This window comes from Agromyces terreus (assembly GCF_009749465.1).
GTDB classification, from domain to species: domain Bacteria; phylum Actinomycetota; class Actinomycetes; order Actinomycetales; family Microbacteriaceae; genus Agromyces; species Agromyces terreus.
Genome location: NZ_WBIS01000005.1, coordinates 172,380 through 216,892, shown reverse-complemented (window position 1 = coordinate 216,892; position 44,513 = coordinate 172,380). Strand labels below are relative to the sequence as shown.

Annotated in this window: 33 protein-coding genes and 1 riboswitch (1 of these 34 only partly in view); of the genes, 16 read left to right on the top strand and 17 right to left on the bottom strand. The window is 70.1% G+C overall.

The features are described 5' to 3' along the window. The 4 genes from ribB to GQQ92_RS12065 form a co-directional block, all read right to left on the bottom strand. The coding region (gene ribB / locus GQQ92_RS12080) for a 3,4-dihydroxy-2-butanone-4-phosphate synthase (protein WP_156999546.1) at positions 1-675 on the bottom strand (675 nt) is incomplete at its 3' end. Then, positions 672-1,331, bottom strand: coding sequence for a riboflavin synthase (locus GQQ92_RS12075; RefSeq protein WP_156999545.1), 660 nt, complete (start codon positions 1,329-1,331; stop codon positions 672-674). The genes ribB and GQQ92_RS12075, both read right to left, overlap by 4 nt. A 1-nt stretch (position 1,332) precedes the next feature. Further along, a complete protein-coding gene (ribD, locus tag GQQ92_RS12070; protein ID WP_232057666.1) occupies positions 1,333-2,415 on the bottom strand; it encodes a bifunctional diaminohydroxyphosphoribosylaminopyrimidine deaminase/5-amino-6-(5-phosphoribosylamino)uracil reductase RibD in 1,083 nt (360 codons plus the stop codon). Positions 2,416-2,488: 73 nt separating this feature from the next. Beyond that, a riboswitch (FMN riboswitch) is annotated at positions 2,489-2,631 on the bottom strand. A gap of 332 nt (positions 2,632-2,963) precedes the next feature. Further along, on the bottom strand, positions 2,964-3,953 hold the full coding sequence (locus GQQ92_RS12065) for a sugar-binding transcriptional regulator (protein ID WP_156999544.1): 990 nt from the start codon (positions 3,951-3,953) through the stop codon (positions 2,964-2,966). Between the two features lie 114 nt (positions 3,954-4,067). Here GQQ92_RS12065 and GQQ92_RS12060 point away from each other — a divergent pair, with 114 nt between their 5' ends. Then, on the top strand, positions 4,068-5,837 hold the full coding sequence (locus GQQ92_RS12060; protein WP_156999543.1) for a glycerol-3-phosphate dehydrogenase/oxidase: 1,770 nt from the start codon (positions 4,068-4,070) through the stop codon (positions 5,835-5,837). A gap of 24 nt (positions 5,838-5,861) precedes the next feature. Here GQQ92_RS12060 and GQQ92_RS12055 read toward each other — a convergent pair whose 3' ends face one another. The 5 genes from GQQ92_RS12055 to GQQ92_RS12035 form a co-directional block, all read right to left on the bottom strand. Next, positions 5,862-6,626: an HAD family hydrolase gene (locus GQQ92_RS12055; RefSeq protein ID WP_156999558.1), complete on the bottom strand. Its 765-nt coding sequence runs from the start codon at positions 6,624-6,626 to the stop codon at positions 5,862-5,864. Next, positions 6,626-7,204, bottom strand: coding sequence for a GNAT family N-acetyltransferase (locus tag GQQ92_RS12050; RefSeq protein ID WP_156999542.1), 579 nt, complete (start codon positions 7,202-7,204; stop codon positions 6,626-6,628). The genes GQQ92_RS12055 and GQQ92_RS12050 overlap by 1 nt, the downstream gene beginning before the upstream one ends. Positions 7,205-7,215: 11 nt before the next feature. Further along, positions 7,216-8,226, bottom strand: a complete 1,011-nt coding sequence (gene trpS, locus GQQ92_RS12045) for a tryptophan--tRNA ligase (protein WP_156999541.1) — start codon at positions 8,224-8,226, stop codon at positions 7,216-7,218. A gap of 66 nt (positions 8,227-8,292) precedes the next feature. After that, complete coding sequence (locus GQQ92_RS12040) at positions 8,293-9,120, bottom strand: exodeoxyribonuclease III (RefSeq protein ID WP_156999540.1); 828 nt, start codon at positions 9,118-9,120, stop codon at positions 8,293-8,295. Positions 9,121-9,216: 96 nt separating this feature from the next. Continuing rightward, the gene (locus GQQ92_RS12035) at positions 9,217-10,503 is read right to left on the bottom strand and encodes a YihY/virulence factor BrkB family protein (protein WP_156999539.1); all 1,287 of its coding nucleotides are present in this window, start codon (positions 10,501-10,503) and stop codon (positions 9,217-9,219) included. A 296-nt stretch (positions 10,504-10,799) separates the two neighbouring features. Here GQQ92_RS12035 and GQQ92_RS12030 point away from each other — a divergent pair, with 296 nt between their 5' ends. After that, on the top strand, positions 10,800-20,633 hold the full coding sequence (locus tag GQQ92_RS12030; protein ID WP_156999538.1) for a VWA domain-containing protein: 9,834 nt from the start codon (positions 10,800-10,802) through the stop codon (positions 20,631-20,633). 145 nt (positions 20,634-20,778) lie between these two features. On the opposite strand, the gene GQQ92_RS12025 is transcribed toward GQQ92_RS12030, so the two are convergent. The 4 genes from GQQ92_RS12025 to sdhC are packed head-to-tail and all read right to left on the bottom strand — an operon-like array spanning position 20,779 to position 24,242. Then, complete coding sequence (locus GQQ92_RS12025) at positions 20,779-21,540, bottom strand: succinate dehydrogenase iron-sulfur subunit (RefSeq protein WP_156999537.1); 762 nt, start codon at positions 21,538-21,540, stop codon at positions 20,779-20,781. A 2-nt stretch (positions 21,541-21,542) separates the two neighbouring features. Beyond that, complete coding sequence (sdhA, locus tag GQQ92_RS12020) at positions 21,543-23,354, bottom strand: succinate dehydrogenase flavoprotein subunit (RefSeq protein ID WP_156999536.1); 1,812 nt, start codon at positions 23,352-23,354, stop codon at positions 21,543-21,545. 7 nt (positions 23,355-23,361) lie between these two features. Continuing rightward, positions 23,362-23,808: a succinate dehydrogenase hydrophobic membrane anchor subunit gene (locus tag GQQ92_RS12015; RefSeq protein WP_156999535.1), complete on the bottom strand. Its 447-nt coding sequence runs from the start codon at positions 23,806-23,808 to the stop codon at positions 23,362-23,364. Between the two features lie 11 nt (positions 23,809-23,819). Continuing rightward, on the bottom strand, positions 23,820-24,242 hold the full coding sequence (gene sdhC, locus GQQ92_RS12010; protein ID WP_156999534.1) for a succinate dehydrogenase, cytochrome b556 subunit: 423 nt from the start codon (positions 24,240-24,242) through the stop codon (positions 23,820-23,822). A gap of 204 nt (positions 24,243-24,446) precedes the next feature. On the opposite strand from sdhC, the gene GQQ92_RS12005 reads away from it, so the two are divergent. The 11 genes from GQQ92_RS12005 to GQQ92_RS11955 all read left to right on the top strand — a co-directional run bounded on the left by GQQ92_RS12005 (position 24,447) and on the right by GQQ92_RS11955 (position 36,327). Beyond that, complete coding sequence (locus GQQ92_RS12005; protein ID WP_156999533.1) at positions 24,447-25,571, top strand: mannose-1-phosphate guanylyltransferase; 1,125 nt, start codon at positions 24,447-24,449, stop codon at positions 25,569-25,571. 59 nt (positions 25,572-25,630) lie between these two features. Continuing rightward, on the top strand, positions 25,631-26,686 hold the full coding sequence (locus GQQ92_RS12000) for a BMP family lipoprotein (protein WP_156999532.1): 1,056 nt from the start codon (positions 25,631-25,633) through the stop codon (positions 26,684-26,686). A gap of 226 nt (positions 26,687-26,912) precedes the next feature. Continuing rightward, entirely contained in the window at positions 26,913-28,007 is a 1,095-nt protein-coding gene (locus GQQ92_RS11995) for a BMP family lipoprotein (protein ID WP_156999531.1), read from the top strand. Positions 28,008-28,185: 178 nt separating this feature from the next. Further along, positions 28,186-29,700: an ABC transporter ATP-binding protein gene (locus GQQ92_RS11990; RefSeq protein WP_156999530.1), complete on the top strand. Its 1,515-nt coding sequence runs from the start codon at positions 28,186-28,188 to the stop codon at positions 29,698-29,700. Then, the gene (locus GQQ92_RS11985) at positions 29,697-31,076 is read left to right on the top strand and encodes an ABC transporter permease (protein WP_156999529.1); all 1,380 of its coding nucleotides are present in this window, start codon (positions 29,697-29,699) and stop codon (positions 31,074-31,076) included. The genes GQQ92_RS11990 and GQQ92_RS11985 overlap by 4 nt, the downstream gene beginning before the upstream one ends. After that, positions 31,073-32,389: an ABC transporter permease gene (locus GQQ92_RS11980; protein WP_197738230.1), complete on the top strand. Its 1,317-nt coding sequence runs from the start codon at positions 31,073-31,075 to the stop codon at positions 32,387-32,389. Before GQQ92_RS11985 ends, GQQ92_RS11980 begins: the two co-directional genes overlap by 4 nt. A gap of 58 nt (positions 32,390-32,447) precedes the next feature. Then, entirely contained in the window at positions 32,448-32,867 is a 420-nt protein-coding gene (locus tag GQQ92_RS11975; protein WP_156999528.1) for a cytidine deaminase, read from the top strand. Beyond that, positions 32,864-34,165, top strand: coding sequence for a thymidine phosphorylase (locus tag GQQ92_RS11970; protein WP_156999527.1), 1,302 nt, complete (start codon positions 32,864-32,866; stop codon positions 34,163-34,165). The genes GQQ92_RS11975 and GQQ92_RS11970 overlap by 4 nt, the downstream gene beginning before the upstream one ends. 191 nt (positions 34,166-34,356) lie before the next feature. After that, on the top strand, positions 34,357-35,478 hold the full coding sequence (locus tag GQQ92_RS11965; RefSeq protein WP_156999526.1) for an adenosine deaminase: 1,122 nt from the start codon (positions 34,357-34,359) through the stop codon (positions 35,476-35,478). Positions 35,479-35,575: 97 nt separating this feature from the next. Continuing rightward, the gene (locus tag GQQ92_RS11960) at positions 35,576-36,046 is read left to right on the top strand and encodes a PTS sugar transporter subunit IIA (protein WP_156999525.1); all 471 of its coding nucleotides are present in this window, start codon (positions 35,576-35,578) and stop codon (positions 36,044-36,046) included. Next, positions 36,043-36,327 carry a PTS sugar transporter subunit IIB gene (locus GQQ92_RS11955; protein WP_156999524.1) on the top strand — a complete coding sequence of 95 codons (285 nt, stop codon included), beginning with the start codon at positions 36,043-36,045 and terminating at the stop codon, positions 36,325-36,327. The genes GQQ92_RS11960 and GQQ92_RS11955 overlap by 4 nt, the downstream gene beginning before the upstream one ends. Positions 36,328-36,340: 13 nt before the next feature. On the opposite strand, the gene GQQ92_RS11950 is transcribed toward GQQ92_RS11955, so the two are convergent. After that, a complete protein-coding gene (locus GQQ92_RS11950; RefSeq protein ID WP_156999523.1) occupies positions 36,341-38,062 on the bottom strand; it encodes a phospho-sugar mutase in 1,722 nt (573 codons plus the stop codon). Positions 38,063-38,072: 10 nt separating this feature from the next. Beyond that, positions 38,073-38,900, bottom strand: coding sequence for a purine-nucleoside phosphorylase (locus GQQ92_RS11945; RefSeq protein WP_156999522.1), 828 nt, complete (start codon positions 38,898-38,900; stop codon positions 38,073-38,075). Positions 38,901-38,985: 85 nt separating this feature from the next. Between GQQ92_RS11945 and GQQ92_RS11940 the strand changes: the two genes are divergently transcribed. After that, complete coding sequence (locus GQQ92_RS11940; protein ID WP_156999521.1) at positions 38,986-40,416, top strand: NAD(P)H-quinone dehydrogenase; 1,431 nt, start codon at positions 38,986-38,988, stop codon at positions 40,414-40,416. Between the two features lie 237 nt (positions 40,417-40,653). Continuing rightward, a complete protein-coding gene (locus GQQ92_RS11935; protein WP_156999520.1) occupies positions 40,654-41,571 on the top strand; it encodes a type IV toxin-antitoxin system AbiEi family antitoxin domain-containing protein in 918 nt (305 codons plus the stop codon). Positions 41,572-41,715: 144 nt separating this feature from the next. On the opposite strand, the gene GQQ92_RS11930 is transcribed toward GQQ92_RS11935, so the two are convergent. Both GQQ92_RS11930 and GQQ92_RS11925 read right to left on the bottom strand, forming a co-directional pair. After that, entirely contained in the window at positions 41,716-43,491 is a 1,776-nt protein-coding gene (locus GQQ92_RS11930; protein WP_156999519.1) for an acetyl/propionyl/methylcrotonyl-CoA carboxylase subunit alpha, read from the bottom strand. A 105-nt stretch (positions 43,492-43,596) separates the two neighbouring features. Beyond that, positions 43,597-44,238, bottom strand: a complete 642-nt coding sequence (locus GQQ92_RS11925; RefSeq protein ID WP_156999518.1) for a Maf family protein — start codon at positions 44,236-44,238, stop codon at positions 43,597-43,599. A 45-nt stretch (positions 44,239-44,283) separates the two neighbouring features. Here GQQ92_RS11925 and GQQ92_RS11920 point away from each other — a divergent pair, with 45 nt between their 5' ends. After that, positions 44,284-44,513 carry the 5' end (the start) of a class I SAM-dependent RNA methyltransferase gene (locus GQQ92_RS11920; RefSeq protein WP_156999517.1) on the top strand. The gene runs 1,168 nt beyond the window's last position, so the window shows 230 of its 1,398 coding nt (coding positions 1-230); its start codon is at positions 44,284-44,286; the stop codon falls past the right edge of the window.

Below are 44,513 nucleotides of genomic sequence, written 5' to 3'. Positions count from 1 at the left end.
CGCGCCCGCGCCGGCGCCCGCGCCCGCGCCGACGCCGGCGCCCGCGCTCGCGCCGAGCCCGTCGGACTCCCGGTCGCGCAGCCACTCCACGAGCGCCGCGACCGTCGTCACGGGCAGCTGTTCGCGCGCGCCGAACTCGATGAGCCCGGGCAGACGCATCATGTCGCCGTCGTCGGTCACGAGCTCGCCGATGACGCCGACCGGGGCGAGCCCGGCGAGGCGCATGAGGTCGACCGCGGCCTCGGTGTGCCCGGCCCGCTCGCGTACGCCGCCGTCGACCGCGCGCAGCGGGATCACGTGACCGGGGCGGATGAGCTGTGCGGCGGTGGACTCGGGGTCGGCCAGCACGCGCAGCGTGTGCGCGCGATCGGAGGCGCTGATGCCCGTCGAGGTGCGGTCGGCCGCGTCGACCGAGACCGTGTACGCGGTGCCGCGCAGGTCTTCGCTGCGCTCGACCATGAGGGGGAGCCCGAGCCGGTCTGCGAGCGCGTTCGGCATGGGCGCGCACAGGTATCCGCTCGTGTGCCGCACCATCCACGCCACCCACTCGCGCGTCGCGAACTCGGCGGCCATGATCGCGTCGCCCTCGTTCTCGCGGCCCTCGTCGTCGGCCACGATCACGGGCTTGCCGGCGCGCAGCGCGTCGATCACCTCGGGGATGCTCGCGAGGCTCATCGTGCACCCCCGATCGGGGCATCCGCCGAGACGGACGACGGCAGGGTGCGGTGGGCGTCGAGGCGCAGCATCCGCTTGACATGCCTGGCCAGGATGTCGGTCTCGATGTTGACCCGGTCGCCGACCGCGAGCGCGCCGAGCGAGGTCGCCGTGAGCGTCTCGGGGATCAGCGACACCTCGAACCACGAGCCGTCGGCCTCGTCGCCGAGCCCGCTGACCGTGAGCGAGACCCCGTCGACCGCGATCGAGCCCTTGTCGACGACGAGCGGCGCGTGCGCGGCGTCGAGGGAGAAGCGGATGACCCGCCATGTGTCGCCCGGGCGCACCTCGAGCACCCGGGCGGTGCCGTCGATGTGGCCCTGCACGATGTGCCCGCCCAACCGGTCGCCCACGAGCGCGGCCCGCTCGAGGTTCACCGGGCGGCCGGCCTCGACGGCGTCGAGGGTCGACATCGCGAGGGTCTGCGCCATGACGTCGGCCGTGAAGCGCTCGCCGTCGAAGTCGACGACCGTGAGGCACACCCCCGAGACCGAGATCGAGTCGCCGTGCTTGACGCCCTCGACGGCCCGCGGCCCGCGCACGGTGATGCGGGCGGCGTCGCCCGTGCGCTCGACGCGTTCGATCGTGCCGAGCTCTTCGATGATTCCGGTGAACATGTCAGTTCCCTTCCGTGGCGATGGTCGAGGAGCGCGGGGCGCGTCTCGAGATCGGGTGCGCGACGAGCAGCACGTCGTCGCCGAGCCGCTCGATGGCGGTGAAGTCGTAGCGGCGGGCCTCGCCGATGGTCGTGATGCCGAGGTCGCCGACCGCGAGCCGCCCGCCGCCGAGCAGCGCGGGTGCGAGGTAGACGAGCAGTTCGTCGGCATGACCGGCCGCGATGAACGCGCTCGCGAGCGTGGGTCCGCCTTCGACGAAGAGCGAGCGGATGCCGCGCTTCGCGAGATCGTGCAGGTCGGCCGCGAGGTCGCGGCCGTCGACGGCGATGATGGCGTGCGGATGCCGCGTGAGCGCCGCGCCCTCGGGCACCGGACGCCGGCCGAACACCACCGGGACCGGCTGCGCGTCGAGCAGTTCGCCCTCGGGGCCGCGTGCCGTGAGCGACGGATCGTCGGCGAGCACGGTGCCCGTGCCGACCCCGATGGCGTCGTGCTCGGCTCGGCGGCGGTGCACGTCGAGGCGGGCGGCGGGCCCGGTGATCCACTGGCTCGTGCCGTCGGCGGCCGCCGCGCGACCGTCGAGGCTCGCGGCCCACTTCACCGTGACGTACGGGCGACGGTGACGGGCGGCGAACAGCCAGTCGCCGAGGAAGTCCTCGGCCGCTTCGGCCAGCAGGCCGCCGGCCACGTCGACGCCGGCGTCGCGGAGCCGCTCGGCACCGCCCGCGGAGTGCTCGCCCGGGTCGGCGACGGCGTAGACCACGCGGGCGACGCCGGCCTCGATCAGCGCCTCGGCGCAGGGCCCGGTGCGGCCGGTGTGGTTGCAGGGTTCGAGGGTCACGACCGCGGTGGCGCCCGACGCGCTCTGGTGCTCGGCGAGGCGGCCGAGCGCGTCGACCTCGGCGTGGGCGGTGCCGGCGCCGCGGTGCCACCCCTCGGCGAGCACCTCGCCCGCGGGCGAGAGGATGACGCAGCCGACGCGCGGGTTCACGCCGCGGGCCGGGCCGTTCGCGGCGAGCTCGAGCGCGCGACGCATCGCCGCGGTCTCGACCGCGCTGCGATCGGTGTCGCCGACCGTGCTCATCCGTCGTCCTGTCGTCAGGGCTCCGGGAATGGTCGGCGTGCGCCGAATTCGTCGACCGTGCACAGCACAGCCGACACGTGCCGCCTCCCATCCGGACTTTCACCGTCGGTTCCGGAATTCCACCGGATCAACCACCGGCAGACGATCGGAATCGCTGTCGGAAGTTCGCGGACTGTCACCGCCGGCTCGGAATTACACCGACCCCGGAGCACGTTTGTCGTGTCGATTCTACCCAACGCGTCGGCGGCCGCCGTATTCCCCGTCGTCGGGTCCCGTCATCGAGTCGCCCGTTTCCGTCCAAACCCGGGCGAGTGGATGGCGGCTCGCGGATGCGGCGCCCCGCCGCCGCGCCCCGCCGTCGCGCGTGGGCGTCGAGTCGCCCGTTTCCGTCCAAACCCGGGCGAGTGGATGGCGGCTCGCGGCTGGCGGCTCGCGGCTCGCGGCTCGCGCTACGGGCTCGGGCGGTCAGGCGGTCGCGCGTGGGCGTCGAGTCGCCCGTTTCCGTCCAAACCCGGGCGAGTCGAGTGGGTGCGCGTCGTCGGGCGCGCTCAGGACTCGAGCAGCGCGCGCGCCGTGCCCTCGTCGACGATGAGGTCGGTGATGAGACCCGCGGCGAGCGCGCCGGCGAGGCTCGCGATCTTCGCCCGGCCCGAGACCACGCAGACCCTCCGGGGTGCGCGGCGCAGCACCGCGAAGTCGGGCCCGGTGGCGCGTTCGTTCATGGCGATGCCGTCGGTGCTCCCGTCGGCGCGGTAGAACACGGTCGCGACGTCGCCGACGACGCCGTCGCGGCTCAGCGCGTCGTAGTCGGTGCGGTCGAGGTATCCGCCCTGGTAGACGTGGCTCGGCACCTCGGCGAACGGCGAGCCGATGCCGAAGATCGCGACGTCCATGCCGGCCTGCAGCTCGAGCAGCCGTCGCGTGCTGCGCTCGCGCCAGAACGCCCGCCGCGTCGCGGGGTCGTCGAAGAACGCGGGAACCGGGAACTGCTGCACGCGCGCGCCGAACGCGTCGCCGAATCGGCGCAGCAGTTCGCTGGCGTAGAGGATGCCGGTGGTGCGCCCGTTGCCCGCGCCGTTCAGTTGCACGATCTCGGTGTTGTGGGTGGCCTTCGGCACGAGGTGCCGGCTCATCGCGCTCATGGTGGAGCCCCAGGCGACGCCGATGGTCTGGTTCGAGTCGACGAACCGTCCGAGAATCCGTGCAGCCGAGAGGGCGACGCGGTCGAGTCGGTCGACGTCGGTCGCGTGGTCGGGCACGGGCACGACGTGGGCGGCGATGCCGAACCGGGCGAGGACGTCCTGCTCGATCCGGCTCGGCAGGTCGAGCGGCGAGTGGATCGAGATCTCGACGAGACCGCTGGCCCGGGCATGGCTGAGCAGCCGCGAGACCGAGGATCTCGACGTCCGCAGCTCCTGTGCGATGGCCTCCATCGTGAGGTCCTGCATGTAGTAGAGGTGTGCGGCGCGCAGGGCCTCTCGCGTCCTGCCCGAGACGGGGTCGGCGCCGGCGGACGCGTCGGTTCCACGCGGAGTCATCCGCCCATTTTGCACGTTTGTGCAGTCGGCTTGCAAGAGCGTGCGCACGCGCGGACGATGGATGCATCCCCGGGCGACGCATCGATCGCCCACGCACGATCCGAGAGGACAGCGATGTCATCGCAGCCGACGAGTCAGCAGAAGCCTTCCGACCACGGGCGCGCCGCAGCGCCCGGCACGCGGCCGGAGGTCGCCGCGCTCCGTGCACGTCCGACCGCGGAGGTCGTGGTCATCGGCGGCGGCATCAACGGCCTCGCGACCTTCCGCGACCTCGCGCTGCAGGGGGTCGACGTCGTGCTCGTCGAGCAGGGCGACTTCGTCTCGGGGGCGTCGAGCGCATCGAGCCACATGATCCACGGCGGCATCCGATACCTCGAGAACGGCGAGTTCCGGCTCGTGAAGGAATCGGTCACCGAGCGGAACGCGCTCCTGCGGATCGCCCCGCACTACGTCAAGCCGCTCGAGACGACGGTGCCGATCTACTCGACGTTCTCGGGCATCCTCGCGGCGCCGATGCGGTTCCTCACCCACCGGCAGGGGCGGCCGACCGAGCGCGGCGCCGCGCTCATCAAGGCGGGCCTCACGATCTACGACGCCTTCTCGCGCGACGGCGGCTCCGTGCCGCGGCACCGGTTCCACGGCCGCAGGCGCTCGCTCGCCGAACTGCCCGCGCTCGACCCGGGGGTCAAGTACACGGCCACGTACTACGACGCGAGCATGCACGATCCCGAGCGGCTCGCGCTCGACGTGCTCTTCGACGGGCTGGCGACGGGACCCCACGCCCGCGCGGTCAACCACGTGGCCGCGGTCGGCCTGGGCTCGGGCGGGGTCCGGGTGCGCGACGCGCTCACCGGCGCCGAGTTCGACCTCGCGGCCGACGTGGTCGTGAACACGACGGGCCCGTGGACCGACCTGACGAACGCCGGCCTCGGCCGCGCCACCCGGTACATGGGCGGCACGAAGGGCTCGCACATCGTGCTCGAGCACCCCGAGCTGCTCGCGGCGACCGGCGGCCGCGAGATCTTCTTCGAGCACGAGGACGGCCGCATCGTGCTCATCTACCCGCTGAAAGGCCGCGTCATGGTCGGCACCACCGACCTCGAGCACGACATGCGCGAGCCGGCGGTGTGCACCGAAGACGAGGTCGACTACTTCTTCGAGCTCATCGCGCATGTGTTCCCGTCGATCCCCGTCGACCGGTCGCAGATCGTCTACCGGTTCGCGGGGGTGCGCCCGCTGCCGCATCACGACGACACGCAGCCGGGCTTCGTGAGCCGCGACTACCGCATCGAGCGAGCGGATGTCGCGGAGCGGCCGGGCACGACCCTGCTGAGTCTCGTCGGCGGCAAGTGGACGACGTTCCGCGCCCTGGCCGAGCACCTCTCGGACGAGGTGCTCGCGCTGCTCCGACGCGACCGCGTCCGCTCGACGGAGGGGCTCGCGATCGGCGGAGGGAAGGGATACCCGACGAGCGCCGATGCGCGGCTCGTCTGGCTCGTCGCGCATCAGGACGAGATCGGCCGTGCCCGCGCCGAGACCCTGCTCGAGCGGTACGGGACGCGCGCCGAGGCGCTGCTCGACGCCTTCGACCCGGCGACGGATGCCCCGCTCGCGCACCACGCCGACTACACGCGCTGCGAGATCACCTGGCTCGTGCGCACCGAGCGGGTCGTGCACCTGACCGACCTGGTGCTGCGGCGCACGAGCATCGCGTTCACCGGGACGCTCACGGCCGCGCTGCTCGACGAGCTCGCCGAGCTCACGGGCGTCGAGCTCGGTTGGGATGCCGCGCGGCGCCGCGCCGAGGTCGCCGAGGCGCGCGAGCTGCTCGCGTCGCGTCACGGCGTGCAACTCGGGGAGGTCGTGGCGACGGCCGGCGTCTGATCGAAAGCGCGATCGCCGGGCGGCTCAGACCTGCGACCAGCGGGCGACGAGTCGCGGCGCGAGTTCGGCGAGCCCGGTGATCACCATGACCCCGGCCGCGGCGATCTCGTCGGCGTCGGGCTCGTCGAGCGTCGCGGATTCACGGTCGATCCAGACGCCGTCGAGTCCGGCGTGGGCGGCCCCGAGGGCGTCGGTGTGCAGCCGATCGCCGACGTAGGCCGCGTGCGCCACCGGTCCCGATGCCGCGAAGCGCTCGACGGCGGCATCGAAGATGCGTCGATCGGGCTTGGTCACGCCGAGCGCGCCCGACGCGATGACGTGTTCGAACCGGTCGAGGATGCCGAGCCGTTCGAGCTTCGCGCGCTGGAAGTCGGGCTCGCCGTTCGTGATGATGCCGAGGCGCACGCCCGGCATCGCGTCCTGCAGCGCGTCGAGCGCGGGGATCGCGTCGGCGTGCAGACGCCAGGCGTCGCGATAGCGTTCGAAGTACCGGTCGAACCATGCGCCAGACGACGGATCGTCGAGCTCGTCGCCGTGCGCCAGGGCGAAGTCGCGCGCGCGAGCGCGACGCTGCCCCTCGAAGGTGAGCCGGCCGTCGAGATAGGCGTGGTAGTGACGCTCCTCGAGCTCGTGCCAGAGCGCTCGGGCGGCGTCGACATCACCCTCGTATGCACGTTCGCGCATGTGCCGCAGGATGCCGTCGGCGACGGCGGCGCGGTGGGCCATCAGGGTGTCGTCGAGATCGAAGAGCACGAGCGGAGCGGCGATGGGCCTGCCATCGGCGTGCATCACGCGCGGGGTCCGAGGATCTCGTTCCAGCTCGACTCCGCACGAGGGTCGACGATCGCCTCGCGCACGCCGAACCAGGCGGGCCGCAGGTTGCCGTCGCGGTCGGGAACGAGGCTGTCGGCGGGCCGGATGTGCCGGAATCCCGCGGCTCTCGCGACCTTCGCCGAACCGGTGTTGCCCACCACGGCACGCCAGAAGACGGTGGACGCGCCGGCGATGCCGCCCGCGAGGACCCACTCGGCGACGGCGGTCGCGGCCTCGCTCATGACGCCGGCCCCGCGGTGCTCGCGCACCATCCAGAAGCCGATCTCGTTCTGCGTCTCGCGCACGCTGATCATGCCCACGAGCGGGTCGCCCGCGTTCGCTCGGATCGCCCAGGTGAGCTCGCCCCCGGTCGCCCACCCCTTCGGAACATGCTCGCCGAGGAATGCGTCGGCGTGCCGACGTTCGTAGGGCCACGGGGTGGTGAGCACCGACTCGAACAGCGGGTCCTGGCATGCGCGCGTGACGACATCGGCGTCGGCCGGAACGGGCAGGTCGAGCACGAGGCGCTCGGTGCGGATCACGACGGGCTGCATGGCGGGCCCGGTCAGCGGCGGCGCACGAAGCCGACGCGGTCGTAGACCGTGCCGAGCACCGTCTCCGCCCGTTCGGCGGCCTTGTCGGCGCCGACGCCCAGCAGGCGGTCGAGCTCGGCGGGGTCGTCGAGCAGCTCGAGGGTGCGCGCCCGGATCGGGGTGAGGTGGTCGACCACGAGTTCGGCGAGGTCCTTCTTGAAGTCGCCGTAGCCGCGGCCGTCGTACTCGGCCTCGATCGAGGCGACGGGCCGACGCGAGATGGACGCGTAGATGTCGAGCAGGTTCGAGATGCCCGGCTTCTCGTCGCGGTCGTACCGCACCTCGCGGCCCGTGTCGGTGACGGCGCTCTTGAACTTCTTGGCGACCGCCTTCGGGTCGTCGAGGAGCTTCACGAGCCCGGCCTCGGATGCCGCGGACTTCGACATCTTCGACGTCGGGTCCTGCAGGTCGTAGATGCGGGCCGACTCCTTGGGGATCAGCGCCTCGGGCACGACGAAGGTCGTGCCGTACCGGGAGTTGAAGCGCGCGGCGAGATCGCGGGTGAGCTCGAGGTGCTGGCGCTGGTCGTCGCCCACGGGCACCGCGTTCGTGCCGTACAGGAGGATGTCGGCGGCCATCAGCACGGGATAGGTGAACAGGCCCACCGTCGTCGCGTCGGCGCCCTGCTTGGCCGACTTGTCTTTGAACTGCGTCATGCGGCCGGCCTCGCCGAAGCCCGTGATGGTGCTGAGCACCCACGCCAGCTCGGCGTGCGCGGGCACGTGCGACTGCACGAACAGGGTGGAACGATCGAGGTCGACGCCGGCGGCGAGGTACTGGGCGGCCGTGCGGCGCACGTTCTCGCGCAGTGCCTTCGGGTCTTGGGCGACGGTGATCGCGTGCAGGTCGACGACGCAGTAGATGGGGTCGTAATCGTCTTGCAGCGCGACCCAGTTCACGAGCGCCCCGAGGTAGTTGCCGAGGTGCAGGGAATCGCCGGAGGGCTGCATGCCCGAGAAGATGACGGGGCGGGCGGAGTTCATGTTCGAGGTTCTTTCGTCAGGTCGAGCGCGAGTCGGAGGGGCGGGCGGATGCGGCGCGGCATCCGCTCAGACGGCGTAGTCGACCACCACGGGGGAGTGGTCGGAGAATCTGGCGTCGTAGGTCGCCGCCCGGTCGACGGCGTAGTCGGTCACGAGTTCGGCCAGGGCCGGGGTCGCGAGCTGGTAGTCGATGCGCCAGCCCGCGTCGTTGTCGAACGCCTTGCCGCGGAACGACCACCACGTGTACGGGCCCTCGACCTCTCCGGCGAAGCGGCGGCCGACGTCGACCCAGCCGAGGCCGTGGTCGTCGGAGCCCTCGGCGCCCACGAAGCGGTCGAAGTAGGCGCGCTCCTCGGGCAGGAACCCGGCGCGCTTGACGTTGCCCTTCCAGTTCTTGATGTCGAGCGTGCGGTGCCCGACGTTCAGGTCGCCGACCACGAGGGCGAGCTCGGAGTGCGCCGCGAGTTCGGGCAGCCGCGCCTGCATCGCGTCGAGGAACTTGAACTTCTCGACCTGCTTCGGGGTGTCGACCTCGCCGGAGTGCACGTACGCGCTCACGAGGGTGACGATGCGGCCGCCCACCTCGTAGTCGGCCTCGAGCCACCGGCCCGCCGAGTCGAAGTCGGGAGCACCGAGCTCGACGCGGTGGATGCTCGCCCGACGGCGGCTCGCGATGGCCACGCCGGCACGGCCCTTCGCCGTCGCCGGGTCGTGCAGCACGCTCCACTCGTCGCCGAGGAGCCCCTGCAGGTCTTCGGTCGACGCGCGCACCTCTTGGAGGGCGAGCAGGTCGACGTCGCGGCCGGCGAGCCAGTCGCCCATGCCGCGCCGGTAGGCGGCCCGCACTCCGTTCACATTCACGCTGGCGACACGGAGACGGGAGGTCGAAGGCATGCCCTCGATCCTATTCGAGCCCTCCGACGTCGTTCACGCCGGCGGCGACCCGCGACGACCGGCGGCGACCCGGGGCGGCCCGGGGCTGCCCGGGCTTCACGCCCGCGGCGACCCGAGCCGCGCCGCCGCGGCCTCGGCCTCGTCGAGGTCGAGCTGCGCCTTGGCGACTCGCCGCCGGGCGCGGAAGCCTCCGAGCCAGCCGGCGCTCGCGGCATCCGCCCTGGCCCTGCGGAGTTCGACGCGGGCGACCGTGACCGCGGCCTCGGCCTCGCGACGGCGGCGCTCGGCCTCGATCTGCTCGGGGCTCAGCGAGAGCAGCGTCTCGTTGGAGTCGGCGGCCTCGACCGCGATCCAGCTCGCCGCGACGAGGATCACGATGCTCGTCATCCGGAACCAGAAGAGGAGCGCGATGAACACCGCGAAGGTCGCGAGCAGGGGATTGCTGCTCGCGAAGGTGATGAGCACGCCGCCGAGGAGTTGCATGACCGACAGCGCGGCCGAGCCGAGCACCGAGCCGATGACCATGCGCCGCCAGGGCATCTCGGCGCCCGAGAGGTAGCGGAACAGGACCGCGAGGGCCAGGGTGTCGATGACGAACACCACGAGCACGGCGCCGACCTGCACGCTCGCTGCGGCGCCGCCCGCGTCGGGGTCGATGCCCATCAGCGAGACGAGCCACGACAGGAACCCGGTCGTGACGACCGAGAGGGCCGAAGCGACGATGAGCACCGCGCCGAACATGAGGCCGGCGACGAAGTCGCGAAGCTTCAGGAGCGCGTACGACCGGGAGTCCTTCGGCAGGCCGAACGTGCTGCGCACGCCGATGCGCGTGTAGGTCACCCAGCCGATCGCGGTCCAGATGAAGCCGACGAGCGCGATGACGCCCGTCCAGCTGAGCGTGCCGGTGCTCGTCGAGGCGATGGCCGTGAGCTCTTGGGGCGTGATGATGCCGTCGTCGCCGATGAGACCGGGGGCGTACGTGTTCACGAGCGTCGAGAACGCGGTCATGGCCGCCTCGTTGTTCGTGAACCAGATGCCGAACACCGCGAAGACCACATACACGGCTGCGAAGACGCCGAACAGGGCCTGATAGCTCATGCCCGACGACAGGATGAACCCGTTCTGCGCCAGGAAGTACCGCCACACCCGCACGGGGAACAGGGCCATCGTCTTGTTCGTGATCGTCGTGAAGCGGTTGATCGGCTCCTCGAAGCGCTCGCGCAGCGGCTCGCTGAGCTCGGTGAGCCGTTCACGGGCCGTGCGCGCTGCCGGTTCGTCGGCGGATGCCGCGGGCGCGGCGCCGGGCGACGGCTCGCGGGTCGTTCGGGGCGACGGGGGTCGGTCGGGGGTGCCATCGGGCACGGTCGACGCACGCTCGCTCACGCTCCCAAGCGTACTGAGCGTCGCGCTCGGGCGCCGCCGCAGCCGAGCACGCGAGTCGCGGCCGGGCGGGCGATCCGCGGCATCCATTCGTACGCATCGAAATGAGGATGTCTCGGATGCCCCGAGTTCGGGGGGTGCCGTCACCGAGAACCCCGAAGACGCCCGGGTCGCGGTACGAGATGCCCCCCGTATTGGTCACGCGCAGGCTCTGTCGGAGTCGGCCCCGACAGTGCTTGACTCGCCTCACCTGCGTATTCCTCACATTCCGCAGTCTGACCCGACGCGAAGGTTCGATGATGAAGAGCAACTGGTTCGGAACCCGGCACGACGACTCCGCACAGCACCCGCGGCGGTCCAAGCGTCAGCGGGAGGCCGAGCGCTCCCGATCCCTTCGCGGGGTCATCGCCTCCATCGGCGTCGGCGCGCTGCTCGTCGTGGGACTGCCCACGATGGCGTTCGCCGAGGCGACCGACGCGCCGACCGACCCGACGGTCACGAGCGAGTCGACCGACGGCACGGATGCCGCGAAGTCGAGTGAGGCGCCCGCCGACGAGGTCCCCGCCGAAGAGGCTCCGGCCGAGGAGACGCCGAGCGAGGCTCCCGCCGAGGAGACGCCGAGCGAACCGCCCGCCGAGGAGACCACGCCGCCGGCCGAGGAGGCGACGCCGCCCGCCGAGGAGGCACCGAGCAAGGCCCCGGCGAAGGCGCCGGCCGCGAAGAGCGTGGCGCCCGAGGGGAACGTCGGGATCACGCCGATGGCGATCTTCCCCGCCGACACGGCTGACTGCGCGTCCAGTTGCGCGAACCTCAGCATCACGAACACCGTGGTGGGTGGTACAGCATCGCCCAACGACTGGACCCTGCACGCGGTGCGGTCGAGCAACAGTGACAACTACGACTTCGAGTCGGGTGAAACGCGTCCCGTTCCGAGGAACAACACCTACACTCTCTACGCCGACAGCGGGCCCGCGAACTACACGCTGACGAACTTCGAGTGCAGCACCGGCGGCAGCGGCTCAGGTGACCCCAGTGCGGACGAGGCCGCGCACACGGTGACCTACACCAACTCCAACGGCAATCCCACGCAGAAGTACGCGAACTGTGAATTCACCCACACCTACACGGGCCCCGCGACGATCACCGTGCAGGTCGGTGGCGTCCGCACGGGCGTCGCGAACGTCGACGGGCTCGCGGGCGTCTCTTTGCAGCTCTACACCGACAACGCTGGCACATTCGGATCCATCATCAACCAGCCCTGGGCCAAGTGCACTTCGATCGCCTCGGGCGCGTGCACCTTCACTGTGCCGACGCCGAACGGCGCTCGCTACTGGGTCGCGCAGTCGACTCCGGGCGTGCCCTCTGGATGGTTCCAGAGCAACACCCTTGCGACCGGGACGACCCCCGCTTCATCGGCGTACCGGTTCCGCACGAACGTAATCCAGAACGGCGGAACCTACAGCTCGCTCAGTGATTTCATGATCGCCACGGGCAACACCTCCAACAACGCCTCCGGCGGCATCTGGCAGAACTCGCTCGCCAACCCGCCTGCAATCCAGCAGTGCGGCGTGCGCGTAGCGCTCATCATCGACCTGTCGGGGTCGGTCGCAGGCAGCTTCACGCAGCTGAAGAATGCTGCGAAGGGGTTCGTCACCGCACTCCAAGGAACCCCCTCGCAGATCGGCCTCTTCACGTTCAACAACGTCGCTCCGGCGACTGCGGGCGCCAATCTCGGAATCACGCCCGTCTCCACCGTCGCCGGTGCGAATACGGTGCGCAACCACATCGACACCTTCACTACCCCGACCAATGCCACCAACTGGGACCGCGGCATCTACCAAGTCGCCTCGAGCGGCACGCAGTACGACCTCGCGGTGGTCCTCACCGACGGCAACCCGACCGTCTACGGCAACGATGAAGGTCCCGGTGACCGTACACGCTTCCGCGAGGTCGAGAACGGCGTGTTCTCGGCGAACGCCCTGAAGGCCCTCAAGACCCGTGTGGTCGCCTTCGGCGTCGGCGGCGGCGTCGGCGGCGCGCCCGACAACCTGATCGCCATCTCGGGCGGCACTCTCAACTCCGACTACTTCCAGTCCACGGACTATACCCAGGCCGGCAACATCCTGCGCGACCTCGCGCTCGGCTCCTGCGAGGGCTCGGTCTCGATCGTGAAGCAGGTCGTATCGAGCTCGAGCACGGGCGAGCAGAAGACGGGTCAGACCCCGGCGGGCGGGTGGACCTTCACTGCGGTGCCGACGACCGGGGGCATCACGCCGGCGTCGCAGTCCGGCCCGACGGCAGCTGGCACGGGAGCGCTGAACCTCCCGCTCACCTTCGCGGGCGGCACCACCACCGGTACGGTGAAGATCACCGAGGACCCGCAGGATCACACCATCGTGCAGACCGGCGGCAAGAACGCGGTGTGTACGAACCAGGCCACCGGAGCTTCCATCACGGTGACGAACGAGACGAACGGCTTCTCGCTGCCCGTCAGTTCGACCCAGGCGATCAGCTGCAACGTGTGGAATCGCCCGCCGCAGCCGCAGTCGACGTTCAGCGTCAACAAGGTCTGGGTCATCAACGGCGTGACCTATCAGAACGGCCAGCAGCCCAGCGGGATCGCCGCCCAACTGACGGTCGGCGGCGCCAACCGTGATTGGGTAACGGTACAAGGTCCCGTTCCCGCCGGCACCGTCGTCTCGTTGAACGAGACCTCGGGAGTCGGCTCGCGCGACCTCTGTCGTATCACCGATCAACGGGTGACGCTCGCGAACGGTCAGCAGCTGAATGCGGCGCTGCCCTACGATGCGACGTTGCAGCCGGGTACGAACAGCTACACGATGACGAACATCGTCACCTGCGATACGCAGCTTACGTTGAAGAAGTCCGTCTCGAACGGCGGAGTCGCGCCGACGGCATGGACGCTCGACGCCGTCGCGCCAGACGGCGCCCTCGCCGGGCCCAACGGTACGACGGGCTCGGACGGAGCAACCGCCTTCGTGACGGCGAACGTCCGCTACCCGCTCGTCGAGACGGGCGGCGACCCGCGATACGTGCAGACTCTGGGCTTGAACGCCGTTCCGGTACCGCCGTCGATCGGCAGTTGGGACTGCGTGCAGGTCAATGCCGCCGGCACGGTCATCCCGGGCTTCTCCGATGGGCTGAACGGCGGCGTCACGCCGCCGCTGGGCTTCCGCATCCAGTGCACCGCGGTGAACCAGACCGCCCAGCTGACGCTCGTCAAGAGCGTCCAGGAACTCGACGGCACCGATGCCGACTCTGCTGCTTGGACGCTCACCGCGACCCCGGGCGGGTCGGTCCCGGGCCTGGTGCCCGTGTCGACGACGACCGGTAACACGATCCTCGTCCGTCCCGGTACGACTTATACGATCTCCGAATCCGGAGGCCCGCTCGGGTACGAACAGGTCGACATCCGGTGCAAGACGTCGCCCAACGGCGCCTACACCGTGACGAACACCATTACCCTCGATGCACTCGCCCAAGGCACCTGCGTGGTCACGAACAAGCCGATCGCTCCGCAGATCAAGCTGACGAAGATCGTCACCGATTCCGTGGCTCCGGCAAACTCGTGGAACCTCACGGCGACTCTCGGCGACGTGGTCGTCGGCGGTGCAGGCGGCACTGCGGGATGGGTCGACGTACCTGCAGGCGAAACCGTCTCGCTCGCGGAGACCACCTCGCTGCCGAACGCCGGCGAGTTCGCGCCGGGAGCGTGGCTCTGCTCGCTGAACGGCGCCGACCCGACCCCCGGACCCTCGGCAGCCGCGCTGTCGCCCGGCGACCAGCTCGATTGCGTCGTCACGAACACCCTGAAGCCGTTCACACCGAACATCACGAAGACGGCCGCCATCCCGACATCGAACAGTGACGGTACTTGGACGATCGGCTACGACATCGTCGTGACGAACCCGAGCACCTTCCAAGACCTGACGTACAGCCTGAGCGACCAGTTGGACTTCGGCGGCGACGTAACCGTCAATAGCGCGAGCTACCAGCTCACGCTCCCCGCCCCGCCCGGTGCCTCGACGAACTGGACCGTTCCGTTCACGGACGAGCAGGCGTTCGACGGCGAGCCGACGCTCGTGAAGGGCACGTCGCACACCTGGCACGTCACGGTCAACGCGACTGTCGCACCGGGTGCGGACTTCGGAGGCAGCAACCCCGACACCTGCTATGGGGGTGAGCCTGGCACCGTCGGCTTCCTCAATACCGCGACCATGATCGTGAACGAGGTGCCGTACGAGGCATCCGACTGCGCCCTCCCGGTGAAGCCCAACGTCACCAAGGTCGGCGGCACGGCCGTCGACAACGGCGACGGCACGTGGACGCTGCCGTACACGATCACAGTGACGAACCCGTCGGCGACGACCGGCGTCGTCTACGACCTCAAGGACGAGCTCAAGCTGCCGGCTTCCGCCGAGCAGGTCGGGCTCCCGACCGTCGTCTCGAAGCCCGCGGGCGTCACGACGGTCGCCGCCTGGACGGGTGCCGCACCGAACACGCTGCTCGCAGATGACGTCGCCCTCGCGGGCGGTGCTGTGGCGCACGTCTACCAGATCGCGGTCAAGGTGCGGATCGGGGCGGATGACCCGGCCTACATCTGCCCGAGCGAAGCTGGCCTGAACAACACCGCGACGCTCGTCTCCGGCAACCAGACGACGGATGCCACGGGCTGCGTCACCGTCACGCCGCCGACCATCATCCACACCAAGTCGGTCGTTCCGGGCTCGGTCATGCAGGCCGTCGACGGCACGTGGAGCATCGCGTACGACATCGTGGTGACGAACACCGGCGCGGTGGGCGGCGCCTACGACCTCGCGGACACCACCCACTTCGGCGCCGGCATCACCGGCGGCGTCTACGCGGCGACGAAGAACGGCGCCGCGATCCCAGGGTGGACGAACGGTTCGGCCCTCGCGACCGGCGCGTACCTCGCGGCGGGCGACCCCGACCCGAAGGACACGTACCGCGTCACCGTGACCGGCATCGTGCTCACCGGGCCCGACCTGACGCCGGCGCAGACAGCCTGCCCGTCCGACAGCGCGAGCGGTGCGTTCAACAACACGGCGACCCTCACGGTCGCGGGCGTGCCGGTCGACGATTCGGCCTGCGACGCTCCGAGCGCTCCGACGATCGTGAAGGCGGGCGCGACGTCGGCGCAGCAGCTCGACGGCACGTGGAACGTGACCTACACGCTCACGGTGTCGAACACGGCCCCCGGTTCGAAGCCCTCGTTCTACACGCTGACGGATGCCCCGGCGTTCCCGGCCGGTGTCGAGTACCTCAGCTACGCCATCGACGGCGGCGCAGCGGTCACTCCGTACGACGGGTCCGAGTTCACGGTGGTCGAAGACCAACCCATCGCCGCCGGAGAAGTCGACGTCTACACCGTCGTGCTGAACGTCGACGCGCCGGCGAGCGAGATCGACCCCGCAGAGCTGGAGTGCAAGAGCGACAACAACCCCGACGGGGTCGGCTTCCTCAACGACGCCATCCTCACCTCGGGCCAGATCGTCCGCGAAGACGACGACTGCACGGACATCAGCCGCGGCGGCAACCCGACGGTCCTGAAGACCGACCCGACGGTGACGCAGGACGGCGACGGTCTCTGGACCCTCGTCTACGACATCACGGTCACGGGCAACTCGGAGTTCATCTCGCGCTACACACTGGACGACACGCTTCGCTTCGGCCCCGAGGTCGACGTGCTGTCGGCGTCCTGGACCGGCGAGACGAGCGGGGCGTGGGCTGACCCGGCCTCCGATCCGACCGCCCACCTCGTTCCGACGAACAAGGTCATCGAGCGCGACGACGTGCACACGTATACCGTGACGGTCACGGCGAACGTGGACAAGGCGGCGTTCGCGGATCCGACCACGAACACGTGTCAACCGGCTGAGGGCACGCCCGATGTGGGCTTCCTCAACGAAGCCGTTCTGACGCCGTTCGGTGGCACGCCGACGTCCAGCACCGGTTGCGGTCTGCCGGCAATGCCCGAGATCACGAAGACCTTCAACGGTCCGGTCACGGGTGACGCGAGCGGTTGGACGGCGAGCTACACGATCACCGTGCACAACACGAGCACCGACCAGGCCCTGGTCTACGACCTCGATGACACCGTCGACTTCGCTGACGGCGTGAACATCACGGGCGCGACCGTCGCGTCGACCGGTGACCCGGTGATCGCGGTGAACCCCGCATGGGACGGTTCCGCCGTCACCGAGATCGTCGAGAACGAGGACCTCGACCCTGCTGAGACCCACACCTTCACGGTGACGGTCACCTTCACGGTCGATTCGGATGCCCCGACCGAGGGCCTGATCTGCGCCGGCGACGATGGGGAAGGCCACGGTCTGCTCAACGGCGCAACGGTCACCTCGGGCGACACCTACGACGCCGAGGACTGCGGCGACGTTCCCGTCACCGTCGAGGTCACCAAGCTCTGGGTGATCAACGGCGGCGACCCGATCGCGTGGGACAGCGACGAGCTGCCCGACGGGTTCGAGGCGACGCTCCAGCTCGACGGCGCCTCGTCCGAGTGGGACACCGCCTACGGCCCGTACGCGGCCGGCGACTCGGTGACCATCAGCGAGACGGATGTCACGACGCCCGAGGGCGTCCGGTGCTCGCTCGACCAGGAGGCGACGACCGGTCTCGGCGATGAGGTGCTCGAGGGCGCGGTCAACGAGTTCACCGTCACCAACTACGTCGACTGCACGCAGACCGTCAACCTGGCGAAGGTCGTCGAGAACCCGAACGGCGGCGACGGCGAGGCGGCTGACTGGACGCTGAGCGGCACGGGCGTCTCCGATGAGGACGACACCTTCAGCGGCAAGGGCACGGCTACCGGATCGGTCGCTCTCGGACAGGCGTACACGCTCAACGAGGTGTCGACGGTCTGGGAGAACGGCGTCGAGTACACGGTCTCTTCCACGTGGACCTGTTCCACCGAGAGCGGCGACGCCGATGACGTGTTCAGTCTGGTGAGCACCCCCGGTGCGACCAGTGCCACCCTCACGGTCCTGCAGTACGGCGCGAGCGTCGACTGCGAGATCACGAACACGGATGTCGCGCCGACGCTGACGCTCACGAAGCACGTCGAGCCCGAGTCGGTCGCGGGCGACTTCCCGCCGAGCCTCTGGCACCTGACAGCGAGCGACGACGGCACCGCCGTGGTCGAGGGCGACGGCACGGCGACCGGCGACGTGAAGTCGAACACCCCGTACGACCTCGCCGAGAGCGCCGACTTCCCCGAAGCCGGCGAGTTCGACCCGAGCGACTGGACCTGCACCGTCACGAACACCGACCCGGCGACCCCGGCGATGCTCGACGACGACGCGGTGAGCCTCCAGCCCGGTCAGGAGGTCGAGTGCGAGATCACGAACACCGCCAAGCCGGCGACGTACGAACTCCACAAGACCGTGACGTCGACCGAACAGCAGCCCGACGGCACGTGGGCGATCGAGTACTCGGTGACGGTCGAGAACACGAGCGGCGTCTCGCCCCTCGAGTACGACCTGTCCGATGACCTGAGCGAGTTCGGCGAGGGCATCGTCATAGAGTCGGCCGACTGGAGCGGAGACAACGGCCTCAGCGGCTCGTGGGAGGACCTCCCCGACACGCTGGAGACGGACTTCGCAACGGGTCAGCTGCTCGCCGCGGGCGAGACCGACACCTACACGGTGACGGTCGTGGCCACGGTCACGGCCGAGGCGTGGACCTCCGAGTCGGGCACCGAGTGCACGGCAGGCGAGGGCTACGGCCAGGGCGGCTTCCGCAACGTCGCCGAGCTCACCGTCGGCGGCCTGCCGACGGAGGAGACGGCGTGCGACGGGCCGGGCACCTCGACGGCGGTCAAGACGGTCTCGGACGGACCGACCGACAACGGCGACGGCACCTTCGACGTCGCGTACGAGATCACGGTGACCAACGCCAGCGACAAGGACCAGTACTACGACCTGAGCGACACCCCGGCCTTCCCGGCCGGCACGACGTTCACCGCCGCTGCCACCGATCCCGACGGCAACGTGGTCGAGGACTGGACCGGCATCGCCCCCGACGGCACGGTGCTCGCCGACGCCAGGCTCATCCCGGCCGCGGGCGAAGAGCCGACGGTGGAGGTGTGGACCATCACGGCGACGGTGAAGGTCGACACGATCACCGACATCGACGACGCGAAGTGCCTCGAGAACGAGACCGGTCATGGGTTCTACAACGCCGGCGAGTACACGTCGGGCACGATCACCACGCCGATCAGCGACTGCGTCGACATCCCGATCGCGAAGCTGACACTGGTCAAGCACGTCGACAACTCGGCGCTGGGCGACATCACCGGAGGCGTGGCGAGCGACTGGACGCTCTTCGCAGACAGCGAGGACAACTCGGTCGCCGTCGCGGGAAGCGAGGAGGGCGTCTCCCAGATCGTTTCGATCGGCGAGTACTACCTGTATGAGGACTCGATCGAGGACCCGTCGAGCCCGCTCGTGCCCGACTACTACGAGGCATCTGCCTGGCAGTGCGGTGAGGGCGAGTCCAGTTGGTCGGTGTCGGTCGAAGCCGGAGACGACGTGACGTGCGAGATCACGAACACGGCGTTCCTGGTCGACGTCGGCATCGAGAAGACGGCCGAACTGCCCGAGGGCGTGACCGCGGTGGACGACACCGAGGACAACACCTTCAACTGGGTCCTCACCGTCACGAACCACGGAAAGGACGTGGAAGACCTCGAGGTGACCGATCTCATCGACCCGTCGCTCGAGATCACGGGCCCGGCCACGTTCGAGGCTCCCGAGAACTGGACCGAGTCCACCGAGGGCAACCAGTTCACGGCGGCCTACACCGGAACCTTCGTCGAAGGCCAGGTCACGACGATCACGATCCCGGTCCGGGTGCTCCCGGCCGAGGTCGAGGCGCCGGCGGCCGTCGGTCCTGACGACCCTGCGCCGGTGCTGCCGGAGTTCCCCGCGAACCAGGTGATTCCGAACACGGCGTGCGTGTCCACGAGCGGGTATGTGGCGCAACGGCCCGAGCGCGTCGCCGCACTGGCGCTCGAGGTCCCCGAGGGCAACCTCGGCGACATCAACCCCGACAACGACTGCGCCGACGCCGAGGTGCCGGTGAAGAAGGTCGACGCCGGAGTGTACGTGCGATGCATCGCGGATGTCCCGTGGCTGTACTACAACGTCCAGGCGACCGAGAACGTCGAACCCGGTGACATCACCGTCACCTGGACCTCGGCCGACGGCACGCAGACCAAGGTCCAGACCATTCCGTGGGATGCCCGTGAGGGCCGCCTGCTGTGGCCGGGCGCCGCGGTCGACGAGGACGGACTGCCGTACCAGTTCCCGGGCTGGCGCCCCATCACCGAGGAGGACCTGACGAACCCGCCGACACCCGGCACCCGGTTCCTCGACCTCATCCTCGATGACAGCCTGCCCAGCTACGCCTGGCGCGACATGGACAACCCGGCGAGCGTCGTGTTCTCCGTGAACCCGAGCCAGACGGTGCTGGCGGTCTACCCGCAGGCCCTCCCGACCTGTGCGATCGACCGTCCGGGCGAACTCGACATCGAGAAGACGGCGAGCGTCACGAGCACCAAGGCGAACGGCGACTTCAGCTACTCGCTCCAGGTGACGTCGGTCGGCACCGGCGCGACGGAACCGACCGAGGTGTTCGACGAGATCCCGGCCACGCTGCGGGTCGACGAGATCACGACGGCACCGGCGCCCGCGTTCCCCCGCTGGGAGAACTGCGAGGTGACCGGCAAGGACTCGAGCGGATACGGCGGCACGCTGCACTGCGACCTGCTCGGGCAGCTCGGACCCAACTTCACCTCGGCGCCGGTCATCGACCTGGCGGTGCACGTGAAGCCGGGTGCGACGGTCTCGACGATCGACAACACCGGCGAGGTCTGCTGGCAGACGGCGGATGACCCCGATCCGGTCACGGAGTGCGCCGACGACACCGTCACGGTGACGCTGCTCGGCGGCACCGCGATCACCGGATTCGCGACCGGGCCGTGGATCTGGGGGGCCGCGGGCCTGCTGTTCCTCGGCGGGCTGGCCGTGGTCTGGGTCGTGGTCCGGCGGCGCCGGGAGGCATCCGCAGAGTGATCCAGGGCACCCGGCGGCAGACGATGCCGCCGGGTGGCCGTGAACGGCTCCCGTGAGCGAGGGGGAACGCGAACGGGCAACGAAGAAGGGCCGATGCGAATCGCATCGGCCCTTCTTCAGCGCGACGGGGTCGCGGTCGGGATCGTCAGGGCTTGCCCCGCATGATCGCCTGCTTGACCTCGGCGATGGCCTTGGTCACCTCGATGCCGCGGGGGCAGGCGTCGGTGCAGTTGAAGGTCGTGCGGCAGCGCCACACGCCCTCTTTGTCGTTCAGGATGTCGAGGCGAACGGATGCCGCGTCGTCACGGTCGTCGAAGATGAACCGGTGCGCGTTCACGATGGCGGCCGGGCCGAAGTACTGACCGTCGGTCCAGAAGACGGGGCACGACGAGGTGCACGCGGCGCAGAGGATGCACTTCGTGGTGTCGTCGAAGATCTCGCGCTTGGCGATCGACTGCACGCGCTCCTTGCCGGCCTCGGGGGTCGAGTTCGCGATGAGGAAGGGCTGCACCTCGCGGTAGCTCGCGAAGAACGGCTCCATGTCGACGATGAGGTCCTTCTCGAGCGGCAGGCCCTTGATGGCCTCCACGTAGATGGGCTTCGAGATGTCGAGGTCCTTGATGAGGGTCTTGCACGCGAGCCGGTTGCGGCCGTTGATGCGCATCGCGTCGGACCCGCAGATGCCGTGCGCGCACGAGCGGCGGAACGTGAGTGACCCGTCCTGTTCCCACTTGATCTTGTGCAGGGCGTCGAGCACGCGGTCGGTCGCGTACATCTCGACGTCGAAGTCCTGCCAGCGCGGCTCGGTGTCGACATCGGGGTCGAATCGGCGGATCAGGAACGTCACCGTGAACGACTGGATGGCGGCCTCGGCGGCGGGGGGCTGCTCGAGCGTGGCGGAGCTCACGATCAGTACTTCCTCTCCATCGGCTGGTAGCGGGTGATGGTCACGGGTTTCCAGTCGAGTCGGATGTGGTCGGCGGCGTCCGCCGAGTGCGCATCGCCCGAGAGGTAGGCCATCGTGTGCTGCATGAAGTTCTCGTCGTCGCGCTTCGGGAAGTCGTCGCGCATGTGCCCGCCGCGGCTCTCTTGACGGTTGCGAGCGGAGTAGACGACGACCTCGGCGAGGTCGAGCAGGAAGCCCAGCTCGACGGCCTCGAGGAGGTCGGTGTTGAAGCGCTTGCCCTTGTCTTGCACCGCGATGTTCTTGTAGCGCTCGCGGAGGCCGGCGATGACGTTCGTGACGTGTGCGAGGGACTCGTCGGTGCGGAACACCTGGGCGTTCTTGTCCATCTCGTCTTGCAGTTCTTTGCGGATCGCCGCGATGCGCTCGGTGCCGTCGGAGTCGCGCAGCGACTGCAGCATGTCGCGGATCGCCGCCGCGGGGTCGTCGGGCAGCGGGGTGAAGTCGACGCCGGAGTTGACGTACTCGACCGCGTTGCGGCCGGCCCGCTTGCCGAAGACGTTGATGTCGAGCAGCGAGTTCGTGCCGAGGCGGTTGGAACCGTGCACCGAGACGCACGCGCATTCGCCGGCGGCGTAGAGGCCCGGGACGACGGTGTCGTTGTCGCGGAGCACCTCGGCGGCGACGTTCGTGGGGATGCCGCCCATCGCGTAGTGCGCGGTCGGCATCACGGGGACGGGCTCGTACACCGGGTCGACGCCGAGGTAGGTGCGGGCGAACTCGGTGATGTCGGGGAGCTTGGTCTCGAGCACCTCGGCGCCGAGGTGCGTGCAGTCGAGCAGCACGTAGTCCTTGTGCGGGCCGGCGCCGCGGCCCTCGGCGACCTCCTGGACCATGCAGCGGGCGACGATGTCGCGGGGCGCGAGGTCTTTGATGGTCGGTGCGTAGCGTTCCATGAAGCGCTCGCCGCTCGCGTTGCGGAGGATGGCGCCCTCGCCGCGGGCGCCCTCGGTGAGGAGGATGCCGAGTCCGGCGAGCCCGGTCGGGTGGAACTGGAAGAACTCCATGTCCTCGAGGGGGAGGCCCTTGCGCCAGATGATGCCGACGCCGTCGCCCGTGAGGGTGTGCGCGTTCGAGGTGGTCTTGTAGATCTTGCCGAAGCCGCCGGTGGCGAAGATGATCGCCTTCGCCTGGAAGACGTGCAGTTCGCCGGTCGCGAGCTCGTAGGCGACGACGCCCGAGGGCTGCTCGACGCCGTCGACCTCGGTCATGATGACGTCGAGCGCGTAGAACTCGTTGTAGAACTCGATGCCGAGGCGCACGCAGTTCTGGAACAGCGTCTGCAGGATCATGTGGCCGGTGCGGTCGGCCGCGTAGCAGGCACGGCGCACGGGCGCCTTGCCGTGGTCGCGGGTGTGCCCGCCGAAGCGACGCTGGTCGATCTTGCCCTCGGGGGTTCGGTTGAACGGCAGGCCCATGTTCTCGAGGTCGATGACCGCGTCGATCGCCTCTTTCGCGAGGATCTCGGCCGCGTCCTGGTCGACGAGGTAGTCGCCGCCCTTGACGGTGTCGAAGGTGTGCCACTCCCAGCTGTCCTCCTCGACGTTCGCGAGCGCGGCGGCCATGCCGCCCTGCGCCGCGCCCGTGTGGGAGCGCGTCGGGTAGAGCTTGGAGATGACCGCCGTCTTCGCGCCGGGGCCGGCCTCGATCGCGGCGCGCATGCCGGCGCCGCCGGCGCCGACGATGACGATGTCGTACTGGTGGTAGTGGACGCCGTCGACGACCGTGGTCTCGACGTGTGCGCTCTGGGAAGTCACGGTTCTCCTAGACAGCGGGGCAGAACGAGGGGAGCAGGTCTGCGGGGGAGCCGGCGGGGCACGGGTCGAAGGTGAAGACCACGAGGGTGCCGAGCACGATGAGCACGACGGCAGCGACGAGGAGCGAGCCCTTGAGTAGCTTCTGCGTCGTGCCGGGGTTCGTGTAGTCGTTCACGATCGTGCGCATGCCGTTGGCGCCGTGGATGAGCGCGAGCCAGAGCATCAGCACGTCCCACCACTGCCAGAACGGGTCGGCCCACTTGCCGCCGACGAACCCGAAGTCGATGGCCTTGACGCCCTCGCCGACCAGGAGGTTGACGAACAGGTGGCCGAAGATGAGCACGAGCAGCACGACGCCGCTGGCTCGCATGTAGATCCAGCCCCACTTCTCGAGGTTCACGCCGCGCTTGCGTGCGGGGCGTGCCTGACTGCGAGGCGCTTCGATGACGGACATGTCTGCGCTCCTTAGTGGCTGAAGACGTTCATGAGGTGGCGGGGCGCGAAGCCGAGCATCGTGACGACCCAGAGGGCGATGACGATGTAGAAGAGCAGCTTCTGGTGGCGCGTGGCCCAGGCCCAGAGGTCGACGAGGATGATGCGCAGGCCGTTGAAGGCGTGGAACACGATCGCGCCGACGAGGGCGACCTCGCCGAGGCCCATGATGGGCGTCTGGTAGGTGCCGATGACCGCGTTGTAGGCCTCGGGGCTGACCCGCACGAGCGCGGTGTCGAGGATGTGCACCAAGAGGAAGAAGAAGATGGCGACGCCCGTGATGCGGTGCAATACCCACGACCACATTCCCTCGCGGCCGCGGTACAGCGTGCCACCAGGCTTCTGCTTCGCCGGCTTCGCGGGTGCGGTCAGGGTTCCTGCCGGATTCTCTGGCATGAACAACCCTCCCTGGCTGCTGAAGGCCCTCGATTCAGGGCGCGAACGGGCCGTAGGGCCCGATGCGATTGTAGTCCCGAGGCCGTCGTGCCGCCGCTAAGGGCTGCCTAACTCTCTCGATGTCGAGATATCTCGCGAGCGAGCGGATGCCTCATGCCCCGAGCCCCTCTTCCGATGACGGGGCGGCGGGCTATCCTCGGACTCATGTCTGCGCACTCCGTCCCGTTCGACGGGTTCTACAGCGTCATCCCCGCCGGCGGCGTCGGCTCACGGCTCTGGCCGCTCTCCCGGGCCGACGCCCCGAAGTTCCTGCACGACCTGACCGGCTCGGGCCAGACCCTGCTGAAGGACACGTGGGATCGCCTCGCGCCCCTGTCCGGCGATCAGCGCATCATGGTCGTCACCGGCCGGGCGCACCGCGCCGCCGTCGAGTCGCAGCTGCCGGGGCTCGCCGACGTCAACGTCGTGCTCGAATCCGAGCCGCGCGACTCGACGGCCGCCATCGGCCTCGCGGCGGCCATCCTCGAACTCCGCGAGCCCGGCGTGATCATCGGATCGTTCGCGGCCGACCACGTCATCTCGGGCGACGCCCTCTTCCGCTCGGCCGTGGCCGACGCGGTGACGGCCGCACGTGCGGGGTACATCGCGACCATCGGCATCACGCCGACCGAGCCGGCGGTCGGCTTCGGCTACATCCAGTGCGGGCAGCAGCTCGACATCCCGGGCGCGGGCCGGGTCGAGCTCGTCGAGAACTTCGTCGAGAAGCCCGATCTCGACACCGCCAAGCGCTACGTCGACGGCGGCGCGCATCTCTGGAACGCGGGCATGTTCATCGCCAAGGCGTCGACCCTGCTCGAAGAGCTGGCGCGCACGAAGCCCGAGCTGCACGCCGGTCTCGTCGAGCTCGCCGCGGCATGGGACGACCCCGCCACGCGGGGGCCGGCGGTCGACCGCATCTGGCCGGGGCTCGAGAAGATCGCGATCGACTACTCGGTCGCCGAGCCCGCGGCCGACGCCGGCCGGCTCGCCGTCGTGCGCGGGCACTTCCAGTGGGACGACGTGGGCGACTTCGCGTCGCTCGCCAAGCTGAACTCCTCCGGCCGCTCGGGCGAGCTCGCCATCCTCGGCGAGCACGCGCGCGTGCTGGCCGACGCCTCGAGCGGCATCGTCGTCAGCCGTTCGAAGCGCGTGATCAGCCTCATCGGCGTGCAGGACATCGTCGTGGTCGACACGCCGGATGCCCTCCTCGTGACGACGAGCGAGCACGCGCAGCGCGTGAAGGCCGTGGTCGACGCGCTCCGCCTCGGCGGATCCGGCGACGTGCTCTGACGGGCATCCGGCACGGTTCGACGCTTCGGCACACAACGCTTTCGGCACAGGAGGAACGGATGTCGCGCAAGGGGATCGGATTCGGGATCGCGCTGGTCGCGGCATCCGTCGTGCTCATGGGCTGCCAGGCGGCGCCGGAGGAGGGCGGCGACGCCGAGAGCTCCGGCTGCGTGCGCATGGTCACCAATTCGGGCGGCCTCGAGGACCGCTCGTTCAACCAGTCGAGCTGGGAGGGCCTGCAGCAGGCCGAAGACGAACTGGGCGTCGAGGCCCGGGCGATCGTCTCGACGGGCGAGACCGACCTCGCGCCCAACGTCGAGCAGGCGGTGCAGTCGGGCTGCGGCCTCATCGTGACCGTCGGGTGGGAACTCGCCGATCCGACGCTCGCCGAGGCCGGCGCGAACCCCGACGTGTCCTTCGCGATCGTCGACGAGTCCGTCGACGCCCCGAACGTGAAGCCGGTCGTGTTCGACACCGCGCAGGCGTCCTACCTGGCCGGATACCTCGCGGCGGGCGTCACGAAGACGGGCGTGGTCGCCACGTTCGGCGGCGGCAACCAGCCGCCCGTGACCCTGTTCATGGACGGCTTCGTCGACGGCGTCGCGAAGTACAACGAGGTGCACGGCACGGCGGTCAAGGCGCTCGGCTGGAGCAAGGCGTCGCAGGACGGCGCGTTCACGGGCGACTTCGAGGACGTCAACAAGGGCAAGACGCTCACCTCGGGGTTCATCGACCAGGGCGCCGACGTGATCCTCCCCGTGGCCGGGCAGGTCGGCGAGGGGGCGGCCGCGGCGGCGCTCGAGCACGGCGGCGTCTCGATCGTGTGGGTCGACAGCGATGGCTACGAGACGCTCCCGGCGCAGTACCGCCCGGTGCTGCTCACGAGCGTGCTGAAGAACACGCAGGACGCGATGGTGCAGATCGTCGGCGACGTGCAGGACGACGCGTTCACGAACGAGCCCTACGTCGGCACGCTCGAGAACGCCGGCGTCGAGATCGCGCCGTACCATGACCTCGCCTCGCTCGTGTCGCCCGAGCTCGACGGCGAGATCGAGGGCCTTCGCGAGTCGATCATCTCGGGCGAGATCGTCGTGGAGTCGCCGAGCGCGCCCTGAGGCCGGTCGGTCGAGGAGCGAGCCCCGGCGAGCGTCTCGAGACCCTCGCATGCGCCCCCACCCCCATCCGAGGGTGACGTGCGGTTGCTCATATGAGCAGAATGTCGCGTCTTCATAACCATTGGATGTCGCGCCCGCAAACCACGATGGCGGCGTGCGCAACATTCGGTAACGTGTCCGCACGGCCCCTGCTCACGGTTCGGGGCGCACAGATTTGGAGGACACAGTGAAGGTCACGACCAAGAAGGCCGGCATCGCCGGTCTCGCGATGTTCGGTGCAGCCGCGTTGCTCGCCGGTTGCGCGTCCGCCCCCGACGACTCGGGCGACGGCGGCAGCGACACCGCGATCGACTTCCAGCCCTGCATGGTCTCCGACGCGGGCGGATTCGACGACAAGTCCTTCAACCAGCTCGGCTTCGAGGGCATCACCAAGGCCGCCGAAGAGCTGGGCGTCGAGGCGAAGACCGTCGAGTCGAAGGACGAGACCGAGTACGCACCGAACCTGACGAGCCTCGTCGACCAGGGCTGCGACCTCATCGTCACCGTCGGCTTCGCGCTCTCGGCCGCCACGGTCGAGTCGGCCACCGCCAACCCCGACGTCGAGTACGTCATCATCGACGACGCGGCCGACAACGACTTCGACGGCACCGTCGACGCCGAGAACATCAAGCCGATCCTCTTCGACACCGCGCAGGCGGCCTTCCTCGCGGGCTACGCGGCGGCCGACTACACGACGACCAACGTCGTCGGCACCTTCGGCGGCATGAACTTCCCGACGGTCTCCATCTTCATGGACGGCTTCAAGCAGGGCGTCGACTACTACGCCTCCGAGAACGGCAAGGCCGTCAAGGTCGTCGGCTGGGACGGCACCGACGGCTCCTTCACCGGCGGCTTCGAGGCCAACGACCAGGCGCGTCAGACCGCGCAGGCGCTGATCGACCAGAACATCGACGTGCTCCTGCCCGTCGGCGGCCCGATCTACCAGTCGGCCGCTGCGGCGATCCGCGACTCCGGCCGTGAGATCGCGCTCATCGGCGTCGACGCCGACGTGTTCGAGACCGACCCGAGCGTCGGCGACCTGCTGCTCACCTCGATCCGCAAGGGCATCGACGTCGGCACCTACGACGCCGTGCTCGCAGCGGGCAACGGCGAGTTCGACGCGTCGCCCTTCATCGGCACGCTCGAGAACGAGGGCGTCGGCCTCGCGCCGTTCCACGACTTCGAGTCGAAGATCTCCGACACGCTCCCCGATGCCCTCGACGCCCTCCAGGCCTCGATCATCTCGGGTGACGTCGTCGTGAACTCCTACCTCTCGGAGTAGATCCCACGAGCGTGATCGGGGAGGTCGGCGCTGCCGGCCTCCCCGATCTGCGTTCACGAACGGCGTCGTGCGCCGCGTCGGCGCACGATGCGCAACATCTGAGCGCGGGTGCGGCATCCGCCTCAACATCGGTGCAGAACCTGCTGCAGATGCAGCCATCTCTTCTAGGATCGGGGACATGAAGCTCGAACTCCGCGGAATCACGAAGCGGTTCGGCAGCCTGGTCGCGAACGACCACATCGACCTCACCGTGGAGGCCGGCGAGATCCATTGCCTGCTCGGTGAGAACGGCGCAGGCAAGTCGACGCTGATGAACGTGCTCTACGGCCTCTACCAGGCCGACGAAGGGGAGATCCTCCTCGACGACCGGGTGCAGCACTACACGGGCCCCGGCGACGCCATGGCGGCCGGCATCGGCATGGTCCACCAGCACTTCATGCTCATCCCCGTCTTCACGGTCGCCGAGAACGTCATGCTCGGCCACGAGTCCACCAAGGGCGGCGGATTCCTCGACTTGAACGACGCCCGCGCCAGGGTGCGCGAGATCTCCGCCCGCTTCGGCTTCGACGTCGACCCCGACGCGCTCGTCGAGAACCTGCCGGTGGGCGTGCAGCAGCGCGTCGAGATCATCAAGGCGCTCTCCCGCGACGCGAAGGTGCTCGTCTTCGACGAGCCGACCGCGGTGCTCACCCCGCAGGAGACCGACGAGCTCATGCAGATCATGCGCCAGTTGAAAGAGGCCGGCACGTCGATCGTCTTCATCACCCACAAGCTCCGCGAGGTGCGAGAGGTCGCCGACCGCATCACGGTCATCCGCCTGGGCCGGGTCGTCGGCGAGGCCGCGCCCACCGCCTCGAACACCGAGCTCGCCTCGCTCATGGTCGGCCGCGCGGTCGAGCTGACCGTGCAGAAGGACCCGCCGCAGCTCGGCGACGACGCACTCGTGGTCTCCGGGCTCACGGTCATCGACCACATCGGCCAGCTCGTCGTCAACGACGTGAGCTTCGAGGTCCGCAAGGGCGAGATCCTCGCCATCGCCGGCGTCCAGGGCAACGGGCAGACCGAGCTCACCGAGGCGCTCGTCGGCCTCGCGACGCGCGTGCGGGGATCCGTGGTGCTCGACGGGGTCGAGCTCATGGGTCAGAGCGTGCGCAAGATCCTCTCCGCCGGCGTCGGGTTCGTGCCCGAGGACCGCAACGAAGACGGCCTCGTCGGCGAGTTCACGATCGCCGAGAACCTCATGCTCGACCGCTCCGACGGCGAGCCGTTCGTGAAGGCGGCCAGCATCCAGCGCGCCGCGCTCGCCGACTTCGCCCGCGAGAAGGTCGCCGAGTTCGACGTCCGCACGCAGGGCATCGACGAGAAGGTCGGCCGTCTCTCCGGCGGCAACGCGCAGAAGGTCGTGCTCGCCCGAGAGCTCAGCCGCGAACTGCGGCTCCTCGTCGCCGCACAGCCCACTCGCGGCGTCGACGTCGGATCCATCGAGTTCATCCACAAGCGCATCGTCGAGACGCGCGACGCCGGGGTGCCCGTGGTCGTCGTGTCGACCGAGCTCGACGAGGTCGCAGCCCTCGCCGACCGCATCATGGTGATGTACCGCGGCCGGGTCGTCGGCATCGTGCCCGGCGACACCCCGCGCGACGTGCTCGGTCTCATGATGGCCGGCGAACCCGCAGAAGGAGCCGCAGCATGAGCGACCCCCAGAACCCGAACGGGTCGTCCGGGCCCGTCGAGCCGAGCGAGCCCGCCACCCCGGTCGCCGCCGGCACGCCCGACACCGCGGCATCCGCCGCCACGCCCGACGCCGCGACATCCGCCGACGACCGTCCGGCCGTCGCCGCGCCCGAAGAAGTGCCGCCGCCGTCCCGCTGGCACACCATGTGGCAGCAGATCGTCACGGGCAACGCGCTCATCTCGGTGCTCTCGGTCGTGCTCGCCCTCATCGTCGGCGCGATCATGATCGCCTTCACCGACGAGAACGTGCAGAAGGCCAGCGTGTATTTCTTCGCGCGGCCCGGCGACACCATCGTGGCCGTCTGGGATTCGGTGTCCGGCGCCTACGTCGCACTCTTCCAGGGCTCGGTCTACAACTTCCGTCGCGACTCCTTCGCCGACGGCATCAAGCCGCTCACCGAGACGCTCACCTTCGCCACCCCCCTCATCGCGGGCGGGCTCGGCGTCGGGCTCGCGTTCCGGGTCGGCATGTTCAACATCGGCGGCCGCGGGCAGATGCTCATCGCGGCATCCGTCGCCGGCTGGATCGCGTTCGGGTTCGACCTGCCGGTCGGCCTGCACATGTTCGTCGCCCTCATCGGCGGGCTGCTCGGCGGCGCCCTGTGGGGCGGCATCGCCGGCCTCCTGAAGGCGCGCACGGGCGCGCACGAGGTCATCGTGACGATCATGCTCAACTACGTGGCCTTCTACCTCGTGTCGTGGATGCTGCGCACGCCCGGCCTGCTCCAGGCCCCAGGCTCGTCGAACCCGAAGACGCCGCCCATGAAGGACACCGCGATCTTCTTCGACCTGCTCGGGCCGCGCTACAACCTGCACTTCGGCTTCGTGCTCGCCGTCGCCGCGACGATCCTCGTGTGGTGGATCCTCACCCGCTCGAGCCTCGGCTTCCGCTTCCGGGCCGTGGGCGAGAACCCCAACGCCGCACGCGTCGCCGGCATCAACGTGCCGTCCATGTACGTCTACGCGATGCTCATCTCCGGCGCGCTGCTCGGTCTCGCGGGCGTCAGCCAGGTGCTCGGAACCGTGACCACCGGCTTCACCGCCGGCATCGACGCAGGCGTCGGCTTCGACGCCATCACCGTGGCGCTCCTCGGGCGATCGACGCCGTGGGGCATCTTCCTCGCGGGCATCCTCTTCGGCGCGTTCAAGGCCGGCGGCTACTCGATGCAGGCCGCCGAGGGCGTCCCGATCGACATCGTGCTCGTCGTGCAGTCGCTCATCGTGCTCTTCATCGCCGCGCCGCCGCTCGTGCGCACCATCTTCCGACTGCCCGACCCGTCGAAGGGGCCGAAACGACCCCGCCCGATCGTCACGAAGGAGGTGGAGGCGAAGTGAGCACCGCAACCGGTTCCGCGGCCCCGGCGCCGCAGATCGTCACGCTCGACACGACCGTCGTCACGAGCTGGAAGGCGCCCATCGCCTTCGCCGTCTTCACCCTCGTCGCCCTCGCGCTCGCGGTGTTCGCACCCCGGCACGGCGACACGACCTACCGCCTGAACGCCTCCGAGCGCGACGCGATCCAGGTGCCCGACCTCGTCGTCCCGGCGATGCCGGCGCTCTGGACCGTCGTCGTGCTCCTCGCCCTGATCACGGCGTACTCGGCGTGGCTCGTGCGCGCGAAGAAGCGGGTGCCGCTCTGGCTCATCGTGGTGTTCGCGGTGCTCTTCCTCTTCGGGTTCCTCACCTGGGCCGGCGCGGGCGCGACCCTGCCCATGATCGGCCTCCTGTTCGGATCGTTGAGCCTCGCCGTTCCGCTCATCTTCGGGTCGCTCGCGGGCGTCATCGGCGAACGCGTGGGCGTCATCAACATCGCCATCGAGGGGCAGCTGCTCGCCGGCGCGTTCACGTCGGCCGTCGTGGCATCCGTCGTCGCGTCCTCGACGGGGTCGATCTGGGTCGGGCTCTTCTCCGGACTCGTCGGCGCGATGGTGGCGGGCCTGCTCGTCGGCATGGTGCTCGCGGCCTTCTCGATCAAGTACTTCGTCGACCAGGTCATCGTCGGTGTGGTGCTCAACGTGCTCGTCACCGGGCTCACGAGCTTCTTCTTCTCGCAGGTGCTCGCGCCGAACGCCGGCGTGCTGAACTCGCCGCCGCGCTTCCCGCGCCTGCCGATCCCGCTGCTGAGCGACATCCCGATCATCGGGCCGGTCTTCTTCCGCCAGACGCTGATCGTCTACATCATGTACATCGCGGTCGCCGCGGTCTACGTCGGGCTCTTCCACACCCGCTGGGGTCTGCGGGTCCGCGCCGTCGGCGAGCACCCGCAGGCGGCCGACACCGTGGGCATCAACGTCAACCGGACCCGCTTCTGGAACGTCGCGCTCGCCGGCGCCATCGCGGGCTTCGGAGGCACCTTCTTCACCATCGGCTCGGGCATCGCCTTCAATAAGGAGATGACGGCGGGCGCCGGCTTCATCGCCCTCGCGGCCGTCATCTTCGGCCAGTGGGATCCGATCAAGGCCACGCTCGCGGCGCTGCTGTTCGGCTTCGCCTCGAACCTCCAGAACACGCTCTCGGTCATCGGCTCGCCGGTGCCGAGCGAGTTCATGCTCATGCTGCCGTACGTGGTGACGATCATCGCCGTGGCCGGCCTCGTGGGCAAGGTCCGCGGGCCGGCGGCCGCGGGCAAACCGTACATCAAGGCCTGACCGGATGCCTCGGGGCCGCCCGAGGCATCCGCCGGCCATCTCGAACGGGAGAGACATCATGACCGCAACGGATGCGATCGACTGGAACGACCTGCGCGAACGCGCACGCGAGGCCATGGCCAAGGCGTACGTGCCCTACTCCGAATTCCCGGTGGGGGCGGCGGCCGTCGTCGACGACGGCCGCATCGTCAGCGGATGCAACGTCGAGAACGCCTCGTACGGGGTCACGCTCTGCGCCGAGTGCTCGCTCGTCTCGGCGCTCGCGATGTCGGGCGGCGGCAAGCTCGTCGCCTTCACGTGCGTCGACGGGCACGGCAACGTGCTGATGCCCTGCGGGCGCTGCCGCCAGCTGCTCTTCGAGCACTCCGCCGAGGGCATGGTGCTCGAGACGGTCTCGGGCTTCAAGACGATCGACGAGGTCCTGCCCGACGCGTTCGGCCCGCGCCAGCTCGTCGAGTACCGGGGGGCCGGCGCATGAGCGCGGTCGAGGCCTTCGACGCGGTCGACCTGATCCGGGCCAAGCGAGACGGCCGCACGCTCGAGACGGCCGAGATCGACTGGCTGATCGACGCCTACACGCGCGGATACGTCGCCGACGAGCAGATGTCGGCCATGACCATGGCGATCTTCCTCAACGGCATGGAGCGGCGCGAGATCCGCGACCTCACGATGGCGATGATCGCCTCGGGCGAGCGCATGGACTTCAGCGGGCTCGGCAAGCCGACCACCGACAAGCACTCCACGGGCGGCGTCGGCGACAAGATCACGCTCCCGCTCATGCCGCTCGTCGCGTCGTTCGGCGTCGCGGTGCCGCAGCTCTCGGGCCGCGGCCTCGGGCACACCGGCGGCACGCTCGACAAGCTCGAGTCCATTCCAGGATGGCGCGCCGACCTCACGAACGACGAGATGTTCGCCCAGCTCCGCGACATGGGCGGCGTCATCTGCGCTGCGGGCAGCGGCCTCGCGCCTGCCGACAAGAAGCTGTACGCGTTGCGCGACATCACCGGGACGGTCGAGGCCATTCCGCTCATCGCCTCGTCGATCATGTCGAAGAAGATCGCCGAGGGCACCGGCGCCCTGGTGCTCGACGTGAAGTTCGGCTCGGGCGCGTTCCTCCAGGACATCGAGCGCTCGCGCGAGCTCGCCCGCACGATGGTCGAGCTCGGCGAAGACGCGGGCGTCGCGACATCCGCCCTCATCACGAACATGAACGTGCCCCTCGGCCTCACGATCGGCAATGCCAACGAGGTTCGGGAGTCGATCGAGGTGCTCGCCGGCGGCGGGCCGGCCGACGTGCGCGAACTGACCGTCGCGCTCGCCCGCGAGATGCTCGAGCTCGCCGGCGTGCACGGCGCCGACGTCGAGGCGGCCCTCGACGACGGCCGTGCGATGGACAGCTGGCGTGCGTTCGTCGTCGCGCAGGGCGGCGACCCCGACGCCGCGATGCCGGTCGCGCGCGAGACGCACACCGTGGTCGCCGACCGCGACGGCGTGCTGGTCGAGCAGCAGGCGCTGCCGTTCGGCATCGCCGCCTGGCGCCTCGGGGCCGGACGCGCGCGCAAGGAGGACCCGGTGCACCATGCGGCGGGCATCGACCTGCACGCGAAGCCGGGCGACCCGGTGCGCAAGGGGGAGCCGCTCTTCACGCTCCTCGCCGACGAGCCCGCCAGGTTCGCGCGTGCCCTCGAGGCCGTCGAGGGCGCCTACCGCATCGGCGACGAGGGCGAGGCCGTCGCCGACGGCGGCCCGCTCATCGCCGATCGCATCGGCCGCTGACGCCTCTTTCGCTTTTCAGGAAGGGGTGTGGGCGGCAAGCGTTGTCCCGGTCGAGTTCCGCTCCGGATACCCCGTCGTGCCCACACCCGTTCCTGAAAAGTGATTCACGAGCGAGGAGACGGCACCGCTCCGGGACGTATTGCTCTGAGATTGCCGAGACTTCACGGCGGCCTCGCCGGTATCGTTGAGCCGTGAACACGAATGCGACGCAGTACCGGCTCGAGGGCGATGGCGCGAACATCCAGGCGCTCCCGAAGATCTCGCTGCACGACCACCTCGACGGAGGGCTGCGTCCGCAGACCATCATCGAGCTCGCCGACGCCACCGGCGTCGACGTGCCCACGCAGGACGCCGACGAGCTCGGCACCTGGTTCGCCGAGAAGGCCGACTCCGGTTCGCTCGTCGACTACCTGAAGACCTTCGACCTCACCACCGCGGTCATGCAGACCCGCGAGGGCCTCACCAGGGTCGCCCGCGAGTTCGTCCAGGACCTCGCCGCAGACGGGGTGATCTACGGCGAGATCCGCTGGGCGCCCGAGCAGCACCTGGGCGGGGGGCTCGACCTCGACGAGGTCGTGGCCGCCGTGCAGGAGGGGCTCGACCAGGGCGTCGACGACGCCCGCGACGCCGGCCACGGCATTCGCACCGGGCAGCTCATCACGGCCATGCGGCACGCCGATCGCGGGCTCGAGATCGCCGAGCTCGCGGTGCGCCACCGAGACCGCGGCGTCGTCGGGTTCGACATCGCGGGCGCCGAGGCCGGGTTCCCGGCGAGCCGGCACCGCACCGCCTTCGACTACCTCGCGGGCCAGTACCTGCCCGTCACCGTGCACGCCGGCGAGGCCGACGGGCTCGAGTCGATCCGCAGCGCCCTCTTCGACGGCCGTGCCCTGCGCCTCGGCCACGGCGTGCGCCTGGCCGAAGACCTCGTCATCGAGCGCCAGGACGACGAGAACACCTACGTCTCGCTGGGCCCGATCGCGCAGTGGGTGCGCGACCGCGAGATCGCCCTCGAGCTCAGCCCGTCGTCGAACCTGCAGACGGGTGCGATCCAGGCATGGGGCGACGAGCTCGTCGACCACCCGTTCGACCTGCTCTACCAGCTCGGCTTCCGGGTCACGGTCAACCCCGACAACCGTCTTCAGAGCTCCACGAGCATCTCGCGCGAACTCGCGCTGCTGAGCGACGCCTTCGGCTACGACCTCGACGACATCGAGACCTTCCAGCTGAACGCGGTCGCGGCCACCTTCCTCCCGCTCGACGACCGCGACGAGCTCGCCGAACTCATCGGAGAGGGCTTCGACGAGGCCTGATCGGATGCCGCGGGCCGGGCGTCTCCGCTCCGACCGCGCTCGACGACCACCGCGACGCCCCACACCCTGCGCCCCGAGCGCTGAAACGGAACCACCCATGACCACACCGTCGCTTCCCGACGTCGCCGTGCACCTCGGCGCGCACGTCGACGACTGGCGCCAGGCGGTCCGCGAGGCGGGTCGTGCGCTCGCCCGCTCCGGCTCCACGCGGGCCGAGTACACCGACCGCATGATCGCCGTCATCGAGGAGTTCGGCGCCTACGTGGTCGTCGCGCCGGGGCTCGCGCTGGCCCACGCCCGCCCGGGGCCCGACGTGCTCCGAGAGGGGCTCTCGGTCGTGACGCTCGCCGCACCGGTCGAGTTCGGCCACCCCCACAACGATCCCGTGAGCGTGGTCATCGGCCTCGCCGTCGCGAACGCCGAGGAGCACGTCGCCTCGGTCGCCCGGCTCGCGAACGTCTTCAACGACGAGCAGGTCATCGCCCGCATCGCCGGCGCGGCCTCTGCCGACGAGGTGCGGCAGCTGCTCGGCATGGGCCGCTCCGACGAATCGGAGCACCGATCATGAGGATCATCGCCGTCTGCGGGTCGGGCATCGGCACCTCCGCCATCCTCAAGCTGAACGCCGAGCGCGCGCTCGGTCGCCTCGGGCTGTCGGCCGTGGTCGACGCGAGCGATCTCGAATCCGTCGCGGTCGCGGCATCCGACGCCCAGGTGGTGCTCACCTCGACGGAGCTCGCGGGCGCCGTGCGGGCCGCGCTCGGGCGCAACCACGCCGAGATCATCGAGGTCGTGAACTACTTCGACGTCGATGAGATCGGCGGCAAGCTCGAGGCCTCGCTGGGCTGAGGCCGGGCGGCGCTCACGCGATGAGTTCGCGCATGCCGCCCTCGAGCGCCTCGAGCGTCGCGGATGCCGCAGCGCGGCGCTCCGCGACCGTGCCGTCGTGCGCGGCGGCGTCGAGGTAGACCTTGAGCTTCGGCTCGGTTCCGCTGGGGCGCACCATGATGCGCGCGCCACCCTGCATGACGAAGCGCAGGACGTCGCTCGGCGCGAGGGACCCGAACCCGTGCGAGAGGTCCTCGATGCGCTCGACGCGGACGCCGCCGACCGATGCGGGCGGCTCGGCGCGCAGACGGGCCATGACGGCGCCGATGCGGCTGAGATCGGTGACGCGGATCGAGATCTGGCCCGAGAGGTGGCATCCGAATCGCTCGACGAACTCGTCGAGGTGGTCGGCGACGGTGCGGCCGTTCGCGCGCAGTTCCGCGGTGAGGGAGAGGAACGCGACGGCGGCCGAGATGCCGTCCTTGTCACGTACCGTGCCGGGGTTCACGAGGTAGCCGAGGGCCTCCTCGAAGCCGAACACGAGGTTCGGCGCCCGCGAGATCCACTTGAAGCCGGTCAGGGTCGCCTCGAAGTCGAGGTCGTAGGCGTCGGCGATCTCGGCCAGCCCGGGGGAGGAGACGATCGAGCACGCGAGCGTGCCCGCGGGGCCCGAATCGCCCGACGCGCCCGCGGCCTGACGTGCGGCACGCCAGCCGAGCAGCAGGCCGACCTCGTTGCCGGTGAGACGCCGATACCCCTCTGAGACGCCCGGGTCGGGGATCGCGATCGCGAGCCGGTCGGCGTCGGGGTCGTTCGCGACGATGAGGTCGGCGTCGACCTCGCGGGCGCGGGCGAACGAGAGATCCATCGCGCCGGGCTCCTCGGGGTTCGGGAACGCGACGGTCGGGAACGCGGCGTCGGGCGCGATCTGCGCGTCGACGAGGGTGGGGGCGTCGAACCCGGCGTCGGCGAGCACGCGCGCGGCGGTCTCCCAGCCGACACCGTGCATGGCGGTGTAGACGACCTTGGGCTGCGCGGCCGGAGCATGCCCGGCCTCGAGCGCGGTGCGCTGCACGTAGGTGTCGACGACCGAGTCGTCGGCGGTCTCGTAGGCACCGCGCGGCAGGTCGAGCACGGGCGTCGTGGCGGCGACGCCGGCGATGTGCGCCGCGATCTCGGCGTCGGCGGGCGACACGATCTGCGAGCCGTGGTCACGGCCGCCGAGGTAGACCTTGTAGCCGTTGTCGTTCGGCGGGTTGTGCGAGGCGGTGACCATGACGCCCGCGGACATGCCGAGATGCCGCACCGCGAACGCGAGCACCGGGGTCGGCAGGAGCCGCGGCAGCAGGACGGCGCGCACGCCCGCGCCCGCGAGGATCTCGGCGGTGTCCCTCGCGAACACCGCGGAGTTGCGCCGGCCGTCGTAGCCGATGACGGCCGACGGGGTCTCGTCGGTCGCGCGTTCGAGCAGGTAGGCGGCGAGCCCTGCGGCGGCCTGCGACACGAGCACCCGGTTCATGCGGTTCGGCCCGGCGGCGATCTCGCCGCGCAGCCCCGCCGTGCCGAACGCGAGCCGCTGGTCGAACCGGTCGGCGAGATCCGCGGATGCCGCGGCGTCGCCCGCCTGCACCCTCGCGATGAGCTGCTCGAGTTCGGCGCGCGTCTCGGGGTCGGGGTCCTGCGCGATCCACGCGTCGGCCTGCGCGATGCGGTCGCGATCGGCGTCGGACGTGCTCAGGGCGTCTGGCTGCGGCATCCGGGATCTCCTAGAGCTCTGCGACGATCTTCGCCAGCAGCGACGAGATCACCGGTTCGGCCAGGCGCCCGGCCTCGATGACCTCTTCGTGGCTGAGCGGCGTCTGCTGGATGCCGGCGGCGAGATTGGTGATGAGGCTCATGCCGAGTACCTCCATGCCGGCCTGGCGGGCGGCGATGGCCTCGAGCGCGGTCGACATGCCGACGATGTGGCCGCCGATCGTCTTCGCCATCTGCACCTCGGCGGGCGTCTCGTAGTGCGGGCCGCGGAACTGGCAGTAGACGCCCTCGTCGAGGCCGGGGTCGACGGTGCGCGCGAGCTCGCGCAGCCGCGTCGAGTACAGGTCGGTCAGGTCGATGAAGGTGGCGCCCTCGAGCGGCGAGTCCGCCGTGAGGTTGATGTGGTCGCTGATGAGCACCGGGGTGCCGGGCTTCCAGTGGTCCTTGATGCCGCCGGCCCCGTTCGTGAGGATCATCGTCGTCGCACCCGCCGCGGCGGCGGTGCGGACGGAATGCACGACCCGGCGCACGCCGTGCCCCTCGTAGTAGTGCGTTCGGGCGCCGATCACGAGGGCGTGCTTGCCGCTCGGCAGCAGCACCGAACGCAGCGTGCCGACGTGGCCCTCGAGCGCGGGCTTGGAGAAGCCGGGCACCTCGGTGGCCGCGATCGTGTGCGTCGTCTCGCCGATGAGCTCGGCGGCCCGGCCCCAGCCGCTGCCGAGGGTGAGCGCGACGTCGTGACGTTCGACGCCGGTGAGCTCGGCGATGCGGGCCGCGGCGTCGGCCGCGACGGCGAAGGGGTCTGCTGCGGGGTCGCCGAGCACGTTTGCATGCGTCATCCCACCACTCTAATGAGCGAGCGGATGCCGCGGCGGGATCGTGCTCGTGTGAGGGTGCGCGCACCCGTACTGGCAGAATATGAGCATGGCCTACGAGTTCGAGCGCACCCAACGCATCGCCGTCCTCGGAGGCGGGCCCGGAGGCTACGAGGCCGCGCTCGCCGGAGCCCAGCTCGGCGCCGAGGTCACCCTCATCGAACGCGCCGGCGTCGGCGGCTCGGCCGTGCTCACCGACGTGGTGCCGTCGAAGTCGCTCATCGCCACCGCCGAGGCGTCGAACGCGGTCAAGGAGGCCGCCGACCTCGGCGTCCAGTTCTACGCCAAGGGCGACGCCGAGAAGGCCGTCAAGCCGAACGTGGCCATCAACCTCGCCGCGGTCAACAAGCGGCTGCTCGGCCTCGCGGCGCAGCAGTCCGACGACATGCGCTCGAACCTCATCGACGCCGGCGTGCACCTCGTGCACGGCGAGGGCCGCCTCGACGGACCCAACGCGGTCATCGTCGCGACCGCGAAGGGCGGCACCGACTTCGACCGCATCGAGGCCGACACGCTCGTCGTCTCGGTCGGCGCGACGCCCCGCGTGCTCGGCACCGCCGTCCCCGACGGGGAGCGCATCCTGACGTGGACCCAGCTCTACCACCTGCAGCAGGTGCCCGAGCACCTCATCGTCGTCGGATCCGGCGTCACCGGTGCCGAGTTCGCCTCCGCCTACCGTGCCCTCGGCGCGAAGGTGACGCTCATCTCGAGCCGTGACCAGGTGCTTCCGGGCGAAGACGCCGACGCGGCATCCGTCATCGAGAAGGTCTTCAAGCGCCACGGCATGAAGGTCCTGAACAAGTCGCGCGCCGAGTCGGTCGTGCGCGACGGCGACGAGGTCGTCGCGACGCTCTCCGACGGGCGCGAGGTGCGCGGCTCGCACTGCCTCATGGCCGTCGGCTCCGTGCCGAACACGGGCGACCTCGGGCTCGAGCAGGCCGGCGTCCAGCTCTCGGACTCGGGCCACATCCGCGTCAACCGGGTCGCCCGCACGTCGATGCCGAACATCTACGCGGCCGGCGACTGCACGACCTTCCCCCCGCTCGCCTCGGTCGCCTCGATGCAGGGCCGCACCGCCGTGTTCCACGCCATGGGCGACATCGTGAACCCGCCCGAGCTGCGCAACATCACCTCGAACATCTTCACGCAGCCCGAGATCGCCGCCGTCGGCTGGACGCAGCGCGAGATCGAGGAGGGCGTGGTGCCCGGCGTCGTCTACAAGCTGCCGCTCGCCTCGAACCCGCGCGCGAAGATGATGGGCATCCGCGACGGCTTCGTGAAGCTCTTCGCATCGAGCGGGTCGGGCGCCATCATCGGCGGGGTCATCGTCGCGCCCAAGGCATCCGAGCTCATCTTCCCGCTCGCGCTCGCCGTCGAGCACCGGCTCACGGTCGACCAGTTCGCCGAGGCGTTCCCCGTGTACCCGTCGCTCAGCGGTTCGCTGACCGACGCGGCGCGCGCGATGCACGTCGTGCGCTGATCGCGTCGGCGTCGGCGTCGCTTCCGTTCTGCATTTCACTTTTCAGGAGGGGGTGTGGGCGCGCGGGGTGCTCCCGCGGCCCGACGCGGGTCGATGGCCTCGCCTCCCCACACCCCCTCCTGAAAAGTGAAACGAACGGAGACGCGACTCCTCCTCGACAAGGGCGGATGCCGCGGCGCCGACCTCGATCTTGCGAGAGGGCCGACTTCGGTGCCGCTGGCCCCGCAGGCTCGTCATGTGGAATCGATCATCGACGTGCTCGCCGAACACGGCGGCATCGCGACGCGGCGTCAGCTCATCGACCGCGGAATCACCGGCATGCAGCTTTCGGTCGCCGTGAAGCTCGGCGAGATCGGGCGGGTTCGCCGCGCCCACTACGCCACCCACGACGTCGATCTCGACCGGCGCGCCGCCGTGCGCGTGGGCGGGCGTCTCGGGTGTCGCAGCGCGCTCGCCGCGATGGGACTGTGGTCAGGGCTCTCCGGTGGGTGCGTGCACGTCAGCCTGCCGCACAACGCCGCTCGCCTGCGCACCCGGTCGCCGCTGTCCGTGACGGACCGGCCAGGGGCCGACGAGGTCGTCATGCCCGATCGCTTCGGAGTCCCCGTCCGCCTGCACTGGTGCGACGGGCGATTCGGCCACCGACGCGACGACGAATCCGCGTGGCGAGTCGACGTCCGGACCGCGCTCGCCGAGATGGCGGGCTGCGCCGACCGTCGAGATATCCGGGCGGCATTCGAATCGGCGGTGCACGCCGGGTCGCTCACGCTCGACGAGGCGCAGCTGCTGGTCGACCGGGCCTCCGACCCCGAAGCCGAGCCGATGCATCTGAGCGCGCGATCCGGTTCGGGTGCGGAGTCGCACCTCGTCGAAGAGCTCATCGAGCAGGGACTGGCCTTCGAACAACAGGTCGACCTCGAGGGCGTGGGCCGGGTGGACTTTTTGGTCGACGGATGTCTCGTGGTCGAGATCGACGGCTATCGCTTCCACCGGACGCGCCGACAGTTCGAGTTCGACCGGCAGCGCGATGCGGCGGCATTGAGGCTCGGGCTGCCGACGCTGAGGATCCCGGCGCGGGTGCTGCTGCGGCATCCGGATCGTGCGTCCGCGATGCTTCGCGACGCCATCGCCGGCGTTCGTGCGCTACGCGCCTGACGATCGACCTGTCGCGCGCGCTCGAACTGAACGGGTGCTTTCACTTTTCAGGAGAGGGTGTGGGCGCGCGGGGGCACCGCGGCGTGGAATGCGCCGAGATCGCCGCCCGTGCCCACACCCCCTCCTGAAAAAGGAGGAAGAAGCTCAGGCGTCGGCGATCGAGAGGAGCAGGTGGCCGCTCGACACGGTCGCGCCGGCCTCGGCGTTGACGATGCCGACGACGCCGTCCTTGTGGGCGACGATGGGCTGCTCCATCTTCATGGCCTCGAGCACGAGCACGAGGTCGCCCTTGACGACCTTGTCGCCCTCGGCGACGGCCACCTTGACGACCGTGGCCTGCATGGGCGCCTTCACGGCGTCGCCGGTCGCGGTGCCCGCGACGTGCGAGGCGGTGCGACGGCGTGGCACGGCTCCGGCCGTCGCCGTCGCGGAGGACGCCGAGGCGCCCGCCAGCTTCGCGGGCAGCGTGACCTCGATGCGGCGTCCGCCGACCTCGACGACGAGGTTGGTGCGGGCGGCCGCCGGCGCGGCCTCGGCGATCTCGCCCGTCCAGGGCTCGAGGCGGTTGTCGTACTCGGTCTCGATCCAGCGGGTGTAGATCGAGAACGGCTCGTCTCCGGCGGGGGCGAAGGCCTCGTTGCCGACGATGTCGCGGTGGAACGGCAGCACGGTGGGCAGGCCGTTGACCTCGAACTCGTCGAGGGCGCGGCGTGCTCGCTCGAGCGCGTCCTTTCGGGTCGCTCCGGTGACGATGAGCTTCGCGAGCAGCGAGTCGAACGCGCCCGAGATGACGTCGCCGCTCGTCACGCCGGAGTCGACGCGGACGCCGGGGCCGCCGGGGAAACGGATCTGGTGCACCGGACCGGGGGCGGGGAGGAAGTTGCGGCCCGGGTCCTCGCCGTTGATGCGGAACTCGATCGAGTGGCCCACCGCGACCGGGTCGGCGTAGTCGAGCACGCCGCCCTCGGCGATGCGGAACTGCTCGCGCACGAGGTCGATGCCGGTGACCTCCTCGGAGACCGGGTGCTCGACCTGCAGGCGCGTGTTGACCTCGAGGAACGAGACGGTGCCGTCCTGGCCGATCAGGAACTCGCAGGTGCCGGCGCCGACGTAGCCGACCTCCTTCAGGATCGCCTTCGACGACGTGTACAGCGCCTCGGTCTGCGCGTCGGTGAGGAACGGCGCGGGCGCCTCCTCGACGAGCTTCTGGTGGCGTCGCTGCAGCGAGCAGTCGCGGGTCGAGATGACGACGACGTTGCCGTGGGCGTCGGCGAGGCACTGGGTCTCGACGTGGCGGGGCTTGTCGAGGTATTTCTCGACGAAGCACTCGCCGCGGCCGAACGCCGCGACGGCCTCGCGGGTCGCCGAGTCGAACAGCTCGGGCACCTCTTCGCGGGTGCGGGCGACCTTGAGCCCGCGTCCGCCGCCGCCGAAGGCCGCCTTGATCGCGACGGGCAGCCCGTGCACGTCGACGAAGTCGAGCACCTCGGAGGCGTCGGCCACCGGGTTCAGCGTGCCGGGTGCGAGGGGCGCTCCGACCTTCTCGGCCACGTGGCGCGCCGAGACCTTGTCGCCGAGGCGCTCGATGGCCTCGGGGGACGGACCGATCCAGACGAGGCCGGCGGCGATGACCGCGCGGGCGAAGTCGGGGTTCTCGGCTAGGAAGCCGTAGCCGGGGTGCACCGCGTCGGCGCCCGAGCGGCGGGCGATCGAGAGGATCTTGTCGACGACGAGGTACGTCTCGGCGCTCGTCGAGCCCTCGAGGGCGTAGGCCTCGTCGGCGAGCTTCGAGTGGCGCGCGTCGCGGTCCTGGTCGGCGTAGATCGCGACGGACGCGATTCCGGCGTCGCGGGCGGCGCGGATGATGCGGACGGCGATCTCCCCGCGGTTGGCGATGAGGACCTTGGTGATACGCGGCATGCCTCTCAGCCTATTCACGGATCGCGCGTTGCCTTTGGATCAGGTCGACAAGAAAGGTGCTCGACCCTTTCGGGTGTCGACAAAGACCCGAGCCGCGCGGCGCGCTCAGACCCGGTTCCAGAGCGACGTCCATGCGACGCCGAGCTCGCGCACGAGGTCGCGCAGGGTCGAGAGCGACAGGCCGACGACCGTCGACGGGTCGCCCTCGACCCGCCGGATGAAGGGTCCGCCGAGGCTGTCGACGGTGAACGCGCCGGCGACGAGCAGCGGCTCGCCCGAGGCGACGTAGGCGTCGATCTCGGCCTCGTCGAGGGTCGCGAAGCGCACGGTCGCGACATCCGCCCGCCCGACGGCGCCCCGCACGCGCCCGCCGCGGTGGTCGATGAGCCAGTGCCCCGACCAGAGGTCTCCGTGCGAGCCGTTCTGCTCGAGCCAGCGGGCCTTCGCGACCTCGGGCAGGTGCGGCTTGCCGTGGATGCGCCCGTCGACGAGGAACGCCGAGTCGCCGCCGAGGATGAGGCCGTCGATCGGCTCCCCGTCGACGTCGGCGCCGACGACGGCCTCGGCCTTGGCCTGCGCGAGCAGCTGCACGAGCTCGTGCGCGTCGAGGGGGCGCCCGCGCTCGGTCTCGACCGCGGCGACGGCGGCCTCCTCGTCGACGCCGGGCGAGATCGCGACGGGTTCGATGCCGGCCGCGCGGAGCGTCGCCAGGCGGGCGGGGGAGGTCGAGGCGAGGTAGAGGCGCATCCCCCCATCCTGCCGTTCACAGGCGGCCTGTGGAATGCTCGATGCATGCCCCGACCGCCGCGCTCCGACCGTCCGAACCACGCCAGGCGGGGCGGGCGACCCGCTCGACGCCCGAACGCGGCCGAGCAGGCCGGGGCGCCCGCGCCGAAGGGGAGCGCGCGAGGTCGCGCGCCGGCCCCCATCCGCACCGACGGCCCCGTGCTCGAGCTCGAGGTCGAGCGCATCGCCCACGGCGGCATCGCGGTCGCGCACCACGAGGGCCGCGTCGTCTTCGT

Coding starts and splice junctions, on each gene's coding strand:
- GQQ92_RS12030 (WP_156999538.1), top strand. CDS start 10,800: ATGAAGAGCAACTGGTTCGGAACCCGGCACGACGACTCCGCACAGCAC.
- GQQ92_RS11960 (WP_156999525.1), top strand. CDS start 35,576: ATGACCACACCGTCGCTTCCCGACGTCGCCGTGCACCTCGGCGCGCAC.
- GQQ92_RS12050 (WP_156999542.1), bottom strand. CDS start 7,204: ATGCAGCCCGTCGTGATCCGCACCGAGCGCCTCGTGCTCGACCTGCCC.
- GQQ92_RS11955 (WP_156999524.1), top strand. CDS start 36,043: ATGAGGATCATCGCCGTCTGCGGGTCGGGCATCGGCACCTCCGCCATC.
- GQQ92_RS12000 (WP_156999532.1), top strand. CDS start 25,631: ATGTCGCGCAAGGGGATCGGATTCGGGATCGCGCTGGTCGCGGCATCC.
- trpS (WP_156999541.1), bottom strand. CDS start 8,226: ATGAACTCCGCCCGCCCCGTCATCTTCTCGGGCATGCAGCCCTCCGGC.
- GQQ92_RS11945 (WP_156999522.1), bottom strand. CDS start 38,900: ATGACGCATGCAAACGTGCTCGGCGACCCCGCAGCAGACCCCTTCGCC.
- GQQ92_RS12060 (WP_156999543.1), top strand. CDS start 4,068: ATGTCATCGCAGCCGACGAGTCAGCAGAAGCCTTCCGACCACGGGCGC.
- GQQ92_RS11990 (WP_156999530.1), top strand. CDS start 28,186: ATGAAGCTCGAACTCCGCGGAATCACGAAGCGGTTCGGCAGCCTGGTC.
- GQQ92_RS12075 (WP_156999545.1), bottom strand. CDS start 1,331: ATGTTCACCGGAATCATCGAAGAGCTCGGCACGATCGAACGCGTCGAG.
- GQQ92_RS11975 (WP_156999528.1), top strand. CDS start 32,448: ATGACCGCAACGGATGCGATCGACTGGAACGACCTGCGCGAACGCGCA.
- GQQ92_RS11925 (WP_156999518.1), bottom strand. CDS start 44,238: ATGCGCCTCTACCTCGCCTCGACCTCCCCCGCCCGCCTGGCGACGCTC.
- GQQ92_RS11930 (WP_156999519.1), bottom strand. CDS start 43,491: ATGCCGCGTATCACCAAGGTCCTCATCGCCAACCGCGGGGAGATCGCC.
- GQQ92_RS11970 (WP_156999527.1), top strand. CDS start 32,864: ATGAGCGCGGTCGAGGCCTTCGACGCGGTCGACCTGATCCGGGCCAAG.
- GQQ92_RS12040 (WP_156999540.1), bottom strand. CDS start 9,120: ATGCCTTCGACCTCCCGTCTCCGTGTCGCCAGCGTGAATGTGAACGGA.
- sdhC (WP_156999534.1), bottom strand. CDS start 24,242: ATGCCAGAGAATCCGGCAGGAACCCTGACCGCACCCGCGAAGCCGGCG.
- GQQ92_RS12015 (WP_156999535.1), bottom strand. CDS start 23,808: ATGTCCGTCATCGAAGCGCCTCGCAGTCAGGCACGCCCCGCACGCAAG.
- GQQ92_RS11985 (WP_156999529.1), top strand. CDS start 29,697: ATGAGCGACCCCCAGAACCCGAACGGGTCGTCCGGGCCCGTCGAGCCG.
- GQQ92_RS11950 (WP_156999523.1), bottom strand. CDS start 38,062: ATGCCGCAGCCAGACGCCCTGAGCACGTCCGACGCCGATCGCGACCGC.
- GQQ92_RS12055 (WP_156999558.1), bottom strand. CDS start 6,626: ATGCACGCCGATGGCAGGCCCATCGCCGCTCCGCTCGTGCTCTTCGAT.
- GQQ92_RS11940 (WP_156999521.1), top strand. CDS start 38,986: ATGGCCTACGAGTTCGAGCGCACCCAACGCATCGCCGTCCTCGGAGGC.
- GQQ92_RS12065 (WP_156999544.1), bottom strand. CDS start 3,953: ATGACTCCGCGTGGAACCGACGCGTCCGCCGGCGCCGACCCCGTCTCG.
- GQQ92_RS12005 (WP_156999533.1), top strand. CDS start 24,447: ATGTCTGCGCACTCCGTCCCGTTCGACGGGTTCTACAGCGTCATCCCC.
- ribD (WP_232057666.1), bottom strand. CDS start 2,415: ATGAGCACGGTCGGCGACACCGATCGCAGCGCGGTCGAGACCGCGGCG.